Consider the following 57,479-nt stretch of genomic DNA (forward strand, 5'->3'; position numbering starts at 1 on the left):
TTGCATCTATCGCGGTGAATAACTTCTGACACCCCAACTATCCCTGTGGGAGCGAGCCTGCTCGCGAAGAGGGTGTGTCAGCGGACATTGATATCGACTGACAGACCGCTTTCGCGAGCAGGCTCGCTCCCACAAGGAAACAGTGTTTTGCCAGAGAACAGCCTTCACGGCTGTTTTTTTACGCCTATGCTTTTTGGCTCCCACCCGCCAAGAGGACAGGCCGATGACGGACTGGCTGCTGGATCAGGTCTTTGACTTCAACGGCCGACAGATTCGCTACGCCATAAGCGGCGACGGCCCGCCGCTGGTGTTCGTGCATGGCACGCCGTTTTCGTCGTACGTGTGGCACCGGATCGCGCCGCACTTTTTCGCCACGCATCGCGTGCATTACTTCGATCTGCTGGGTTACGGGCACTCCGAGCAACCCGACGCCGACGTCTCCCTCGGCGTGCAAAACCAACTGCTGGCGCAGTTGCTCGAGCATTGGAATATTGCAAACCCCGACGTCGTCGCTCACGACTTCGGCGGCGCCACCGTCCTGCGTGCGCATCTGCTCAACGGCAAGGATTACCGCAGCCTGACCCTGATTGATCCGGTGGCATTGTCGCCCTGGGGTTCGCCGTTCGTGCAGCATGTGCGTCAGCATGAGGCGGCGTTCAGTGGTCTGCCCGACTACATCCAGCGTGCCATTGTGCCGACCTATATTCGCGGGGCGATTCACCGCGAGATTACCGACGACGAACTGGCGCCCTACGTGCAGCCGTGGCTGGGCGAGCCGGGGCAAGCGGCGTTCTACCGACAGATTGCGCAGATGGATGAGCGCTATACCCGTGAGGCAGAAAGCTTGTACCCGACGATCCGCTGCCCGGTGCAGATTCTCTGGGGTGAGGACGATCAGTGGATTCCCATCGAGCGTGGCCGAGCGTTACATCAAATGATCCCGGGATCACAATTCCACCCGATTGCCCACGCCGGCCACCTCGTCCAGGAAGACGCCCCAGAAGCCATCGTCGCCGCCCTGCTGCGCTTTCTCTAAACCAACACAAATCCCCTGTGGGAGCGAGCCTGCTCGCGAAAGCGGTTCATCAGTCACAGCAAATATCGTCTGACACACCGCCTTCGCGAGCAGGCTCGCTCCCACATTGGGCCCAAGTGCATTCAGGTGCACCGCTTTCGCGCCAATCCGCGCGGCTCGTCTATACATAACCCGCGCCATCCGGCATTTGGCACGACCACTGCAACCCTCCCCCGCGTCTCCTCTATTCCAGCAAGGACCGCCCCATGACGCAGAACGATCCCGGCAACGATTACCCCCTCAGCGAAGTCCCCATGCATGCACGCAAAGGCCTGGCCTCGACGGCGATGGTGTTACTGGGCTTCACGTTTTTCACCGCAACCATGTTTGCCGGCGGCAAGCTGGGCGTGGCGTTCAGTTTCGGCGAAATGATGGCGGTGATCATCGTCGGTAATCTGCTGCTCGGTCTCTACGCGGCAGGCCTCGGCTATATCGCTTTCAAAAGCGGCCTCAACTCGGTACTGATGGGCCGTTTCTGTTTCGGCGAAGTCGGCAGCAAGCTCAGCGACCTGATCCTTGGTTTCACCCAGATCGGCTGGTACGCCTGGGGCACCGCGACGGCTGCCGTCGTGATCGGTAAATATTTCAATCTCGACGAAGGCACGGTGCTCGGGCTGATGGTGCTGTTCGGTCTGCTGTTCTGCGCCACCGCTTACGTCGGTTATCGCGGACTGGAGATTCTCTCGTACATCGCGGTGCCGGCGATGATGTTGCTGCTGATGCTGTCGATGTGGGTGGCGACGGTGAAAGTCGGCGGTTTCGAAGGTTTGCTCAGCGTCGTGCCAAGCGGCTCGCTGGACTGGTCGACGGCGATCACTCTGGTGTTCGGCACCTTCGTCAGCGGCGCGACGCAAGCAACCAACTGGACGCGTTTCTCGCGCTCGGCGCGGGTCGCGGTACTGGCCAGCCTGATCGGTTTTTTCATCGGCAATGGCCTGATGGTGCTGATTGGCGCATACGGCGCCATCGTCTACCAACAACCGGACGTGGTTGAAGTGCTGCTGTTGCAAGGTTTCGCCATGGCCGCGATGGCCATGCTGTTGCTGAACATCTGGAGCACCCAGGACAACACCATCTACAACTTCGCTGTCGCTGGTTGCAACCTGCTGCGCACCGGCCGACGCAAAACTGTGACCCTCGCCGGCGCAGTGATCGGCACCCTGCTCGCGCTGCTGGGCATGTACGACATGTTGGTGCCCTATCTGATTCTGCTCGGCACGGTGATTCCGCCGATTGGCGGGGTGATCATGGCGGACTTTTTCTACCGCTGGCGCGGGCACTATCCGCGTCTGGCCGACGCACGGTTGCCGGCGTTCAACTGGCCGGGCCTCGGGGCCTATGCGGTCGGCACCGTCGCCGCGTTCAGCTCGCCGTGGGTCGCGCCGCTGGTAGGGATCGCCGCTGCCGCGCTAACGTATGTCATCGTTACCGGCGTGCTCGGCGCTCGCAGCGCGAGCGCGCCACTACAAGACTTATAAAAAAGGATTCGCCTGATGCACATCATCAACGCCCGTTTGCGCAACCAGGACGGTTTGCACGAATTGCACCTTGAAGACGGTCTGATCCGCAGCATCGCCCGGCAGACCGAAGCGCCCACTCTCGGCCCGGATGACCTCGACGCCGGCGGCAATCTGGTGGTGCCGCCTTTCGTCGAACCGCACATTCACCTCGATGCCACCCTCACCGCCGGCGAGCCGCGCTGGAACATGAGCGGCACGCTGTTCGAAGGCATCGAGTGCTGGGGCGGGCGCAAGGTCACCATCACCGAAGAAGACACCAAGACCCGCGCGAAGAAAACCATTCAAGCCCTGGCCGCCCACGGCATTCAGCACGTGCGCACCCATGTCGACGTCACCGACCCGCAACTCACCGCGCTCAAAGCCATGCTCGAAGTGCGCGAGGAAAGCCGTCACCTCATCGACCTGCAAATCGTCGCGTTCCCGCAGGAAGGCATCGAGTCGTTCCGCAATGGCCGCGAGCTGATGGAAGAGTCGATCCGTATGGGCGCGGACGTGGTCGGCGGGATTCCGCATTTCGAATACACCCGCGATCAGGGCGTCAGCTCAGTGAAGTTCCTGATGGACCTGGCCGAGCGCACCGGTTGCCTGGTCGATGTGCATTGCGACGAAACCGACGACCCGCATTCACGCTTCCTCGAAGTGCTCGCCGAAGAGGCGCGCAGCCGCGACATGGGTGCCCTCGTCACCGCCAGCCACACCACGGCGATGGGTTCTTACGACAACGCCTACTGCGCCAAACTGTTCCGTTTGCTCGGGCATTCCGGAATCAGTTTTGTCTCCTGCCCGACCGAGAGCATTCACCTGCAAGGACGCTTCGACAACTTCCCGAAACGCCGTGGCGTAACGCGCGTCAACGAATTGCTCGAAGCCGGGATGAATGTGTGTTTCGGCCAGGATTCCATCGTCGATCCGTGGTATCCGCTGGGCAACGGCAACATCCTCCGAGTGCTCGAAGCCGGACTGCACATCTGCCACATGCTCGGTTATCGCAACCTGCAAAGTGCGCTGGATCTGGTCACGGATAACAGCGCCAAAGCCATGCACCTGGGTGAGCGCTATGGACTGGAACAGGGGCGGCCGGCGAATCTGCTGATTCTGTCGGCAGACAGTGATTACGAGGTCATTCGCAGTCAGGGCTTGCCGCTGTATTCGATTCGAGGCGGCAAAGTGTTGATGAAGCGGCAGATGCCGGTGGTGGAGTTCAACCAACTGCCCGGTTGAGTATCCGGCATGCGCACTGTCACCGAACCGACTCGGATAACCCCATGCGCTGATCCGTCAGCGCTTGCTGGATCACTCGGTGGAAATGCTGCAGAGCCGGTTCATTCCTTCCGAACGTCAGGTGTGTCTGCGCACCTGACGCAATGCCCTGCTGTATTTTCGTGCTGACCTCGAAGTCCTCGCCGTCCACCGTTTCCAGCAGCAGCTTCATGTTCTTGTCCCAGAGATCGCGCTCACGTTCTGTGGTGGCTGCATGCGGGGTATACAGCGCGACCTGCGCCAGGCAGGCGCCGGGCGTTTGCGGCTTCGGGAACACCCGCCAGATTTCAAGGTGATCGCGCTGCCAGAGCAGTAGCGTATTGGGAAAAAGAAAATAAATGACCAGCGAATGCTTGAGTAGATTCCACTGTTCGGGAGGTTGATCGCGCAGCGTCAGAATGCTTCGTCGCGGCATGATCAGACGCGCATCGTTGCCAAAGGCCTCGAAATGGCTGACCGCTGGAAGAAAAATCGACGCCACGGTTTTCTGATGCAGAAACGGGAAATGCCAGTTCTCGAAAAACGTCTCCAGTGCATTTTTCCAATTGAACGGTTTCTCGAGCAATCGCGTTTCATACAGAGAAAAGTTTTCCAGGCGCAAATGAGCCATTTCCGTATCAAGCGTAGTCAATGGCCGCTGTGCACTGCCCGCTTGTCCGGGCTCCCGGGCAACCCATATCAGACCGTGCCGTTCGAACACCGGCAAACTCCGCAGATTGCGCTCGGCGCACGTCAGGCCCGAAAAACTGCCGGCCGGCATCAACTGCACAAGCTGGCCTTGAAGGTTGTACATCCAGCCGTGATAAGGACAAGTCAAAGCGTTTTTCAGCGTCCCTTGCCCCTCGACCAGTCGCGCGCCGCGATGCCGACAGACATTGATGAACGCGTTCAATGTGCCATCGGCCGCGCGAATGATCACGATGGGCACGCCACTCAAGTCATCCGTCAGATAAGCCCCCGGATGGTCCAAACAGGCACTCAATCCCATCAACAACGGATAGGCACCGAACAGACCGGCCTGTTCCAGTGCCAACTGGTGCGCACAGTGATAAACGGACACCGGATTGAGAAACGGCGCGTCCGCCAGGCTGGTAGAGCCCTGATCCAGCAGGCTGAATATTTTGCGCACAAGTAACACTTGCGTTGGATGATCCATCATCGCCTCCGAATACTGATCGGGCATCGACACAGCTGGAGTCTTTGCGATTGAACTGTTCCCCTTTTAAGCGCAATTCGAGCATCCGTAAACTGTAAGAACTAACAGGTTCGCGCCCGCAAAACTTGAGCTAAGGTGTGAGGGCCGCCATCGCAACGGGCCGCACACCCCCTCTCGGATGTACGCTTTTTCATGCTGAAGTTCGTGCGTAGTTGATCAGCCGCCATCCTCATTCGCTTGAGGACTCGCCATGAAACACAACCCTCACTCCCCTCCCATGACCACGCTGTATACCGAAGGTCGCCAGACCTTTGTCGAACTTGTACCTGACGGCGGTGCCCGCCTCGACGCGTTGTTTCATACCGTACCCGCGTTGGGAGAACTGGCAGTCGGTGTTGTATACGGACATCTGCATGCACGACCCGGACTCGACCCGCGCCTGCGTGAAGCCGTGTCATTCGCCGCGATCGTGGCCTCAGGCATGATCGGCCCGCCATTGAGCGTCCATCTCAAGACGGGGCTGGCCTCGGGACTGGCGCCGGGCGAAATGACCGAAGTGCTGCTGCAGGCGTCGGCATTCGCGGGGTTTCCCCGAGCGGTGAGCGCGGCCGAGCAACTCAATCGACTGTTCGACGAGGCCGGCCTGATATCGCCTCCCGCACCGACGCCGCGTGAGGTGGCTTTGGCGTTCTGTGAGCTCGTGCGCGAAGGGCAAGCGCCGATTCCTGTCAGTACCGCAGTGAAACGCCAGTTGAAGCATGCCCGCAGCCTGTCGCTGCTGGCGACATCGGCGCACTCGGTGATCGTTGAATGTTTTGAACAGCAGTCGACCGCGCAAGCCTTGCTACGACTCGAGGTGCAGGGCGAAGCCGTGACGAGCGTAACGCTGTTCAAGGCTCACTGACCTCGCGCCGGCACGGCTTCGCCCCAACGTTCTGCCGACACTGGCGCACGCTGCGCCTGCAACGGTTATACGATCAGGCGGGCGGTGCCGAACAAGCTGACACGCAGCAATTCACCGTGGACCTCTTCCAGCAGAATCGGCGCCGTGCCGCCGGGCATGACGACGTGTACGGCGCCACCTGTGACCCAACCGACCCGCCACGCCGCTGACGCCACCGCGCTGGCACTGGTGCCTGAGGAGGCAGTCGGCCCTTCGCCGCGTTCGAACACCCAGGCAACGATGCGTTGTGTCGCCTCACGCGCGGCCCATTGCAGATTGACGCCCGCCGGGCAGGGCTGCCCGGCGCCGGCCGGCATGGCGTAAGCGATCCGGGTCAGCCCCTCACTCAATGGCGACTCACGCATCTGCTGATTGTCGGGCAATGCGCCCTTGTCGCTGAGCAGTGTCACGCAATGCGGGTTGCCGATGCGTACGAACTGGCTATGGGCCCACGACGGATCGAGCTGCACCAACGGTTGCACAGCGCTGACATCCCGACCGTTGAAACCGACGGTTGGCGTCCACGATGCGTCAACGGCATCAGGTCCGAATACGGGTTGACCGAGGTCCAGCCAGAAGCCCCGAACGCCTTCGACCTCGGCAGGTTTTACCGAGGTTTCCACCGGCTCACCCTTGTCATGATGAACGCGCAACAGCGCACCCTGCTCCGCCATCCAGCCTTGCGCGGCGAGAAACTCAGAGAAAATCGTCAAGCCATTGCCACTGCGTTCGGCCAGCGAGCCATCGGTGTTGACGATCAGCACCTCGAACGGCGGTGAAGCCTGGAACGGACCGATCAACAGACCGTCGCTGCGGTGGGATTTGCTGTTCGCTGGACGCTGACATTCGGGCCAGTCACAACACAATGTGATGGCTGCGCGGCTCCAGATCTGTCTCGACGAAGCACACTGCGCGGCACTGGCCGGTAAATCAATGCCCGCCTCGCGAAGTGCCTGCGGCGAAATCACCCCGTAAATATTGCCCCGTGCATCGTAGAACTGCGTCATCACCGGCCTTTGCTGTTAAATCCCCTGAAGCCGCCACTGTAAAACGCAATCCCTTGTGGGAGCGAGCCTGCTCGCGATAGCGGTGTGTCAGTCGACATTTTTTTCAACTGGCGCACCGCTATCGCGAGCAGGCTCGCTCCCACAGGTTAGGATGTCGGCTGTACGTCCTCGCATGACTGACGATCGAACCTCGACGCTCAATCACTGTCCTTCGGGGACGCGAAGTTTTTTGCCAAGGATCGATATGACCAGCCTCACCCCTCAAGACACCTTCGTCCCCGGACGCCTGCAACAGATGTCCACGCGCATCGCCTTTTTCATCGCCGGGCTCGGCATCGCCGCGTGGGCGCCTTTGGTGCCGTACGCCAAGGCCCGCGCCGGACTGGATGAGGGCACGTTGGGGTTGTTGCTGTTGTGCCTCGGCGTCGGTTCGATTCTGGCGATGCCGCTGGCGGGGATTCTGGCCACGCGCTTCGGCTGCCGGCGTGTTGCCACTGGCGGCACGTTATTGATCTGCGCGGCGCTGCCGTTACTGGCGACGGTGTCGTCGATACCGGCGTTGATCGCCACGCTGTTCATGTTCGGTGCGGGCCTGGGCACGGTGGATTCGACGGTGAACCTGCAAGCGGTGATCGTCGAACGCGCCAGCGGCAAGAACATGATGTCGGGCTTTCATGGACTGTTCAGTCTGGGCGGAATTGTCGGCGCGGCGGGTGTCAGCGCCCTGCTCGGCCTTGGCTTGACGCCGCTCGCGGCCATGCTGGTGGTGGTCGTGGTGTTGATCGCGGCGCTGTTCAAGTGCGTGCCGCACATGTTGCCTTACGGCAGTGAAAGCTCGGGCCCGGCGTTCGCCATCCCCCATGGCATCGTGCTGTTTATCGGCGGAATGTGCTTTATTGTCTTTCTCACCGAAGGCGCGGCGCTGGACTGGAGTGCGGTGTTTCTGGCGCAGGAACGCGGAATCGACACGGCGTACGCGGGGATGGGTTATGCGGCGTTTGCATTGACCATGACGGCCGGGCGTTTGATGGGTGACCGGATTGTGCGGATTGTCGGTGCAACGCGGATCATTTTGTTCGGTGGTCTGTTGGCAGCGGCCGGTTTGTTTCTGGCGACGTTTGCTCCGAGCTGGGAAGCGGCGCTGGTCGGTTATGCGCTGGTCGGCGCTGGCTGTTCGAACATTGTGCCGGTGCTCTACACGGCGGTGGGCAAGCAGACGGTGATGCCGGAAAGCATCGCCGTGCCGGCGATTACCACGCTCGGTTATGCAGGGATTCTGGCCGGGCCGGCGGTGATCGGCTTTGTCGCCCATGCCAGCAGTTTGAGTTTTGCCTTTGGCTTGATGGCGGTGCTGTTGGTCGCGGTGGCCATTGGCGGAAAAGTCCTTAAAGTCTAAAAGCTTCGCGAGCAGGCTCGCTCCCACAGGATTTCAGTGATCCATGTGGGAGCGAGCCTGCTCGCGAAGAAGGTGAAGCGGTCTATCAGAAACCTACGCTGGCCTGCACAAAGAACGTGCGCGGCGCGCCCACATACATCCCCGAGTTGTTGTCGCTGGAGCGGGTGAAGTACTGCTTGTCGAAGACGTTCTTCACCCCCGCGCCCAGTTTCAAATTCGACACCTGCGGCCCAAAGTCATAACCCCCACGCACGTTCCAGGTCACGTAACCCGGAATGTCGCCGTACTGCCCGTCCGCCGTGCCGTCGGTGATGTAGTTGCCGTTGAAACTGCCATCGGCATTCACACCGGTACCCGGCGAACGCTGTTTCGACTGGGCAAAACCGTCGAGGTTGTAAGTCCAGCGGTTAATGTCATAACGCAAACCAACGGTCGCCACCTGCCGCGAATAGAACGGCAGATCACGGCCCTTGAAGCCCGGAATCTCACCCTCATAAGTAGCGCGGGTGTAAGTGAAACCAGCGTTGGCGGTCAAACCGTCAAGACGCGGATCCAGCGCCGCCATGTCGTAATGCACCGAGGCTTCGATGCCCTGGTGCTTGGTCGCGCCGAGATTCGTCCAGCCGACATCGTTGCTGATGTATTGCAGCTCGTCATCGAAGTCGATGTAGAACAGCGTCACTTCACCGCCCCACACGTCATCGTTGTAGCGCGTGCCGATCTCGTAGGTCTTGGCCTTTTCCGGCTCCAGACCGTTGGCGGTCTGATCACCTGAGCCGCCCTGGCCGAGCTGGAAATACTGCAGGCTGCCAAACGAGGTTTCGTAGTTGGCGAACAGTTTCCACGCGTCCGAGAGGTGATACATCACGCTCAGCGCCGGCAGCGGTTCGTTGCTTTCGATGCTGCGGTTTTTCGCCTGCACAGGCTTGCCGGCCGTGTCGAGCACGGCGCGGTCATGCCAGTCGGTGCTGATGTGTTCGAAGCGAATGCCCGGGGTGATGGTCCAGTTGCCGACATCGATTTTGTTATCGATATAGACCGAGTTGGCCTCGGTGCCGCCCGTGCGGTCCTGGAACACATGGCCGTCGGAGGTCGGCGTGAGCACCGGCTGGTTATTGACCAGCGCCACACGGCTCGACGACTCGTGCATCGCCTCTTTCAGATAGCGATAACCGACGCTGACTTCCTGGGTGGTCGGGCCGACATCGAAAACCCGCGAGACCCTTGGCTCGATGCCCAGCGTGTAATACGAGCGCGGGTAGGAGCTGAGGGTTTTCTGGTCGCGGGCGGCGATGGTGCTGCCACGGAAGCTGTCGGTGTAATAAGTGAGGATTTCCGCTTGCGTGCGCTCGTCGATCTGGCGGATCCACTTGAACGACACGTCTTTGCGCCGACCGGTGAATTGGTCGTAGTCCCGTACGGAGTCGTACGGTTTGTCATCGTACTGTTTCTGCGTCAGACCGCCGGGCATGTCGGCCGTGGCGTCGTAGTAGTGGAAGTTGAGGCTGAAATCGTCCTGATCGGTCGGCGCCCAGTGCGTCTTGAGCAACACGTCGTCGATGTCGTTGCCGTTGTTGCGCTCGCGGTAACCGTTACCGTTGACGCCGGAATACAGCAAGGCCACGCCCATACCATTGTCGGCAGTGCCGCCGAGAAACGCGGTGTCGATGTGTTTCCAGCCACCGTACTGAGTGGTTTCCAGGGTGGTGCCGATTTCACCGGTGGCTTTTTCCGGAATCGCGCGGGTGACGAAGTTGATCACCCCGCCGACGTTCTGCGGCCCATAACGCACCGAACCGGCGCCGCGCACCACGTCAATGCTGTCGAGATTGCCCGAGGAAATCGGCGCCATCGACAGTTGCGGCTGGCCGTACGGCGCAAACGCCGCCGGTACACCATCGATCAGCACGGTAGAGCGTGGCGACAGACGCGAAGTCAGACCACGCACGCCGACGTTCAGCGAAATATCGCTGCCGCCGGTGCCGTTGGAGTCTTGCACCTGCACGCCCGGCACTCGCTTGAGCACGTCACTGACGTTCATCGCGCCCTGCTCGACCATCGCTTCGCGGCGAATCACCGTGCGCGCACCGGGGTGGTTTTGCACCACGGCGGCGTTGGCATCACCGAGCCAGTCACCGACTACTTTGATGTCGGTCACGCCCAGCTCCAGCGGGCCACTGCCGGCGGCGGAAGTCGCGGCGGGCGAAAGCGTCACCGAACCTTCGTTGATCTGATAATCCAGACCGCTGCCCTGTAGCAATTGGCGCAAGGCCTGTTCCGGGGAGATATCACCGTCGACTGCCGGCGCCTGTTTGCCGGCGACCAGGTCGGGGCTGAAAAACACTTGCAGCGATGTCTGCTGACCGAGCTCGCTGAGGGCCTGACCCAGTGGCTGTGCGCGGATATGGATCGCTTCGCCAGCGAAGGCCAGCGGCATCGCAGCGTTGACCGCCAGCGCAAGGGCCAGCGGCAACCAAGGGGATTTTTTGTTGTTGGCAGGGGTGTTTTTCACGTCGTACGTAGTCCTGTGGATCGCAAGAGTGTGCGGCTGTTAATGCAAACCAGTTGCAGTTGAACAGGAAGACGATGAACTCGAAAAAAACCTGAATTTTATTTTGCGATTATTTCCTGACTGCCATCCGCGAGAGTGCGAACGGCCACCGGCAGGATGCTCGGCAAGGCCTTGAGCAAGGCGTCGGTGTTGTCGGATTTGAACACGCTGGTCAGGCGCAGACTGGCCACGGTCGGGTTGGCCACGGTCAGCGGCTTCTCGCGATAGCGCGACACTTCGGCGGCGACTTCGCTGAGGCTGGCGTTGTTGAACACCAGTTTGCCGCTGCGCCACGCCGTCAGTTCCGCCGCGTTGACCGCATAGGCTGCGGCGACTTTGCCTTGCGCATCGACAGAGGTGCCAAGGCCTGCGGTCAGGTTGATGAACTGATCATCCGCTGCATCACGACCCTGTACTTTCACCGTGCCCTGCTCCACCGCCACGCGGGTTTGCGCGATATCGCGACGCACATCGAAACGCGTGCCGGTGACCGTGACTTTGCCGATGCCGGCCTCGACCACGAACGGTCGCGAGGTGTCGCGCGCGACGCTGAACATAGCCTCGCCTTCTGCCAGTTCAATGAGGCGACGATCCTGTTCAAAACGCACCTGCAAGCGGCTGCGGCTGTTCAGATCGATCACCGAACCGTCCGGCAGCGCCACGTGTTTACGCTCGCCCAGCGCCGTGGCGAACTCGGCGCGGTAACCACCCGGATGATTCAAGCCACTGAACAAACCCAACCCGAGCGCCACCGCCAGGACACTGGCAGCCACGGCATAACGCAGCATCGGACGGCGCTCGCGGCGGGTTGGTGGTGTTTCAACGAGGGCTTTGAGGCGTGGCGCCGGCAGCAGATCCGCCGCCGACCACAAGCCCTGGAGCAACTGGAATTCGTCACGGTGCTGCGGATGTTTATTCAGCCAGGCGTCGAAGCGCTGCTGCTCGTCGGCATCGATGGCCGGCTCCTGCAAACGCACAAACCAGCGAGCCGCGTCATCGCGCACCGTTGTTTGCCCGCACGCGCAATCACGCGTATCCATCATGGAATGTCCTGTTGGGCTGGGGAGGAAATGTCGCAGCGGCTCATGACTGCAACCCGTCGAGGCGATCACGCAGATGCCGCAGGGTGCGGATCATATACTTTTCGACCATGTTCTTGGACAGCCCAAGGCGTTCGGCGATTTCCGCCTGGGTCAGGCCTTCGATCTTCTGCCAGACAAAGATCTTGCGGCAATTGACCGGCAGCTCGCTGAGCGCCCGCTCGATGGAGTCGGCCAGCTGGATCGCCTGCATGTAATGCTCCGGGTCGCCGGATGACGACTCACTGTGATCCAGGGCCTGTGACTCCATGGCGCCGCGCCGATCCTCACGCCGATAACCGTCGACCGCGATATTGCGCGCGGTCTGGTGCAAATACGCCCGTGGCTGCTGCACCGCCGCCGAATCGGACTCAAGCACCCGCACAAAGGTGTCGTGCGCCAGATCCTCGGCCTGCGCGCGATTGCGCAGGCGACGAGTCCAGGTGCCAATCAACTCTTCGTAATGCTCGAAAAAGCCGGGTCTGCGGGGACGCATGGGGGTATGGGCGGCGTGCTGAGGAAAGGGGCGTGAATAGTAATGGTTACCATTAAGCCGAAGCAATGGATTCCTCGACCGACTGTCCGCGCAGCAACTGAAGATCAGCGTTTTAGCGCAATCACGCCGCTCATGTATTCATGCAGATCGCGCAGATCCTTAACGCTCCAGGCGTGTGGCGGTATCTTTACCCCGTTCTCCTGCAACGTTTTCGGAATCAGGTTGCCGTTCGGCCGAAGGATGATCGACGACACAATCACGCCCGGATATTCATTCAGGCGCTTTTTGAACGCGGACGTTGTCAGGTCAGGAGTGGGCGGATTGCTTTTGTGCGCCAGTGGCCCTGTGCCTTTTATATCGGCTCCGTGGCACACAGCGCAGCGCTGTGAATATAGGTTTTTGCCGTTGCTGTTATCCGCGAAGGACACGGATGGTTGGGCGATCAACAAAGCCGCGAGTACAGCGACGAATGCCGTTTTCATTGTTTGCCTCCCTGGCATTTAAGAGGCGCAAGATAGTCGAGTTTTAACGCCCGGTGCAAAACCAAAGTGGGAGCGAGCCTGCTCGCGAAGGCGGTACATCAGTCACTTAATGCATTGACTGATCGGACGCTTTCGCGAGCAGGCTCGCGAAAGCGGTACATCAGTCACCCATAACATTGACTGAGCGGGCGCTTCCAGACATCTGAACTACTAGTGTTTTTCATCGCAGGTCGTACCATCAGGATAACTCAGAAAAACTCTAATACGGGCTGACTGTTCAGGGCCTCCATTAATCGTATAGCTCGCGCGACCATTTCCATTGAGGATCGGTTTGATATGTAAGAAATAATCACCAATTAACTCCTCAAACCCTTTTACCTGATCATTTTCAGTTACAAAGTGATTGAGTGATATCTTAGTATCTGGAATAGGTTTATTACTCATATCCTCACCCTGCCAAGTCAACTTCAATACCGCTCCGACTTGCGCGTTACCCAGAGGGCCGATTTTTACTCTGATTCCGTCCATCGGCTTGGAGGTACAGTTGATGAGGGGCGGATCGAAACTGAAGTCCGCACCTGGAAAAGTAATTTCACTCATATCAATTTCCTTTAATCAGCGTAAGAGAACTTAATGAAGTGTCAGCAGTTGTGGCTAACCATCCACCGAGCTAATTAAAAAACAACGTTCTCGATTCGGTAACTGTCAGAAATAACAGGTTTACAGATCAATTCGAAATAAAAAATATAAACTAGTCACTTATTTCATTGACTGGATGGACGCTTTCGCGAGCAGGCTCGCTCCCACAGGGTTGGGTGGTGGATGCAGGTTCAAGTGCATCCACCAGTGGCCATTGGATCAGCCTTTTTCGTCGATCCCGGCTTGCAGGGTCTGGGTATCCAGATGCCCGCTGAGGGTGACCGGGCCGACTTTCAGGTTGCCGTTTTCCAGGGAAACCTTCGGTGCGTTTTCCTCGGCTTTATGCGGCAGATCAAGGCCCGCTTTCACACCGTAGTCACGGTTGCTCAGATCAGCACTGCTGACCTTCGAACCACCCAGATCGACCTTCCCTTGCGTCGCCGATATGCGCGCACCGGTCAGTTGTGTTGCGCCGTCGACCGCGAGGTTCAAGCCTTGGCTGGCACTGATACCGGACGCCTGCGCAACGCTGTCCTTGTGCGCGTACTCACCCTGCACTTTCAGCGTCGGTTTGTAGTCGGTGCCGGCGAGCTTCTCTTTGTCGCTCGGTGGATTTTTCTTCGCGGTCAGGCCCAGATCGACATCGACCTTGGCGTGGTTGCTGCTGTCCTGACGGCTTTCGACGCTCAGATCACCCGCGACCTTGCCGCTGACAGTTTTCGCGTCGATCCGCGCACCCGCCAGTTGTGCATCACCGGCACTGTTCAACATCACGCTGTCAGCCTTGATCTGGCTGTTCTGCTGGGTGCTGCGTTGCAGGTAATCCACACCGACTTTGGCTCCGGCGTTGAAGCCGTGATCGCCGCTGGCCTTCTCATCAGCGGCGGTCGGGGTTTTGCTGCTCAGGTTGCCGCCAGCATTCAGCGCCACGTTCCAGTTGTTGTGGTTGTCGGTGGACTGCGCCGACTCCTGCACATAACCGCCCTTCTGCGCGTCGATGTTGACGTTCGGTGCGCTGACTTGCGTGCCCTGCAGATGAATCGAATCACCGCTCAACGCGATGCCGTTCTGGCTGCTGAGCTGGCCACCAGTAAGGGTTTTCGAATCCTCGTTAACCCGACCGATATTGAAGTTGCCACTCAGATTGCCGCCCTGATCACTACTCTTCTCGCTGCTGGTTTTGCTGCCGCCGCCCTTCAAGCCGCCGCCGAGATTACTACCGGTCGCGGTGTGAGTGTCGGTTGCGGCTTGCAGATCGAGCTTGCCGTCGGCGTGCAGATTTATGGCGCCAGCGCTGTCGATCTTGCTGCCTTGCTGGACTTGATTGCCGCCGCTGCTGAGTTGCACCGGACCGTTGCCGCTGATGCTCGCCACATGGGCCTGCGTGTCAGTGGTTTGCTTGCCTGTGTGATCGAGCTGGAACCCGGCGCCGACGTCGACGTTGGTGCCATCGGTACCCGGCAAGGTGCCGACCGTCAGCGAGGCGTTGCCACGCAGGCTGCTGTCATTGTTGCTCTGGCGGTCGTTGGCCTGATTCAGCGCCAGATCACCGCCAGTCTTGATATTCACACCGCCCTGCCCGCCGTCGAAACGGCTGCCTGCGAACTGCGCATCGCCGCCGACCTTGATGTTCACACCCTGGCTGCCGGCATAAGCGCCGACGACGGCGGTGGAACTGTCCTTGCTCGACGCACTGCTGCCACCCGCGCCGCTGCCGGCGACGTTCACGTCTTCACCGGTCTTGGTGTAGACGCGCACATCGACCTTGGCATCCACCGCGTTCGCGCTGCTGTTGTGCGTTTTGCTCGCGGCATCGGCAAGCAGTTTGTCAGCGCTGATGTTCACTTGGCCGGCGCTGGCGTTGTATTGGGTGCCTTGCTCATGCAGCGTGCCGGTGGTTTTCACATCGACAGTGCCGCCGTCAAACCGGCTGACCACAGCGTTGGTGTTTTGCTCGGTTTTGCTGGCGCTGCCATGACCGACCGCAACGTCGATTCCGACATTCGGCTGACCGAGATTGGCCAGTGCGTCCTTGTCCGGGATCTTGCCGTTGAGCACGTCCTTGACCGCGCCCGCGACCGGCCGGGCGATGTCCTTGTATTCGACGTTGGCGCCGATATCGGCCGACCAGTTGCTGTCGTTGTGCGTGCTGCTGTCAGTGTTGCTGGCGGCGCGATTGTCGATCTCGTTGGCGGCGACATTCAGACCGTTGCCAGCCTTGAGTTGCGCGCCTTCGGTAGCGAGTTTGTCGGCATTGATCGTCAGGCCACCGCTGCTCTGCACACTCGTGGTCTGTGCGATGGTTTTGCTGGTCGAATCCTGCACAGTGCTGTGGGCGAAATCGACGCCACTGCCGGCACGGTCGAGGCCGCCGGTGTAGTAGAAACCACCGCCGGTGGTGGAGGTATCGGTCGAAGTTTTATGGCTGTCTGCTTCCGCGAGCAACGAGACGTTTTTGCCGCTCAGCGTGGTATCGCCAGCAGTGGATTTCACTTGCGCGCCTTTGAGCGTCACGTCACCGCCCGCCCTCACCTGCACACTGCCGCCGCTGAGGCTGGAGCCTTGCTGGGTGACGTCGTTGCTAGTGACGGTTTGCTGTTTGTCTTGGTAGTGAACCCCGGCGCGATACTGCTCCGGCGTTTGCTCTTTGGCGTACGCATCGAAGCCACGGGTGTGCGTGGTATCAGTGCTGTCGTGAGTGTTCTGCGCAGCATGCACATGGACGTCACCCGCCGCGTCGGCCGTCAGCGCCCCGTCAGCCTTGACCGTAGAACCCGCCACTTCGATGTCCTTGGCGCTTTTGAGCTTGAGGTTGCTGTCCGACACCAGTTCACTGCGCACGGTGCTGCTGTCTTGGCTGTTCTGCCGCGACTCGTCCTTGCTGATGCCGAAGAACTTGCTGTCCTTGTCGTGGTTGTTACTGTGCGAGGTGTCCTGCACGCCGTCGATGATCAGCGAACCCTTGTCGCTGATCACGCTGGCGTCGGTGCCGCCACGCACCTGGCTGCCGCTGATGCGCACATCGTCAGCCTTGACGATCAGTTTGCCGCTAGCGTTGATCTTGCTGCCCTGATGCTGGGTCTTGCCCTTGTCGGCATCGCCGGTCTTGCCGAAGAAACCACCGCCGACCAGGTCCCCGGAGTAACGATTGTCGCTGCTGCGATTGGTCCGTGTGGCGGTGCTGATTTCCACCTGTTTACCGGCCAGTTGCACGTCGCCGGCGCTGCTCAATTCGGCTCCCTCGGAGCGCAACAACGCGGCGGTTTGCAGGGCAATGTTACCGGCCTTCAACTGGCTGGTGACGCTGCGCTGCTCTTCGCTGCTGCTGTTCCAGTCGGCTTTCCACAGGTGTTTCCGGTGGTTGCCTTGATCGGTCTGGGTGTGGCTTTCAGTGGCGGCGGTCAGGCGCAGATCGCCGCCGCTTTGCACGTCGAGAGTCTTCGCGGCTTGGACTTTGGCGGCTTTCAGCTCGGTGTCTTTACCGGACGACAACTTGGCGTCGCGGCTGGCAATAATCTGGCTGCCATGCTGACGCGACTCACTGTCGGTCTGGGTGCGGTCGTAGGTTTCCCAGGTGATGCCGATGGTGCTGTTGTTCCAGTTTTCGCGCTTTTCCTGAAGCTTGCGGCTTTCGACTGTGGACAGGGTCAGGTTGCGTTTCGCGTCGACAGTGACGTCGCGAGCGCTGACATCGGTAGCCGCCAACGTCAGATCCTTGCCGCTGTGCAAAGCGACATCGCCCTGACTGCTGCGAATACCGGCACGGGTCACGTCGAGGCGGTTAGTCAGCGCTTCACCGCTGACACTCAAGTCACCGGCCGAACGAATCTGCACGCCGTCACGCCCGGCCACTTGCACCGCGCCCACCCGCACGCCTGCGCCTTCGGCGGTGCTGACAATATTGATGCGCCCGGCCTGCATCGCGCCGAACAGACTGGCGTCGATGCGTTGATCAGCGGTGTTGCCCGCTGGATCCACGGTTTTCACCTGACCGCTGGCGTAATCGACCTGATTGCGCCCGACCGTGAGATTCAACTGATCGCGCGCAGTGATCGCGCCCTGACTGTCGATACGCGGCGCGATCAGGTTGATCGAGCCCTCACCGTTGCGCAGGCCGCCGCTGTGAATCTGCAACTGACCGCTGGCATCGCGGCTGTTCAGGCTTTGCAGTTTGCCGTCATTCAATTCCGGACGACCGACCAGCAGATTGGCGTTCGGCGTGTTGATAAAACTGCCGCCATTGACCGAGATGCCGTTGGGGTTGGCCAGCACGTAATCGGCTGCGCGGCCGAAGATTTCCTGCGCGCCGTTGATGGCGGACGGGTTGCGACTGATCACTTCGTTGAGGATCACGCTCGCGGCCTGGCCTTGCAGTTGCGGGTTGGCCGCCAGTTGCCCGGCCAGTTGCGACTGCCCGGCCTGCAGGGCGTTGTTCAGCACCAGGCCCTGGCGGTCGACGTTGTAGTCGAGGAACTGGTTGTGCGACAGGCCCGAACCGTTGGGCGCGACGATGTTGACGATGGGCACACCGCCCTGGGTCTGCAATTGCGCGGTGCCGCCCGGTCCCGGTGCGACCACGACGCCGCCGGCGAGCGCGCTCGGCAGGTGCACGGCGAAGAACAGGCTGGCAATCGCCCAGCGCAATTTGCCCCGAGGCGAAAGATGAAATGCAAAGGTGTGTGCTGGCATAAAAACGTCTCCATGTGAGTACGGCATCACGTCGCGCGTTTAGTCTTGGCCGTGGCTGACGCGCTCAGATCCGACGGCTGTTTGTTCACTGCGTTGTTCAGATTTGCAGGCCGACTCGCATCAGCCAGGTTTCAGGCTCGTGCTGCAGACCGCTCGGCGTGTTGAGGGCGCGTTGGTAATCGACGTCCACTTGCAGGTTCTTCCAGCCCAGATTCAGGCCGACACTGGCGCCACTCAGGCGTTGGCCCTGCGCGCCGTGATCGGCCTTGATCCAGCCGTGGTCGAGGCCCACACGCGGGGTAATCTGCACTGGCCATTCACTGCGCAGCGGCAGGCGCAAGGTGTTGCGCCAGATCGCGCCGCTGGCGCCGGAGGCACTGCTGACGCGATAGCCGCGCACCGCCGAATCGTCGGTGCCGAGCAACTGTTCGATGACCGGCAACGGGTCCGGGCTGTACTGCAAATTAAGCTGGCTCTGCCACTGCCAGACCTGCGCGCCAAACTGACTATTGCGCCATTGGCTGAGGCCGGCGCGGTACTTGCGGAACTGTGCCTTGGGCAGGTTGTTGATCTGCTGTTGTGAATCGTCGTCGGCGCCAAACCAGCGCAGGCCCTGGGCGTAATTGACGTCGAGGTTCCACACCGCGCGGTCGAGCCAGAACAGATTGAGTCCGGCTTCGGCCACGGTGAGAGTCGGGCTCTGAATACCGAGGCGAACGTCTTGCAGATAGCTGTCGACATCCTTGTGCGCCAGTTGCAGGTTGGCGCTGAGCTGCCGGCTCTGGTCGCGCCACAACACACGGTCGGCGCGCAGGCTGACCTGATCGGTGATGCCGTTGTTGTGAAAAGTCACGCTCGGCAGTTTGAATGGTGCGCGGTATTCGGCGTGGCTGGCGAACACGCTGTAGGTCCAGTAGCCGTAGGGAATCGCGTAATACAGGCTGGCATTGCGGTTAAAGCGGTCACCCTGATTGAGGGTGTCGCTGGCGCTGAGGCTCAACAAGTCGTTGAGCTGCAACGGGCTGTCGAGACTGAGGCTGACGGTGTCGCGGTCGCGCCCGGTGCTGGCGCTGCCGAGGTTGTCGATCCCCGCGTTCAAGGCCCAGCGCGAATGCGCGGAGGTGCGCGAACGCAGGATGATCCGTGAGGCGCCGGGATGGCTGCCGGGGGCGATGTCGGCGGTAAGATCGACCGAGCGCAGGCGATTCAGTTGATCCAGCCCTTGCTCCAGATCGCGCAGGTTCAGCGGCTCGCCGAGCATCCCCGGGAACGCGCCGCCCAACGAAACAGGCAGGTTCTGATCGGCCAGTTCGATGGACTCGATGTAGCCTTCGTCAACGCGGATATCCAGCGACTGCCCCGCTGCCGGTGCGCTGACCAAATACGGGCGGCTGGCGATGTAGCCCTTGTCGACATAGCTCGCGGTGATGGTCGCCAGCAGATGATTGATCTGGCCGACGCCCATGCACGGCGCCAGCAGCGGTTTGATCCGCGCATTGAGCTTGTCGCTGTCGATCAGCGTGACACCACCGATGCGCGTACCGCTCAATGGCCAGCAACGTTCATCGGGGGCAACGGTTGGCGGGATGGCCGGGGTGATCGGCGTCGGGCCGAACGCGCCGCGCTGCAATTGCCGTTTTCTCTGTTCAAGTTGCAGTTGTTGCAGATCGCGCTGTTGCTGTTGCTGCTGGCGCAGCACTTCCTGGCCCGGCGCGACAGGTTCGGCGGCTTCAATCGAGGAGGCACACACACTCAACACAAAGGCCGACAACAGCGGGCAAAGCGGGGAACGACGGCGAAAAACAGCGCGAAACGGAAACGGCACGCAACATCCTTGCGATCATAAAATGGCGTAATGCCATGTCATCAATGATCGTGATAGTCGGAGCCCTCCTACACAAATGCAAGACGCTTCCTACAGCGCTTACATTTCTTAAACAATTGCTTTGCCTGGCTTTATTGTCAGCAGCAAGGCCACGGTGCTGCACGCTATCAGGGTTTCCCCGAGGGCTTGAAACCAGCCCGCGAGCATCAGCCCCGCGCCGATCAGCAGGTAATACATCAAGCCCAACAACGCCCCGGCGGTGCCCAATCGATCAGCGTAATGTGCCAGTGCCGCACCGAGAATGTTGGGGATCGCCAAGCCGAACGCCAACACCACCAGCAACATCGGCAGCACGAATGCGACACTGCCCTGCAGCGACCACACGCCCACACCACCGAGCAACGCGATGCCACCCGCGAGGCGAATCAACTGCAACGCCTTGAACCCGCCCGTCAATAAACGTCGGTTAAGCCATGCTCCAAAACCTGAGCCCAGCGCGAGGATCACACCGCTGTAACCGAACACACTGGCGTCCACCCCCAGCCGCTGAAACATGAACGGGCCGAGGCTGTAATAACTGAAAAGCGCCACGTTGAATGACGCGATCCACAGCGCCGAGCGCCAGATTCCCGGGTCACGCAACATGCGCCCTGACGTTTCGAACAGGCAGACGTGCGGTGGTTGTTCCGCTCGGGTTTCCGGCAAGGCGTACACACTCCACAACCAGAGCAGCGTGGCCAATAACAGCAAGGCGCCGAGCACACCGCGATAACCAAAGGCCTGAACCAGACCGGCGCCACTGAACAAACCAATCGCCGGACTGGCCGCCAGCGCAATGCCCACCAACGAAAACACCTGCGCCAGTTCGGCGCCTTTGAAGCGGTCGCGCAACACGGTTTGCGTGACCACCGAGCCCACCGCCGCACCGAACGCCGCCAACATCTGCGCCAGTAACAAGCCGTTGAAACTGCTGACCCGCAGGCCTAAAAGCGTGGCAATCGCATAGATTGCCAAGCCCGCGAGCATCGCCGGGCGCCGACCGATGCGATCACACAAACGCCCCCACACCACCACCCCGACAGCAAACGCGAGGAAATACACCGACAACGTCTGCGCGGCGGCTTGCGGGCCAACGTTAAACACACGCCCGATATCACCGAGCGCAGGGCTGTACAGGGTTTGCGCGATCTGCGGAAACATCAGCAGCGAAATCGCCAGCCACAGGAAATGTCTGTTGTTCATTGTTCATCACTCCTCGTATAAACCGCCGAGGAGTTTAAGAATCGAGGAGTGGCGTATTATCCGAACCCTGCCAACTAATCGCTGAAATCGGACAACCCATGGCTTGGCTCGACGCCCACGCAACCTTTGACGCTGATCGCTTTCAGGCACCGGTGATTGGCATCGCCTCGACTTTGAGTGATCACAATTCCGGCCTGCACCGTCATCAACGCGGGCAATTGCTGTACACGCGACAAGGCTGCACGCGGATTACCCTGGCGCAGCAGCTGTGTCTGCTGCCGCCGTCGCGGGCGGCGTGGATTCCGCCGGGTGTCAGTCATCGCGCGGTGATGCAGCAGAGTGTCGATTACCGCTCCATCTACTTGATCCCTGAACTGTGCGCCGCACTGCCGCAGCAGGTCTGCGTGATTGAAGTCAGCCCCTTGTTGCGTGCGGTGCTGGAACCGATGGCGCTGGCGGATTTCGCCACCGATTGGCAGCAGGGCAAATTCGCCCACCTGCTCGGCCTGTGCCTGAGCGAAATCGCTGACGCGGCGCAGCAACCGATGCTGTTGCCGTTACCTCAGGACAAACGCCTCGCGCCGCTGCTGAAAACGCCCGAACGTCTGCCTCCGGAACTGCAAGTGCTGGAGCAGCAGATCGGCGCCAGCAGTCGCACCATCGGGCGAATTTTCCAGCGCGAAACCGGCATGAGTTATCAGCAATGGCGCCAGCAGTGGCGCTTGATGCGCGCGATGGAATTGCTCGCCACCGGACGCAGCCTGAGTTACTGCGCTTTCGAAACGGGTTTTGCCAGCGATAGCGCCTTTATCGCCTTCTTCAAATCCATGACCGGCCGCACACCGGGCCATTGGCTCAAGTGAGCAACTGACGATCGGCGTCAGAAATCATTTGCGACTAAATATTACCTACGTCATATTACAGCTGTAATAACGACCCGTTTACCAGGTAATCCGCCATGACCAGCATGCCCAACCTCGAACCTGTTGTGGTAAAGACCAAGCCGCCCCTGCTTAAACGCCTGTTGCTTCCGGGCGCCGGCTTGCTCGCGTTGATCTTCGCCGGTGTGTACGCCGTGCACTGGTGGGGTGCCGGGCGTTTTCTTGAGGAAACCGACGATGCCTATATTGGTGGCGATGTCACGGTGATCGGGCCGAAAGTCGCCGGTTACATCGACGAAGTGCTGGTCAGCGACAACCAGCACGTCAAGGCTGGCGACGTGTTGATTCGCCTCGACGCCCGCGACTATCGCGCCAATCTGGCCAAAGCCGAAGGCGCCGTCGCCGCCGAAGAAGCGCTGCTGGCCAACCTCGATGCCACCGAACAACTGCAACACGCGGTGATCGGCCAGGCCCGCGCCGGCATCGATGCTGCCGGTGCGGAAACCGCACGTTCACGGGATGACAACGCGCGCTACAAACGCCTGGTGACGACCAATGCCGTGTCCGTGGAAAGCGCACAACGTGCCGACGCCACCTTCAAAACTGCACAAGCCTTGAGCGCCCGCGCCCAAGCCGAACTGCTTGCCGCGCAACGCCAACTGGCGGTGATCGACACCCAGAAACAACAGGCCCGCGCCGCCCTTCAACAAGCCCGCGCCGAACGCGATCTGGCGCAACTGAACCTCGGCTACACCGAACTGCGCGCGCCGGTCGATGGGGTGATCGGCAACCGTCGCGCACGGGTCGGCGCCTATGCGCAGGCCGGTTCACAACAGTTGTCGGTGGTGCCGGCCAGCGGCTTGTGGGTCGATGCCAATTTCAAGGAAGACCAATTGGCGCGGATGAAACCCGGGCAGCGCGTGAGTATCCGCGCCGACGTGCTCGCCAGTCAGGAATTCCACGGCCGCCTCGACAGCCTCGCCCCCGCCACTGGCTCGCAGTTCAGCGTTTTGCCGCCGGAAAACGCCACCGGCAACTTCACCAAAATCGTCCAGCGCGTACCGGTGCGCATCCTCCTCGACCCGGCCGACGGCGTGCTCGGTCACTTGCGCCCGGGGCTGTCGGTGACGGCGGAAGTCGACACCCGCGCGCAACCGGAAACCAGCGCCGTGGCCGTCGCGCCATGAGCACCACCCTCGCCGCTCCCGCACAACCATTCAACGCGGCGGACATGGCGACCGCGACCAAGGTGCTCGCCTTCGCAACCATGTGCATCGGCATGTTCATCGCGCTGCTGGATATCCAGATTGTCTCGGCGTCGCTGCGCGATATCGGCGGCGGACTGTCCGCCGGCACCGACGAAACCGCGTGGGTGCAGACCAGTTACCTGATCGCCGAAATCATCGTGATTCCATTATCGGGCTGGCTGTCACGGGTGTTCTCGACGCGCTGGTTGTTCTGCGCTTCGGCGGTCGGTTTTACCTTGGCGAGTTTGCTCTGCGGCATCGCCTGGAACATCCAGAGCATGATTGCCTTTCGCGCGCTGCAAGGTTTTCTCGGCGGCTCGATGATTCCGCTGGTGTTCACCACCGCGTTCTTTTTCTTCACTGGCAAACAACGGGTAATCGCCGCCGCGACCATCGGTGCGGTCGCGTCACTGGCACCGACATTGGGGCCGGTGATTGGCGGCTGGATTACTGATATTTCGTCGTGGCACTGGCTGTTCTATATCAACCTGGTGCCGGGGATTTTCGTTGCCGTTGCGGTGCCGATGCTGGTGAAAATCGACCAGCCGGAATTGTCGTTACTCAAAGGCGCGGACTATCTGAGCATGGTGTTTCTCGCGCTGTTTCTCGGCTGCCTGGAATACACCCTCGAAGAAGGCCCGCGCTGGAACTGGTTCAGCGACCAGACCATTCTGACCACCGCGTGGATCAGTGGCTTGGCAGGATTGGCGTTCATTGGCCGCACCTTGCACGTGGCCAATCCGATCGTCGATCTGCGTGCGTTGAAGGATCGCAATTTCGCCCTCGGCTGCTTCTTTTCGTTCGTCACCGGCATTGGCCTGTTTGCAACGATCTACCTGACGCCACTGTTCCTCGGCCGGGTGCGCGGCTACAGCGCTTTGGACATTGGTCTGGCGGTTTTCTCCACCGGCGTGTTCCAGACCATGGCGATTCCGCTGTATGCCTTTCTGGCCAATCGCATGGACCTGCGCTGGATCATGATGATCGGTCTGGGTTTATTCGCGGTGTCGATGTGGGAATTCAGCCCGATCACCCACGACTGGGGCGCCGGCGAGTTGATGCTGCCGCAAGCGTTGCGCGGGATTGCTCAGCAACTGGCAGTGCCGCCGGCGGTGACGTTGACCTTGGGAGGATTGGCACCCGCACGGCTCAAGCATGCGTCGGGGCTGTTCAACCTGATGCGCAATCTCGGCGGTGCGATTGGTATTGCGGCGTGTGCGACGATTCTCAATGACCGCACCAACCTGCACTTCACGCGGTTGGCCGAGCATCTGAACAGCAGCAATGAAGCGATGAATCAGTGGCTGTCGCAGGTCGGCGGCAACCTCGCGAGTCTGGGCCAGAGCGGCGACGTCGGCGTCACCGCCAGCCTGCGCCAGCTGTGGCTGCTGACCTACCGCGAGGCGCAAACGCAGACCTACGGCGACACCTTTTTGATGATCGGCGTGTGCTTCGTCATCGCCACGGCGATGGTGCCCTTGATGCGCAAGGTGCAACCACCGGCGGCGCCGAGCGCGGATGGGCATTGATCCCTATTTTCTGGCCATGCCCCTTTCCCCTGTGGGAGCGAGCCTGCTCGCGAAGGCGGAGTGTCAGTCACCATGGTTGTTATCTGGCACTCCGCTTTCGCGAGCAGGCTCGCTCCCACAGGGGTTATGCGTTGAGGCTTAAGCCTGTGGGGTTTTGCGGAAGCCCACCGCCAGACGGTTCCAGCTGTTGATGGTGTTGATTGCTACGGTCAAATCGACCATTTCTTTCGGGGTGAACTGGGCCGCAACCACTTCGTAATCTTCGTCCGGCGCGTGGGTCAGGCTCAACTGCGTCAACGATTCAGTCCACAGCAGCGCGGCGCGTTCACGGTCGCTGAAAAACGGCGCTTCACGCCAGGCGGTCACCGCGAACAGACGACGCGGGGTTTCGCCGCCCTTGATCGCATCGGTGGTGTGCATATCGATGCAGAACGCGCAGCCGTTGATTTGCGAAGCGCGCAGCTTGACCAGTTCGATCAGGTTTTTCTCCAGCGGCAGTTTGGACACCGCGGTTTCCAGCGCGATCATCGCTTTCAGAGCGTCTGGGGAAGCGGTATAGAAATCGGTACGAGGTTTCATGGTGGCTCCGGGCAACAAATGAATGTGTGGCTACGTTAGTCCTCGCACCCGGCTCGGCAAATAGCCAATATTCCAGAAGATCAGGAGGCCACTGGGTGCAAGGGCTGACCGCTCGTCAGCCAACCGGCACCAAGGGTCCTGCGCGTCTGACCAATATCAGGTACATCCCCTTTCTGGAGACGGATCATGATCACGCGCAAACTCACTTCGTTGTTACTGGCCGGGCTGCTGGCCAGCGCCTCGGCCGCCAGCTTCGCCGCCAACGATGGCGCTGACGCCACCGGCACCAAATCCGGCGCTACGAGCGGTTCGACCATGCCACCGGATAACACGCCGGGCGCGCCTTCGGGCGGTAATGGCTCCGACGGTGCCGGTTCCGGTACCGGCACCAACGGCGGCGCCAGCGGTTCGGGTTCGGGGGCTGGCGGCGGCACCGGTTCGGCCGGCGGCGGGACTGGCGGTGCGGGCGGTGGCACGGGCGGCTGAACGAACAAGAGCCATCCCGATTAGACAAGGTCCCATGTGGGAGCGAGCCTGCTCGCGAAGGCGTTGTGTCATATAACCTTTATTCGCCTGACACGACCTCTTCGCGAGCAGGCTCGCTCCCACAGGGTCTGTGTTGTACTTGAGTTAGCGGTCCGAGCGCATCAATTCGGCCAGGCCGCTGTCCAGCGACAGCACCGCCGCGCGATTGCGTCCGGCATTTTTTGCCTGATACAGCGCCGCATCGGCACGCTGGATAAACACTTCCGGGCTGTCATTGCCGCTGGGGATAAACGAATAACAACCCAGACTCACCGTCAGGTAACCGGTCGGCGAGCCGCTGTGGATGATGTGCTTATCGATCACACTGCGGCGGATCTGCCCGGCAATTGCCAGCGCGCCGTTGATGTCAGTGTCTGGCAACAGCACCGCAAATTCCTCACCGCCGTAGCGCACCGCCAGATCCGACTTGCGCTGGCAGCACGTCTGCAGCACCTGTGCGACCTGAGTCAGACAATGATCGCCGGCGACATGACCGTAGGCATCGTTGTAGCGCTTGAAGAAATCGATATCGAGCATGATCAGGCTGACCGGGCTGACCTGCCGCGCGCCACGGGCGAACTCGATCTCCAGCGAGCGCTCGAACAGACGTCGATTGGCCAGCCCGGTCAGGCTGTCGTGGGTCGCAATCTGCTCCAGTGTGCGCTGGGCCTTGCGCAGATTTTTCTCGATCCGTTCGCCGTCACGCACCTGGTGAATGAACACCCAGCCAAACAGGCCGACGCCAAGGATCACCAGGGCGACAATCACACTCGACTGGAATGCGCGGGCGTACCAACCCTCGAGAATCGTGTCGCGCGACGTCGCCGCCGACACCACCAGCGGATACGCCGCCAAGCGCCGATAGCCGTACAAACGCACAACGCCATCGACCACCGAATCGATCATCGCGGTGCCGGCCGTGGCTTCGGGCAGCAACGTGCGATAAATCCGCCCTTGCGCCAGCGACGTGCCGATCTGGTTTTCAACAAACGGACGGCGGGCGAGCAAGGTGCCGTCGCTCAGACCGAGAAACATGATGCCTTGGTCATCGAGGCTGAAACTTTCGAAGAAACGATCGAAGTACGACATCTTGATCCCGGCCAGCAGCACACCCTGAAAATTGCCGGCGTGATCATTGACGCGCTTGGAAATCGGGATGATCCACTCGCCGTTCTCGCGGCTGCGGATCGCCGGGCCGATGTGCGCCACTGTCGAGGCATTCTGCTGGTGGAATTTGAAGTACTCGCGGTCGGCCACGCCATTGCCACGGGGCAGATCGGCAAACGAGGTAATCACCCATTGGCCTTCGCGATCGAACAGGAACACCCCGTGCAACTGATCGAGTTGCTGCACCCGTCGGGCAAAAGTTCTCTGCAAACGCGGTTTCTGCGCGGCGCCGTAGCCGTCGTCCTGAATCCAGTCGACCAGGCTGGTCATCACCAGATCGGCGGCGAGGAATGTGTCCTCGGCCTGCTGCGCCATGGCCCGGGTCAGGTTGCTCGAAGCCACCTCCGCTACCGCCAGATCCTGCCGTCGCGACTGCTCCAGTTGCAGGTACAGCAAACCGGACAGGCACAGACTCACTGCAACGATAAACAGCACCGCGGCTTTGCGTAACGGCAGGCGTTTAAGCGCGCCGGGGGCCTGTTGCGGGTCGTGAATAGGGATAGGCAAAAGCAAGTCCTGGGCAGGTACGACAAGGGCGCCAGCGGGAAAACCCTTATGTTTGTGAGCGTAGCCCACCGGAATCTACGGGGCAAACACCCCGGTCCCGCCCAGGTATATCGGCGCGCAACGAGTTTGGATGATCGCTGTTCGCAGATTTATTTTCGATTGCCTCTTTAGGGTTAGTCAGTTGTGAAGGGCCAGGCGCCGCATCGCACTGTGCAGATGCGCGCGCGCACTTTGCGGATCACCTTCGCGCATCTGCTCATAGGCTCGTTGCGCAATGGCATGAGGCACAGGCTTCAGTTCCCGTTGCGTGGCCATCGCCAGCAATTGCACCTGCGCGGCGCGCTCCAGGTAATAGAGGTCGTCCCAGGCTTCGGCGATGGTCGGCGCGGCAACGATCACGCCGTGGTTTTTCAGGAACAGAATGTCGGCATCGCCCATGACACTGGCGATACGGTCGCCTTCGGATTCGTCCAGCGCCAGGCCGCTGTAGTCCTCGTCGACCGCCGTGCGCCCGTAGAACTTCAGCGCGGTCTGCCCCAGCCACAACAGCGGTGGGCCTTGTAGCAGGCACAACGCCGTGGCGTGAGGCATGTGGGTGTGGAAGGCGACTTTCACTCGCGGCAGATGCTTGTGCAGACGCGCATGAATGTAAAACGCCGTGGCTTCCGGCAAGCCTTCGCCTTCAACCACATTGCCGTCGAAGTCGCAGACCAGCAGATTCTGCGCGGTGACTTCGGCAAATGCATAACCGTAGGGATTGACCAGAAAAAGATCGTCATGCCCCGGCACCATCGCCGAAAAATGATTGCAGATGCCCTCCTCCAACCCGTGCAGCGCGGCCAGTTGAAAGCACGCCGCCAGTTCGCTGCGCGCGGTGATGATCGCTTCCGTGTCGAGGTTCAGCGCTGTCGGGCGTGAGGCCCGCGCACTGGCGGTCAGGGTGTGAGCCATGACGATTCTCCGTGATTACCAACCGAGGGATTTGAACAGCGGCAACACTTGATCGAGGCGGTTGAGGATCGCGTCGGGGCGATAGTCCGGCAGCAACTGGCGACTGGTGCCGCGATCGATCCACACACAGCGAAAGCCCATGTCCCGCGCCGCCGTGTGGTCAAGCATGGGACTGGCACAGATGTGCACGACTTCATCGCGGCTGACGCCCAATTGCTCATGAGCGTAGTCGAACAGGCGTGGCGCCGGCTTATAGGCGCCAGCCTGTTGCGCGGTGATCACGCGGTCGATGTGGCCGCCGAGTTGCGCGACGTTGCCGGCAATGATCTGGTCGTCGGTGTTGGAGACGATGCACAGTTTGAAACCCATGTTTTTCAATTCACGCAGGGTCTCGATCACCTCGGCAAACGGCGGCATTTTCGGGATCGCGGCGGCCAGACGCTGGCTGTCTTCGGGCAGGCTGGGCAAGCCCAATTCTTCCAGGGCCAATTGCAGGCCGAGGGTGCTGAGCTCGCGGAATGATCGGTGCGGCGGCGTTTGTTCGAGGCGATGTTCATGGCGATCATAGACTTCGATCAGTTGCCCGACGTCGACCTGATGCTCGCCCTTCTCGCTGAGAATTTCGCCGACAACGGCTTTGAGGCCTTCGTCCCATTGGATCAAAGTGCCGTAGCAATCGAAGGTCAGCCATTGCGGGCGCGGGGTGTGAGTCAGTGTCATTGGTCGAATCCTCCGTGGTGAGGACTTCAGCTTATGAGCGCACGGTGATAGTGTTAAATTAAATAAATAGCCAGTCGTCAGTTGAAAAGCCACTATCGAGAGCACCGCAATGCTGGACCTGGAATTGCTGAAAACCTTTGTCTGCGTGGTCGACGAAGGCAGCTTCACCCGCGCCGCCGAGCGCGTACACCGGACCCAGTCGACGGTCAGCCAGCAGGTGCGCAAACTCGAAGACCTCGTTGGCCACGCCCTGCTGCTGCGCGACCGTACCGGACTGAATGTCGCCGTCACCGAGCACGGCGAACTGCTGATCCACTACGCCCGCCGTTTGCTCGCGCTGTCCGCCGAAGCCACTGAAGCCTTGGCCAGCGACCTCGATCTGGAAATCCTGCGTATCGGCATGCCGGAAGACTTCGACGCGCGGCGCATGGCGCTGATCCTTGCAGGCTTCACCCGCAGCCATCCGCAAGCGCGGCTGGAAACCCTCAGCGGCATGAGCCTCGATCTGCGCCAGCGTCTGGATGCCGGCGACATCGACATCGCCCTGATCAAACGCGAACCCGATAGCGGCCCGGCGTGGGCGACCTGGCCGGAGCGGCTGGTGTGGGTCAAAGGTGCGGAGTTTGATTCGTCCACTGGCGTGCTGCCGTTGGCGTTGTTTCCGCAAGGCTGCCTGTATCGGCAGCGCGCCATTCGTTTGCTCGATGTTGCCCAGCGCCCCTGGCGGGTGGCGTTCGGCAGCCACAGCCTGACCGGGATTCAAGCAGCGGTGGCTTCGGGACTGGGGGTGTCGGTGCTGCCGGTGTCGGCGGTGTTGCCTGAGCATCAGGTGTGTACGGATCTGCCGGAACTGGCGCCGACGGAATTGGCGTTGGTTAGCCGTGATGGGGTTTTGAGTGGTTTACAGCGTGGGTTGGTGGAGTTTTTGCGTGGGGAGTTGGGGGTGGATGCGGGGGGATTTGCTTGAAATCCCCCTTACTTCTGTTATCGGGGTTTGTTGATTTCCCGCAGCAGGTCCGCGACAGGAATGTTCATGGTGTTTGAGTAGTAGGGTTTGTAGCCGTAGGCGGTGACGACGACTTTGCAGGGGATTTGTTGTTTGTTGGCGAGAAGGTGGTTCAGTTCTGACGCTGACAAGTCTCGCTGCGAGCTACGGCTACTAGAGGTTTCAACCAGGAATACGCTGGTGAGATAGGAAAATTTCGCTTTTGCTGTCACTCTTTTTTTTTCAGACTCAATTACGCCAACTGCAGAAAACTGAATAGCTTTATCAACTGAAAAGTCATAGTCATCTGCCAACGCACACTCCAACGTACCAGAGGCCATACCCTGCCTTTCTCCTCGATCAAAGAGGTCAAGAACATCAATATCCGACTCATACCTGATGTCGTATAACAGTGACTTCTCTCGCTCAACTGACACATAAATCAGATTGGCAGGAGGTTGTACGTGGTCTTTTGCACAGCCGGAACAAACACCCAGAAGAATGTAAGGGAACAACTTATGCATTACGAAAAGTCCTTCATGATTGAATCGTGCAACATATCGCATGCTGATTTGTCGCCAGATATACGCGTAGTGAACAACCCTAACGCGTCTGCATGATTGGTGTTTACATTGACGTTCAGTGAAGGCCCGCAAGCGACAATCCATTTTTTACCAAAGTCGGCAACCCCGTCTGATGGATCTCTTTGTATCGGCGTCGCTTTGATGTTGATCCATTGAACTGCAACAGGATCGGGATGCTCACGATAAATATCCGAACCCAACCAGACCAAAGCCCCTTCACCTACAGGATCCAGGGTGACCAGCATTTGAACTTTGTAACCCCATTCCGACATGATTTTTGTCAGATGCGCACCATTCCACCCACCGAGACTGTGGCCAATGATATAGACGGGGCAACTCTTGTAAGGAATCAGGCTAAGAACGTGCCTTTGTATATCTTGTTTTCCTCTGATTTCGTTGTAACCCAACCATTCAGATTTATATTTGCCCTGATCTTTCAACGTTTCATTACGCTTATCAAACTCTAGCCGTGCAAACTGGACGTTTTTATACGGACCCGAAAAATAATAGCTCTCCTTATCTCCTGCCCCACCAACAAAAAACACAATCGCCTTGGTACTCTCCACCGGCACAGGCTTGTCACTGACATCCTTCTTGTCCGTCAGCGCATGTTCCTTGTGAAGCTTGTAATTGTTGCCCTTCGCGCACGTTACCGTTTCAGCAGCCATGCCTCACTCCTCCAAAAACAACTTGATGGTTTCAGGCAGGTGCGAGCTGACTTGGTGAGTAAATCCGTTCGCGTCAGACACCCCATGTTCCAGACGTCCGTCAGCGCGCTGAATAACGTAAGGATGATCAGGCATGGGCTCACCGGTCACGTCATTGACCAGTTTCAACCTGTCAGTGAAATGCACCGGCATCGGCAGCAAACCACTGAAGGGAGCCGACGTCACCGTGTCACCGATGATGACCGTGCCAGAACCGCCGATGACGACGTTGCCGTGCCCACCGGTGCTGTCCAGTGTCGCGGCGTTCAAACCGTTGATGAACACCGTCGACGCAACAGCACCGGTAATCGGGCTACCGCAGGCGGATTTGTCAGTCATCCGCGCAGCCGCCAAGCCGTCGAAATTCACATTCGGGGAGCCACTGACAATGGGATTGGTGCCATGTCCCGGCAATGGGCAGGCGGTTGGATCGGTGACGCGGGCGGCGGGTTTTCCGCTCATGAACAGCTCCTTGCAATGTAACGTGGTCATCCTTTCGGGGGCGCAAGCATGCGGGAGTTCGCCGGGTACTTCAAACCTCCAGACCAAAAAAGGCGCCCGATCGGGCGCCTTTTTTATACCTGGAAACCGCTCAGCTTAGCGCGACGGCGGCACCCGAATATCCCCCGCCCGGCACTGGGTTTTCACGCCCTTTCCACACGCACCGAACTGCAGATCCTTGCCCATGCACACGCGTACTTCCGACAACTCCGGGCCGCTGCAAATGACCGCGATGCCATCCGCCGGAATGCCCGGATTGGCCTTGCGGAACAGGTCAGCAATTTCCTGAGCTTCGAAGTAATAGGAACTGCTGAACGGTTGCAGTTCAACGGGGATTTTCACCGCCGCCACGGCTTTGTCCGCTTCATCCAGATAACCCATCGCGCCGAGGCCGCTGCAGGTGCCGTGCTTGGCCCATTCGTGGTCGAGCAGTTTTTTGGTCGGGAACAGCGTCAGGCCCTGGCTGGTTTGCGCCGCATTCAGCGTGGTCAGCGGCGGGCAGGATTCCGGCCAGCCGCCCTTGGCGTATTGCGGCCACAAACCGTGCAGCACGAAGCCGTAGCCCTTGCCAGTGCACTGCGAGTCATCTTTGTGCGTCAAACAAAAGGTCGGCGACCAGGACAACGCCAGCAGGTAGTAATCGAACACCCCCGCCACCGATTCCGCCTGGGCCTTGCTCGACTGCGATTGGCGCGCCGAACTCAAACCGATGCTACCGGCCGTCAGCGCAATCACTGCCAAAATTGTAAACAGCTTTTTCATCTACCCGCTCCTTGGGACGTCTGCGTCCGTGGTTTTCGATCCTGACCCGACTTGGCCAGCGCTGATTTCGACACGCTTGTGTTGCAAGCGCATGACGCAAGGCAACGCCGTACACCGTTGAAAGGTCTACGATTAACAGGCAGACATCAAACCAAGGGATCCAAAATGAGTAAAGCAGACGAACTCGCCGCCAAACTCAAACAAACCCGGCACACCCACGCGGATGCCGCGCTGGAGATCGATTGCTGGCCGGCGCAGGTGTACGACCTGTACCACCGCATCGAGGCGTGGCTGCAGCCGGTCACCGAAGTCGGCCTGAAGATTCGCCGCAATCCGACCCACGTTTGCGAAACCTCACCCGATGGTGAGCCTCACGATTACGCCATCGACCAACTGGTGATCGAGGCCAATGATCGAAGCCTGACATTTGATCCCATCGCACGGTTTACCGAGGATGGCGCAGGCCGGGTGCAAATCACCCTGGAAGACAGGAACACCTATCTGCTGCGCACCGTCGATGAACACCATGAGAGCCACTGGTGGTTGCAAACCGTCGAAACCGGTCAGGAGCTGGATGCGATTGCGCTGACCGAGAACAACTTGTTGCAGGTAGTGCAGGAAGGGCTTGGCCTCTAGGGTCAACAACTCCGGCAGAATTTCTTTTAACCCTCTCAGAGTTGTACTGATGACACGATTGATTCAAAACCAGCAACAACTCGCTCAATGGGCGCGCGAAGTCAAAGGTTCACTGGATATTGCCGTAGCCTTTTGGGGCGAAGGCGCCATTTCGGAACTGGGTCTTGATCAACGCCAGGGGGACGTCCGTATTCTGCTTGATCTGTCCGCCGGGGCAACCAACCCCGCAGTGGTAAGACATCTGCTCCAACTGCATCCAGAGAAAGTTCGCAGCCTCCCCCGACTCCATGCCAAGGCTTATATTGGCGAAAACGAATTGATCGCAGGGAGCGCCAATGCGTCAGCCAATGGCTTGGGCATTGAGGGTCAGGCAGCCAATCACTGGATCGAACTCGGCATCCTCACAGACGATACAGTGGCGTTACAGGACGCCAAGCGCTGGTTCAGTGAACGCTGGTCTGAGGCGTGGGCCATCGATGTCGGCAGTGACTACTTCGAACGTGTCGAAGCGGCTTGGGCAGCTCGGCAAAAATTCCGGCAGGTGCAAGACACCCAGCCTGACTCGCTGATCGCGGCGGCCATGAAAGACCCTGAAGCTTTTGAGTCGGAAAGCTGGTTCGTTACTGTCGACATTCACGATATGTCCGCCAAAGGCAAAAAGGCTCTGGCGCAAAAGTCGAAGGAACTGGGGCAACCGGCATTTGGCTGGGAGAGCTGGAGCGATATCCCGCCGAATGCACACTTCATCAGCTTCTATCACGATGGGGAGCAGTTCTGTTTTGCTGAAGAGGACGGTGCCAATGAACCCGTCTTTTACTCGGCTGCCGGGCAACCCGAGTTCATGCAGTATGTGAGCGCCAGTCATATTCCAGGTTTCAAAAACAACCTGGGAACACTGCACGAATGGCTACCGCTGTTACACAAAGCCAAAGCGTGTACCACCGACTGGGAGTCGGAGGGTGGTATGTGTATGGGGCTCGGGACGTTTGCCGCATTGAAGCTGACAAAACTGTAATCCCCGCCTCAGCCAACTGAAAGCTGGCGCTGGTTAGCCTCCCCGTCATGAGTCAAACGGGGATTTCCAGCGCATGCCTTCCAACCCATCACGACGCACATTCGTCAAAGGTCTCGCCGCCGGCAGCCTGCTCGGTGGCCTCGCCCTGTGGCGCACGCCGGTCTGGGCGCTGAATGCGCCCGGTCAATTGCATGAACTGAGCGGCAGCGACTTCGAGTTGTTCATCGGCGAAACCCCGGTCAACTTCACCGGCAGCCCACGCACCGCCATGACCATCAACGGCAGCCTGCCCGGCCCGCTGCTGCGCTGGCGCGAGGGCGATACGGTGACGCTGCGGGTGCGCAACCGACTCAGCGCCAGCACCTCGATTCACTGGCACGGCATTCTGCTGCCGGCGAACATGGACGGCGTGCCGGGCCTGAGTTTTCACGGCATCGAACCGGGTGGCGTGTACGTCTATCAATTCAAGGTGCGGCAGAACGGCACCTACTGGTATCACAGCCATTCCGGGTTGCAGGAACAGGCCGGCGTCTACGGCCCGCTAGTGATCGACGCCAAAGACCCTGAGCCGTTCCACTACGACCGCGAGTTCGTGGTGATGCTCAGCGACTGGAGCGACGAAGACCCGGCAAGCCTGATGAAGACCCTGAAAAAACAGTCCGACTACTACAACTTCGACAAACGCACCGTTGGCGATTTCATCCACGACGTCAGCGAAAAAGGCTGGGGCGCCACCGTTGCCGATCGCAAGATGTGGGCAGGAATGAAAATGAATCCCACCGACATCGCCGACGTCAGTGGCGCCACCTACACCTTTCTCATGAATGGCCACGCGCCGGATAACAACTGGACCGGCCTGTTTCGTCCCGGTGAAAAACTGCGTCTGCGCCTGATCAATGGCTCGGCGATGACCTACTTCGACGTGCGCATTCCCGGGTTGAAAATGACCGTGGTCGCGGCGGATGGCTTGCACGTCAAACCGGTCAGCGTCGATGAACTGCGCATCGCCGTGGCCGAGACTTACGACGTCATCGTCGAGCCGGACGCCGAGGCGTACACCCTGTTTGCCCAGGCCATGGATCGTACCGGTTTTGCCCGTGGCACCCTCGCCACTCGCGCCGGGTTATCTGCGCCCGTACCGGGTCTGGACCCGCGCCCACTGGTGACCATGGACGATATGGGCATGGGCGGCATGGATCACGGTTCAATGGACATGAGCACCATGGATCACTCGGCGATGGGCCCGATGCAATCCCATCCCGACAGCGAAAAAGACAATCCTCTGGTCGACATGCAAGCCATGACCACCGCGCCAAAACTCGACGATCCCGGCCTCGGCCTGCGCAACAACGGCCGTCGCGTGCTCACCTACGCCGACCTGCGCAGCACCTTCGAAGATCCGGATGGCCGCGACCCGAGCCGCACGGTCGAACTGCACCTGACCGGCCATATGGAAAAATTCGCCTGGTCGTTCAACGGCATCAAATTCTCCGACGCCGAACCTTTGCGCCTGAAGTACGGCGAGCGCATTCGCCTGGTGCTGGTCAACGACACGATGATGACCCACCCGATTCACCTGCACGGCATGTGGAGTGATCTGGAAGACGAAAACGGCGACTTCCAGGTGCGCAAACACACCATCGACATGCCGCCCGGCACGCGCCGCAGTTATCGCGTGACCGCCGACGCACTCGGCCGCTGGGCCTATCACTGCCACCTGCTGTACCACATGGAAATGGGCATGTTCCGTGAAGTGCGGGTGGAAGAATGAAGGGGCCGCTGATGACTCGACTCACCGCGTTTTCCTTGCTGCTGGTCGGCAGTTCGGCGATGGCCGCCGGCGACATGCCGGGCATGGATCACAGCCAGATGTCCGGCATGGATCATTCCGCGATGCAAAGCATGGACGACGGCATGATGCAGCCCGCCGCGCCGACGGAAAGCCGCACGCCGATCCCGCCACTGACCGACGCCGACCGCGCCGCCGTATTCACCAGCCCCGGCGGTCATCAAGTCCACGACAGTGCGATCAACACGTACTTCCTCGCCGACAAACTCGAATGGCAGGACGCCGATGATGGCAGCGCGTTGGCCTGGGATCTGTCCGGCTGGATCGGTGGCGACATCGATCGCCTGTGGCTGCGCTCCGAAGGTGAACGCAGTAACGGCAAGACCGAAGACGCCGAGATTCAGGCGCTCTGGGGCCATGCGATATCGCCGTGGTGGGATGTGGTCAGCGGCGTGCGTCAGGACTTCAAACCCGGCGCGCCGCAGACTTGGGCCGCGTTCGGCCTGCAGGGCATGGCGCTGTACAACTTCGAAGCCGAGGCCACTGCGTTCATCGGCGAAGGCGGCCAGAGCGCGCTGCGGTTCGAGGGTGATTACGACATCTTGCTGACCAATCGCCTGATCCTGCAGCCCACCGCTGAACTCAACGTCTACGGCAAAAACGATGCGCAACGCGGTATCGGTTCCGGGCTTTCCAACAGCGAAGTCGGCTTGCGCTTGCGCTATGAAATCCGCCGCGAATTTGCGCCGTACATCGGCGTGACGTGGAACCGCACCTACGGCAACACCGCCGATTACGCCCGCGACGAAGGCGAGGATCGCAGCGAAGCGCGCCTCGTGCTTGGTGTGCGGATGTGGTTCTGAATTCCATAAAAAACAACCCGGAGCTCTTGCATGCACACCTTGAAAATCAGCCTTGTACTCGCCAGCGGCTTGTTCCTGAGCAGCCTCGCCCAGGCCCACCCGAAACTGCTCTCGTCAAGCCCGGCCGAAGGTGCCGACGGCGCCGCGCCCGGCAAGATCGAACTGCATTTTTCCGAGAACCTGCTGACAAAATTCTCCGGCGCCAAACTGGTCATGACCGAAATGCCCGGCATGGCCCATTCGCCGATGCCGATGAAAGCCAAAGTCAGCGCCGGCAGCGACCCGAAAAGCATGCTAATCACCCCGCTCGCGCCGCTGCCCGCCGGCACCTACCAAGTCCAATGGCGCGCGGTGTCTTCCGACACGCACCCGATCACCGGCAACGTCACCTTCAAAGTGAAGTGAGCGATGGCTGAACTGATCAACATTGTCCTGCGGTTTGCGTTGTATGTAGATTTGCTGCTGGTGTTCGGGCTGGCGTTGTTTGCGCTGTACAGCGCTGGGACGCTTCTGCGGTTTCGGCCGCTGCTGCGCGGGATGGCATTGATCGGGGCGTTGTTGTCAGTGGCAGGATTGGTGCTGATGACCCGCGCCATGAGTGGCGAAACAGCGCTCGCGGCGCTGTGGCCACATCTGCAAATGATGCTGCTGGAAACCGACGTCGGGCTGGCGTGGGCTGTGCGGATGATCGCGCTGATCGTGGTGTTGATCAGGCCGGGCGCGAGGCTCGCATCGATAGCTGGCGCCATCGCCCTCGCCTCTTTGGCCTGGAGCGGGCACGGGGCGATGGACGAAGGAACACTGCGATTCTGGCATTTTCTCAGCGACATTCTGCACCTGCTCGCGGCGGGCGCGTGGCTGGGTGCGATGCTGGCGCTGGTGTTGATGGCGCGGGGGCCGGTCGATGAAGCTCGCATTCGTTCGCTGGCGTTTGCGGTTCGGCGCTTTGAGTGGATCGGTGCAGCGATTGTGCTGACGTTGTCGATTACCGGCGTGGCGAATTACCTGTTTATCGCCGGCCCGAGGCTGGATGAAGTCTTGCTCGGCACTTACGGGGTGCTGCTCACGATCAAGGTTTTACTGTTTGCCGGGATGTTGGTGTTGGCGGCGTTGAACCGCTTTCACCTTGGTCCGGCGTTGGCGCAAGCGTTGCGCAATGGACACTATGTCATCGCAGCAAATGCGCTAAGACGTAGCGTTGTCGTTGAACTGGCAATCGCACTGCTGATCGTGGCGCTGGTGGCGTGGCTAGGCACGTTAAGCCCGGAAGCAGGGTGACACCCGGGAAAGCCTTTCACTACACTGGGCCACCGTCCTTCCCGGAAGCCCCGATCGCAATGACAATTCTAAAAAGCACGATGATCTTCTGCGGCCTGCTGAGCCTGGCCGCCGGCGCCCATGCCGAGCAAACCCCTTCGCACCTCGACAGCATCCAGCAACAAGGCCAGTTGCGCGTCTGCACCACCGGCGACTACAAGCCCTATACCTTCAAACGCCCCGACGGCGATTTCGAAGGCATCGACATCGCCATGGCCCGCTCGCTGGCCGACAGCCTCGGGGTCAAAGTGCAATGGGTGCAAACCACCTGGAAAACCCTGATGCCGGACATGCAGGCCGGCAAGTGCGACATCGGCATGGGTGGCATTTCGGTGACACTCGAAAGGCAGAAAAAAGCCTACTTCAGCAACACCCTCGACACCGACGGCAAGATTCCGCTGGTGCGTTGTGCCGATCAGTCCAAATACCAGACGGTCGAGCAGATCAACCAGCCCAACGTGCGCTTGGTCGAACCTGCCGGCGGCACCAACGAAGCCTTCGTCCACGCCTTCCTGCCCAAAGCGCAACTGGCCCTGCACGACAACGTGACGATCTTCCAGCAACTGCTCGACAACAAGGCCGACGTAATGATCACAGACGCCTCGGAAGCGCTGTATCAGCAGAAACTCAAACCGGGCTTGTGCGCGGTGAATCCGCATCAGTACATGCAATATGGCGAGAAGGCCTATCTGCTGCCGCGCGATGACATCAGTTGGAAACTGTACGTCGATCAATGGCTGCACTTGAGCGAGGTGACCGGTCAATACCAGCACGTGCTTGAACAATGGCTGGCCGTGGCGCCTGCGCAATAAAGCAGCGTTTGCGTTAGCGCCCATCCGGCCCGTCAGCCCTGATCGGGACTCGCCGCCCTTTTCGGGCGAGCCCCGAATGGGCAAAAAACACACGAAAAGAGTGACTGTCAGCCCCCCGCAGCTTAAGATGCAATAAAAAATGACGAAGTAGTTGTTTCAAGGATGAATAACATTCTTGCAAGCAAAAGATTAAAAATTCGTTATTACTACAAGTTAGAGTTATTTAATCAAGATTTACCGCCGCAAAGGACAAGTACTTGAAAAAAGTCGCGATACTTCAATCCAACTACATACCATGGAAAGGGTATTTTGACATGATCGCTGCAGTGGATGAGTTCATCCTGTATGACGACATGCAATATACTCGGCGCGACTGGAGAAATCGCAACCAGATCAAAACTCCTCAAGGCACGCAATGGCTCACTGTACCGGTACTGGTCAAAGGCAAGTATCACCAGAAAATCAGAGAGACCGAAATCGACGGTAGTGACTGGGCGGCCGCACACTGGAAGGCGTTGGTGCAAAACTATAGCCGCGCGCCTTTTTTTCAGGAAATTGCCCAATGGCTTGAGCCTCTCTACCTGGAAAACAATTACACACACCTTTCAGAACTTAACTACCGCTTCATTCAGGCCGTTTGCGAATATCTCAATATAAAGACCGTTATTCGTCACTCTTGGGACTACACATTGTCCGAGGGCAAGTCAGAACGCCTTGCAAATCTGTGCGCGCAAGCAGGCGGTAGCGAGTACATCTCTGGCCCGGCGGCAAAAGATTATATCGAACCCAAGGTTTTCGAAGACATGGATATCAAACTGTCCTGGTTCGATTATGCAGGCTATCCGGAATATCCACAGTTGTGGGGTGAGTTCACACACGGCGTTACGATACTTGACCTGCTTTTCAACTGCGGAAAAGAGTCTTGCACAAAAATGAGGTATGTCACTCAATGAAGCTCTCCATTGTAGCGACTCTCTACCAATCGGCTTTGCATTCAGAAGAACTCCATTCCCGTGCCAGCGCCGTTGCCACTCTTGTGAGAAAGATTTATGCAAAGCGATAAAACAACTCTGCTGGGAGAAGTAGCAAGCTACTACTCGGAGAAACTCGCCTTGCATGGCGACACGCCGCGGGGTGTTGACTGGAACGGCGAGCAAGGCCAATCCCTGCGCTTTGAGCAACTTTGCAAAATCATCGACAGTACGCAGGCATTTTCTGTGTGTGACCTTGGCTGCGGATATGGCGCGCTGGTCGACTATCTGAAAAGCACTGCCCGGACGTTCAACTACCTGGGCGTGGATGTTTCTCAGGAAATGGTAGCGTCGGCGAACCAACGCTATTCGGGCTGCACCGAGACACGATTCATTTGCGCCTCGTCGCCCGACAGTGTTTCGGACTACAGCGTTGCCAGCGGCATCTTCAATGTTCGCCTCGGTCGTTCCGATGAGGAATGGCTGGCTTATCTGGAAGACACCCTTGATACGCTGGACAGGAGCAGTCGTCTGGGCTTTTCTTTCAACTGCCTGACTTCTTACTCGGATGAAGAAAAAAAGCGCCCGGATTTGTACTACGCCGATCCTTGCCTGATATTCGATCTGTGCAAACGTCGTTACTCGCGACAGGTCGCCCTGTTGCATGATTACGGATTGTACGAGTTCACTATTTTGGTGAGGAAGACCGGATGAAAACGAAACTGGTAATCTTTGGCTCCGGCGACATTGCACAGCTGGCACATTTTTACTTCAGCACCGACTCCGATTATGAAGTTGTCGCGTTTACCGTAGACAGCGATTATATCGACGAGACCGTTTTTTGCGGATTACCGGTTGTGCCGTTCGAGACCATCAACCAGCAATACCCGGTCGACAGTCACCACATCTTCATTGCCTTGAGTTATTCAAAGCTCAATGCTGTAAGAAAGGAAAAATACCTGGCGGCTCGACACTTGGGCTATACCTTGGCCAGCTATATCAGCAGTCACGCCACGGTATTGAATGAAGGTCGAATCGGCGACAACTGCTTCATACTCGAAGACAATACCATTCAGCCTTTTGTGACCATCGGCAACAATGTCACTTTGTGGAGCGGCAATCACATCGGCCATCACTCCACGATCCAGGATCATACGTTCATCGCTTCTCATGTCGTGATTTCCGGCGGAGTCAATATCGGTGAACAATGCTTTATCGGCGTCAACGCCACCCTGCGCGACCATATAACGATAGAAGCCAAATGCGTGGTCGGTGCCGGGACTTTGCTGCTGTCGGACGCCGAACCGGAAGGCGTATACATAGGGACCGCCACTGAACGCTCCAGAGTTCCAAGCAGCAAACTGAGAAAGCTATGAAGTCGACCTGGAAAAAACTCGGCCAGTTATTTACGGTCGAGGGTGAACCCCGCCATCCCAAGCTTACCTCCCATGCGGCCAATCCGTTGCCCGTACATTTATACGATGACGTCTTTCGGGTCTTTTTCAGTAGCCGAGATTGCACCAACCGCTCTTCCGTGGGTGCGGTAGACATTGATATCGAGCAACGCAAAATCATCAAGGAACATCCGCAGCCGTTTTTTGAACACGGTCCACAAGGCAGTTTTTTTGCTGACGGTGTCAGTATCGGTAACTGCTACACCGTGAACGGCGTGCGCTATATGCTTTTCATGGGATGGCAAGCGCCAAGTGACCAGCACTGGAGAGGTGACATCGGGCGTCTGGTGGTCAGTGCCGATGCCAGCACCCTGACACTCGCCAGCCAGACCCCCTTCATGAGCGCCGACGCACACGACCCTGTCAGCCTGTCCTACCCGTGGGTGGAGGACGATGGTCGCGGCGGTTATGACATGTGGTATGGCTCGACCCGGACCTGGGATGCCGGGAACGGTGAAATGGTCCATGTCATCAACTCGGCACACTCCATCGATGGCGAGCGCTGGCAACGGACCGGGCTTGCAGTGCCGTTCGAAATCAATGTTGCCCAGGCTTTCTCACGTCCCACTGTTGCCAAAAACCCACTGGGCGGCCTGGAGATGTGGTTCTCCTACCGCAGCGGCGCCGGAGAAAGTTACCGGATCGGCTATGCAACCACCGATGCAGGCAAACAGTGGAGGCTGGCACTGGAGGAAACAGGTATTGGTGTTTCTACGCAAGGCTGGGATTCGGAAATGATCGAATACCCGTTCGTGTTTGATCATAAAGGCAACAGATACATGCTCTACAACGGAAACGGATATGGCAAAACCGGCTTTGGTCTTGCCATTCTGGAGAGACACTAATGGCTCGCCTGTTCGACTACACCTATATTTTGGCGACCATTTTATTCACTGTTTACGGACAACTCATCCTTAAATGGAGAATTGGCAAATATGGTGCGCTACCAGCGGATCCAATTGCCAAGTTAAAGTTTCTGTTTTACTTGTTTCTTGACCCGCTCATTATTTCCGGCTTCTTTGCAGGTTTTTTGGCATCGCTCGCATGGATGGCGGCCATGACCAAATTTGAGCTCAGTCATGCCTATCCCTTCATGAGTCTCAACTTCGTTATTGTATTGCTGCTCAGTGGCTGGCTACTCAGCGAGCCCATGACTCTCCAAAAATCAATCGGCGTCGCCCTCATTATTGCGGGAACGATTGTGGCTGCACGTGGCTAATCAAGTAATCGTCGATTCAACGGACAATTAAAATGACTCAGCGTATTCCCTTCAATTGGCCACACATGACCGGCAAAGAGCTCTACTACATTGCCGAGTCCCACTTCAATGGACGCCTGGCCGGCGACGGTCCGTTCACCAAGCGCTGCCATAACTGGCTCGAAGAAAGAACCGGCTGCAACAAGGCATTGTTGACTCACTCATGTACAGCAGCGCTGGAAATTTCGGCACTGTTACTCGATATCGAGCCGGGCGATGAAATCATCATGCCCTCTTATACCTTCGTGTCGACGGCCAACGCTTTTGTTCTCAGAGGTGGCGTACCGGTTTTTGTCGATATCCGTGAAGACACACTCAATATCAATGAAGCCCTGATCGAGTCGGCCATCACCTCTCGAACCAAAGCCATCGTACCTGTGCACTATGCCGGCGTCGCTTGCGAAATGGACAGCATCATGGCGCTTGCACGGCGCTACAACCTCAAAGTTGTGGAAGATGCCGCGCAAGGCGTAATGGCCACCTATAAAGGTCGGGCGCTGGGAAGTATCGGCGACTTGGGGGCCTACAGCTTCCATGAAACGAAAAATGTCATTTCCGGGGAAGGCGGCGCCCTGCTCGTGAATGATCCCGCAATGGCGCTGCGCGCTGAAATAATCAGAGAAAAGGGAACGGATCGAAACCGCTTCTTCAGAGGCGAAGTCGATAAATACACCTGGCAGGAAGTGGGTTCCTCTTTCCTCCCGGGCGAGTTGATTGCCGCGTTTCTCTGGGCCCAACTCGAAGAAGCGGATCGAATCACCCAAACGCGCCTGGCAAGCTGGAACAGATACCACGAAGCACTTGCGCCTCTCGAAGCCAAAGGCATTCTTCGGCGCCCCATCATTCCTGAAGATTGCCAACACAACGCTCACATGTACTACGTATTGCTGGCGGAAGACATCGACCGACAAACCGTCTTGAATACGTTCAAAAGTCAGGAAATCAGCTCCGTCTTTCATTACATCCCGCTGCATTCGTCCCCGGCCGGGCAACGGTATGGCCGAGTGCATGGTGATATGAAAGTCACCGACTTCCAGTCCGAGCGCCTGGTACGCCTGCCTCTCTGGGTCGGCATCACTGAAGAGCAACAAAACCGGGTAGTCGAGATTCTTGCATGCTGAACCGCTGGACACTTCCAGGCCAACAAGCGCTTTGCTGGCTTGCCGTCATATTCGCTGTAGGTTTTCCCCGCATCATGGTGTTAGGCGATTTGCCCTCAACGGATGAGGGTGTTTTCGCCTATTTTTCACAGATCATGTTTTCCAGCGTCGCTTCCGGATCCGGACTGCCGGATACCGGCACATTGATGCTCTACCCCATGCTTGTATCCTGGATATTTGACCTGCCCTTCAACCACTTCTTTTTACTGCGCATCACAGATCTGATCGCAGCGATCACAGCGGGTGTACTTTTTTACAGAATCATCGAAAAAGAATCTCAAAGCCATTTGGCAGCGGCGTTGATATCGATCATTTTCCTATTCACGATGAATCAACCGCTATTTATCCAGTCAGGTTTCAAAAACAGCATTTACGCGGCATACATCCCGCTGTTCATTGCATTACTCTGGTCTCGCACCGCTGAACAAGGCGCTCGAACCTGGCTGTGGATCGGTGCATTGGGTGCTGTGTCGATTCTGCTGCGGGAAACCTTCATACCCTTTGTTGTATTGGGGGCCGCGTCTGTCCTCGTTTCTCGTGGCTGGAAGACATTCTTTCGATTTTCGTTCGGCGTCGTTCTGGGAGGCGTCGTTCTGACGGCAGCGGCACTGATTTTACGTGGCGGGTTTCAATCTTTCGTCGATGGCTATGTAAACGCTGGCGACTTCTACACCTCAATGAAAGATCAAATAACGTCGCTACTCATCGCAAACGGTACGCTCGCGGCGAAGCAAAGTGTCATTGCACTGTGGATGACTGGCCTGGCCGTCGCCGGACTGCTTGGCCACATTATTTACAATCGCCGATTTGATGTTCTGAAACGCCTGTTGTTCTGGATAAGCGTCGCTACCGTACCGCTGCTGGAGCCCCTGTCAAAAATCGGCTTCCCTTATCACTTCAGTGTTTGCCTGCCAGGACTGGCCGGCCTTTGCGCGCTGTCGTGGGAGCAACTGGTCAGCCCTCACTCCAAGGCTGTAAAAGCAGCAGCAGTGGCAGCGCTTATCGCAGTATGCGCAACCTTGCTCCAGAGCAAAGTTCCGCCGTTGCTGAACGCCTTCGCAGCCAATAAAGAAAATCTGCGGGGTTTCACCAGCAACACCTGGCGTCCAGAGGCCATTGCTCAATCCAACTATCTGTTAGCCGCCGATGCCATCGCCAAAGTCGCGCCTGCTCACGGAACACTGGGTATCAGCGGTTTCATGTTTTCACTCTTTCCCCTCACGGGATTACTGCCTTCCAGCTACGAATCCAGTCACTTGAGCGCGATGGTCATAAAGTACGGACTGGATGAATCAGCTTTCAAAAACGCACTGGCGGCCTGTCCTCCGGATATCGTCATGACGACTACCAGAACTGACTTTCCCGGCTCGGACATCATTGCCAACGCGATTGAACACTCTGGTCTCTACACTGCAGTCACGACCATTCCAGTCTCCCCCGAGAAGTCATACGGAACATTTGCCGGCACTGTTTACAAAAGAACCGGCCAGAGCAATGTGCCGCGCTCATCCTCTTGCCTATAAGGCATATAGGCTTTCTGCAAGCACTGCCTGAGAAGGCATCGAAACGTAAAAAGGGCGCCCCCGGGGCGCCCTTTCCATTCAGTCATCATGCAACATCCCGGAACTGTACTGATTGAGACTGCTGCCGATACTGTTGCCACCAAACTTCAAGGTATTGGCGTTGTGCCCCTCCGGCGACTGACAGTCGCTGGAGAAACAACTGGTAGTGGTCAAACCACCCGCTCCGGAACAGGCACTCAACACCGATACTGCAGCAGCAATCAACAGCACTTTGACGACATTAAGGCGCATGGCACGACTCCCCTCGGGATGAACAGCGACGATCTTGTCTCAGCAGACTAGGCCTGCTTCGCACGCGGCAAGATGAAACTTTGCTGATCGACAGCAGCGGTTCAGCATCGACTGCCCGCTAATCCTTGCCCGGTTTGGGTATCGCAATCCGGCTACCGGTCTTGACCTCACGCAATGCCAGGCTGGACTGAATGGAGGCAATCCCCACCTGACGCCTGAGCACCTGCTCGATGAAATCGCTGTAGCTATCAAGATCCTCCGCCAACACCTGCAACACATAATCGGCATCGCCGGTGATCTTGTGGCAGGCCACCACCTGCGGCAATTGCGCAATCACCGCTTCGAAAGCGTCCGGCGCGTGGTCGGCGTGGGTGGAAAAACGAATGTGCACGAACGCCATGATATCCAGCCCGAGCATTCGCCGATCAAGGTTGGCCTGATAGCCCTTGATCACCCCCGCCTCCTCCATGCGCTTGCGCCGTCGCCAGCACGGCGTAAGGCTCAGCGACAGCCGCTCACTGAGTTCAGCGTTGGAAATACTGGCGTCTTCCTGCAACAACTCGAGAATCGCCAGGTCGGTCTCGTCGAGGCTGATGCGCTTGGATATTTTTTTCTGCATGACGCCATTCCTGAGTAAAAACGCCCGAATAATCCACTGAACTACGAAAACAAAGCAAAGAAAGCGCAGCCCAGCCGGAACAGAATATTTGCACTGGCTAACAATAACGGATGCGCAGAATGTTTACAGTTTTCAGTGATTCCCACCGTTTGCACCACGGCACCGAATTGAAAGACGGCGTGCTCAAACCCTCATTCGAGCAACCAAGTCGGGCCGATACCGTGCACAACCGGGTCAAACAGGTCGGCCTCGGGCAGATCGTCGAACCGCGCGCGTTTGACCGCTCGTGCTACGTCAACGCGCACAGCGAGCGCTACGTCAGTTTTCTCGAAAGTGCCTGGGGCGAATGGTGCGCAACCGGTCGCACCCACGACGCCTTGCCACTGGTGTGGCCAGTGCGCGATCTGGCCGGCGAAGAGGTGCCAACGTTCATCGACGGCAAGCTCGGCTTCTATGCCATGGACGCCGGTTCGCCGATTACCGCGACGACCTGGCAAGCGGTGAAAACCAGCGCCGACATCGCCCTCACTGGCCTGGCCCTGCTCGATGAAGGCCACGACAGCGCCTTCGCCCTGTGCCGCCCGCCCGGCCATCACGCCGCGCGCGAATACATGGGCGGTTATTGCTACCTCAACAACGCCGCGATTGCCGCGCAGCAAGCCATCACCCAGGGCGCCAAACGTGTCGCGGTGCTCGACGTCGACTTCCATCACGGCAACGGCACGCAGAACATTTTTTACCAGCGCAGCGACGTCATGTTCGTCTCGTTGCACGGCGAACCGGCGGTGTCCTATCCGTACTTCTCGGGCTACAGCCACGAAGTCGGCGCGGGTGTCGGCGAGGGTTACAACCTCAACTATCCCCTGCCGAAAAATACCACCTGGGAGAGCTATCGCAACGCCCTGCTCCACGCCTGCAAAAAGCTCCAGCAGTTCGCGCCTGAAGTACTGGTGATTTCCCTCGGTGTCGACACGTTCAAGGACGACCCCATCAGCCACTTTCTGCTGGAAAGCGAGGACTTCATCGGCATCGGTGAACTGATCGCCAGCGTCGGCTGCCCGACCCTGTTCGTCATGGAGGGCGGCTACATGGTCGATGAAATCGGCATCAATGCCGTCAACGTGCTGCACGGTTTCGAGAGCAAACGCAGCTGAGCCAGCCCGCGCTCTACAACCTTTCAATGACTGGATCGGAGAATAAGACCATGACGCTTTTTATTGACGTCGATGATGCTGCACGCCTGTTCACCCAAGTCGGCATCCGCCGCGCCATTCGCGAAATGGCCGGCTACATCGAAGCGGACTACGCACGCTGGGCGCAGTTTGATAAATCGCCGCGCACGGCCAATCACTCGGCAGACGGTGTGATCGAGTTGATGCCCACCGACGATGGCCAGCAGTACTCATTCAAATACGTGAATGGCCACCCGAACAACGGCCAGCAGAATTTGCTCACGGTCATGGCTTTCGGTCTTCTGGCGGATGTGCAAAGTGGCTATCCGACGCTGCTCAGCGAACTGACCTTGACCACCGCCGTGCGCACCGCAGCCACCTCCGCGCTGGTGGCGCAATCGCTGGCTCGCCCGGGTGCGACCTCGATGGCCCTGATCGGCAACGGTGCGCAAAGTGAATTTCAGGCGCTGGCCTTTCACGAAATGTTGGGCATCAATGAAATCCGCATTTTCGATATTGATCGCGACGCTTCGCTCAAGTTGAAACACAACCTCGCGGCGTTCCCGGACATCGAAGTGATTCTGGCCAGCTCGGTGAAGGACGCGGTCAAGGGCGCGGACATCGTCACCACGGTCACCGCCGACAAAGCCTACGCAACCATTCTGACGCCGGAGATGATCGAGCCCGGCATGCACATCAATGCGGTCGGCGGTGACTGCCCGGGTAAAACCGAACTGCACGCCGACATCCTGCGCAACGCTCGGGTCATCGTCGAGTTCGAGCCGCAAACGCGCATTGAAGGCGACATTCAGCAACTGGAAGCCGATTCCCCGGTGATCGAGTTTTTCCGCATTGTGCTGGGCGAAGTGGCCGGACGCGAAAACGATGCGCAGGTGACGGTGTTCGATTCGGTAGGTTTTGCCCTGGAAGACTTTTCCTCACTGCGCTACTTGAAAGACCTGGCTCAGGCACAGCAAATCGGCCAGCGCATCCACCTGGTGCCGACACCGGCCAACATCAAAAACCTCTTCCAACTGCTCGATCCGCAACCGGCCAAGGCCTCGCGTCTGCGCACCGTCAGTTGATCGGTAATGACTGCCCCCAATGCACAGGGGGCGATTCACCTTGTGATCAGCCGCTGCACCTCTAACAAGAACGCTCGACACCTACTTTCTGCCAAAACTCAAAAACATAAAATCAAGAGGTTTTGCAATGAAATCGACCCCTTCCGGGCTGCCTGAACAGCCCGCGCTGCAGCGCACGCTCAGCAATCGTCACATCCAGTTAATGGCCATGGGCGGCGCCATCGGCACCGGCCTGTTCATGGGCTCCGGAAAGATAATCGCCCTCTCCGGAACGTCGATCATCCTCATCTACATGATCATCGGCCTGTTCGTGTTTTTCGTCATGCGCGCCATGGGCGAAATGCTCCTGTCCAACCTCAACTTCAAAACCTTCGCCGACTTCGCCGGCGCCTACCTCGGCCCGCGCGCGGCATTCTTCCTCGGCTGGTCGTACTGGCTGAGCTGGAGCGTGGCGGTGATCGGCGACGCCGTCGTGGTCGGCGGCTTCTTCCAGTACTGGTTCCCCGACGTACCGGCGTGGATACCCGCCGTCGGCATGCTGGCGACCTTGTTCGCACTCAACGTGCTGACCGTCAGGCTGTTCGGTGAAGTGGAATTCTGGTTCGCGATCATCAAGATCATCGCCGTCGTAACCCTGATCGGCGTCAGCACCGTGCTGATTGCCAGCTCGTTCGTCTCACCCAGCGGCGTCACCGCGTCCCTGAGTCACCTGGTGGACAAACAGGCCGCGTTCCCCAACGGCTTGTTCGGCTTCTTCGCCGGATTTCAAATGGCGATCTTCTCCTTCGCCGGCACCGAGCTGATCGGCACCGCCGCCGCCGAAACCCGATCGCCGGAGAAAACCCTGCCCAAAGCGATCAACTCGATTCCGCTGCGGATCATCCTGTTCTACGTCCTCGCGCTGACCTGCATTATTGCCGTGACCTCGTGGCAGCAGGTCTCTCCGGTCAAAAGCCCCTTTGTCGAACTGTTCCTCGTCGCCGGATTTCCCGCAGCGGCCGGTATCGTCAACTTCGTGGTCCTGACCTCAGCGGCCTCGTCGGCCAACAGCGGCGTGTTCTCATCGAGCCGCATGCTGTTCGGGCTGGCCAACCAGGACAACGCGCCCGGCCTATTCCGCCGACTGTCGAGCAACAGCGTGCCGCTGCTGAGTCTGGCGTTCACCACGCTGTTGATGCTGGTCGGCGTGCTGGTGCTGTTCATCGTGCCGGAAGTCATGACCGCGTTCACCATCGTCTCCACCGTGTCGGCGATTCTGGTGATCTTCACCTGGTCGACCATCCTCGCGTCTTACATCGCCTACCGGAAAAAACGCCCGGATCTGCACGCGAAGTCGGCTTACAAGATGCCCGGCGGCGTGCCGATGGCTTGGTTCTCGTTGGCGTTTTTGGGGTTTGTGCTGGGGTTGCTGGCGTTGCGGCCTGACACGCGGATTGCATTGATGGTGATGCCGGGGTGGTTTGTTTGGTTGGCGATTGCTTATCAGTTGACGCGGTTGAGGAAGCCTAAATCTGCGGTTGAGTCGGCGGGTCAGTTTGGTTAGATCTGCGAGTGAAAGCCGTCACCTTAAAGTGACGGCTTTTTTGTTATCCGTGAACGAGCATTTCACCTGCCCATGGCGGGACAGGCTTCACGCCTTCACCTCAACGTTATCCAACGCCTGATTCACCGCCAACTCACCCAACATCACCACCTGCGCAATGCCCAGCGCGGTTTTGCGGTGCGAGGGGTCGAGCACTGCGGCGAAGTTGTTGAGCATTTCCGAGGCAGAACTCAGCGTCTCACTGGCATTGGCCAATAGGGATTCCGAGTCGTACTTTGGGTTGGCGAGGTACATGCGCTCGGGCTCGTTGACGCTGGCCATAATGTGGCCGGCGGGAAGGAGGTAGTGATCGAGCGCGCGCTCGGCGGCTTCGTGGAGTTTTTTGGGGTTGAGGGATTCGTAGGGGGATGCGGGGTCGGTTTCTGGTGGGTTGGGCGTTACTTTGAACATAGATGGAACCTCTAGCGCGATTACTAAAAGAAGCCATCACCCACGCTACCAAACGATGGGTGGCGGCCATACGCGGGTTGGTAGACCGGTCGCACTAGAACCCGGCGCCCACGAATGGGCCCCACGCATGACCACCATGAAATCCGAGTCCTGGGAAAGCGACTGAATTTGGTGATGCGATGCATCTAGACACGAAGCGGGCTACCAAACCCGATCACTGGGTTTCAGTGATGTGGGGACGATAGAGCGTGCGGGCTAGACGTACAAGCCGGGGGATTCTGTCTTAGCTGTAGGGGGTGGCGCAAGGGAGTGTAGGCTTAGGACTGCAGTAGCAGGCTTCATTTAAACAGACACGTTTTTTCCGTTTGGAAAGGCTTTTCTGGCACGCTGATTGATCCAAATATTGTGCAACAGCACAGAGAGCACGGCGTTCTTTTCAAGCGCTGCCGTTCGGCCCTAGATCGGATTGGGGAGAATGCAGGGTTTAGCGCGCATGAAAGCAAAGGAATAGGATTAGTTATTTATCCAAACTCAAAACACTGCGATTTAAAATACAGCGACAATCTTCAGGCTAAGGAAAAGTAAAACATGCAAAGCTCTTATCAAAAAGCTCAAGAAACCCTGCTAAAACTACTAAACAATCATTCCTATAAGGTCATTGCTCTTACCGGAAAATGGGGAACAGGAAAGACCCACTTATGGAATGTGGTCAAGCAACAGCTTTCTGCAATTCAAGCCCCTCAACCAATATTTATATCGATATTTGGAGCCAAAACATCTAACGACTTAAAGCTCAGACTACTTCAAAGCGGTTCACTTAAAGATGACAACAAGTACAAAGATTTTATTAGCGCTGGAGGAAAATTACTCAAAGGAGTAGTTGGAAAATTCGTACCAGGACTTGCAGTTGAAGAAATAGTACTTTTAAGCCTGCCAAAACTGCTAGGTGGGCGACTAGTGGTAATTGACGATGTTGAGCGAAAGCACAAAACCTTAGACATTGATGAGATCCTAGGCTTTATAAACGAATACTCCGAAACTTATAATACCCGATTCCTTTTACTATTAAACACAGACAAACTGGAAGACGAAGTAATCTGGAGAAAACTTCATGAAAAGGTTATTGATATCGAGCTTCAACTTCAACCAGAATCGTCCGAAGCATTTGATCTGGCAAGTATTGATTCAAATTTCAATTATTTGAAATGTGTTCGTGAAGCTACAACCTCGTTAGGAATCACTAACATAAGAATAATAAAAAGAATAATAAGAGTTCATTCAGAGCTATTAGAAGGCCAGGACACACTTAAAGAATACGTACAAAAAAGAATCATCCCTGGCACAGTATTACTGACAGCAATACACTATCGAGGTATAGCGTCAGACATCACCAGCGAATATTTCCTACAGCACAATTCATTCAGCAAAATATTGTCACGCGCTCACCGCACTGCCGATGAACTCAAGTGGGACGATGTTATTAACAAGCTCGATATCTCATCATGTAATGACTATGATTTCGTAGTTCAAGACTATCTACAAACTGGAGTTCTCAATAAAGAAAGACTAGACAGAATTATAAACAAATATCAAACAGACCTTGCAAGAAACGAAGTGCACGAAAGAGTTAGGTTCTTTTTTGAGTCGCACTACTGGGACCCTCTATTTGACAACGCGAAAGCTTTAGAACTTGCCGAAGATTTTTTTCTCCATACTGAAGCATTAACTGGAAATCAAGTAAGTGGAGTCGCCGACATTCTTACTGAACTTGGAGAAATCAACCTATCGGAAAAACTAATTAATCGATGGATTGAAATAAATGAACCTCTAATCGACCCCAATGACTCAGATGAATTTAACATGGGTCGTTCACTACACCCTGCCATCGAAGCGCTTAATACTCGAATTAGAGAGCAACAGTATCCTCCACTCACATTGGAGGAGGCTATCGAAAGGGTCAGAAGCAACTCAGGCTGGGGAGACAGAGAAAACATTTGCTTTCAGAATTCCACTCAAACACAGTATGAAGAAACGCTTAAAACTCTGCGGGGAAGCGCGTTAGCCAAATTCATTACCGAGAATTTCTCTTTGCTACGAACCATAGGTCTTAGCGATTCATTTCAACATGGTATCAACAACTTCAAAGAGGCTAGCACGAGCATAATCCGGACTATGCCAGAAAGTCGCTTGGCTATCATGTTGAAACGTGAGTTTGAGAAGAATAATATCGTGCTAAAAATAAGCGAAGAACCAAGATAAACAAACCCTCCCAGCCTGTCTTTCTTTGAAACGCATTAGATAGGCTGTAACCCCCCAAGCGCCGGGGCTACAACCAGATGAAGGCGATGTGTGGGATTTTATAGCCCTAAGCGATGGATTATGCATTCGCATATTCGGTTAGCCGATGTTATCTTATTAGACACGAAGCAAATACGATAGACATTCTCGATACTTATAACAGCCACAGCCGAGACAAGACTAATGGATGACTACCGCCACATCAGGGAAATCAAGCAAGCTGCGCCGTACATCGCTGTATATGCGACATTCTGGGGCTGTACATATTTATTCGGATTCTGGTCATCTTTCAATATAAATCCATTTCAATACATTAGCACTTCAGAAATCATTACCCACGTAGTTAAAGTTCTATACCAGCCCTTCATAATGGTGTTATTTATTCTATTAATTGAAGGGTTATTTTTCTCAAAAGAAGAAGAACTGGATCAAACTAACGAACTGAAAGACTTTCGCAGCAGAATAATCATGGTAACAGTAATTGCAGGCGCGGCACTTTACTTCGCGGCTTCCAGTGAAGCCTTATACGCTGCAGCAATAAGCGTCATCATGACTTTGGTCAGGCCTTTGTCATATGCAGATATATTTAAATCCTCGTTTAGCTCCAAGCCAATCCGAACTGCAATGGCAGCTTTGACAATATCAATTCCTTTATTCTCTGTCCTTTCCGCACACACAGAAGCAAGAAACATTATAAACAACAAAGGCAGTTTAAATATGATTCGAAGGCCATCAGAAACTTGCGTAAAAGGGTGTATATTGATAGGCAAAATAGGTGAGTACTTTTCTGTTCGAGGAGCTAACGGCAAAACAATAATGTTAAAAACAGAAGAAATGAAAACTTTTGAAATCTATGAGGGCACCGAAAAACCGTTGCACAAACAATAAATCGCAAACCACAACATACAATCAACTGGACCAACGAGGAGTTAGCCTGCTTTCGCAAAACCATCACTCGCTACCACAAAAGCAAAACCATTAAACCGCAATTTTATTTAGGTGTTAGTTAAAGTTACAGCCTTAAGTTTACCCATTAGCTCTTGAGATAAGTTGGCGTTATTTACGAATGCCTCCACATCGGTAAGGCTTGGCGTAAGCCCTGGTACGTGAGTGTGCGCAGCCAGCTGAGTGTTCATGACCTGTACTAAGTCGATGAGATCGCACAGCGAAATTAGGGGCCAGAAATTAGGGGCCAGACCACAATATTCAGTCGATTTGTCTCGCCTGAGTTGCGAGCAAGAGCACGTAGTAACGACGCGTAAGCCTCCGTCCTATCCCAATCCTGATAAACTCCCCTACCTTCGCCCCTCTGATTCAGATTCCCCCAATGCCTCTACAACCCGCCCCACTCTCCCGCCGCTTCTCCGTCGCCCCGATGATGGATTGGGCATAGGCGTCCCCGTGCACCCCGATCTGCCTAGCTAATCCCGAGAAGGCTCGTTGCTTTGTAGCAATTTCTAAGCATGCAGCAAGTACAGCCGACAAAGGGCACTACCGGTACTATGCTCGTTCTTTTACGAAAGGAGTCGATGCTATGGCAGACGAGTATTCGTTATCGGATGTGCTCGAACGGATGTACCAGAATCAGCTCGGTCTGGAAGCAGCCTTGATGGAGCTAACGCTTCATGCTGAACAGCAAGGATTGGCCGAACGGAGAAAACGTCCGAGGTGCCTTATGGGTGATTGGCGAGAATGCAGGGTACATTAAGCAGGGGTTGGCCAAGCTGAAAGGTAAGGAGGCGAGCTAGATCCAGCTTTCCCCAGCCAACTTCAGATCAACCGGGAAGTAGCCTCGACTTTTGCGCGTAACGCGGACCGCAATCGTCTTCGCTCCGCTGTTCACTGCGAGCGCTCATCCGTCATGTGAGTCGTTCATGGCGACCAGGTTTGCTGCTTGCTATGGCACGTTCCAGTAGTATGAACACATAGATATCTTTTCATCCAAAAGCTGCACAATTTGCATGAAATATGCGAACGTAATCACCCTACCAACAAACCGTATATGACATATTATTTTCTGCGAGTAGCTTTAGTATGGAAAATCACTATTTAATAATTGACGAATCAGGGGCCAAAGGTTATTCAAAAAACCCGGAGAAATACGATGGCGAATTTGGCGCAATGGCGGGATTCCTGATGTCAAGTGAGCATTATGAATATTGCAAAGACAGATTTGAAAGTACCATACCTCCTAAGAATGATAATGGAAAGCGCCATATAACTGACTTTCCTTTTGATATGCAGCAATCGATTCGAGATCATATCTTCGACATATTCGAAAAAGAAAGAATACAGTGGATTTATGAAGCCATTTTTGTTCAAGGACTTTACGAATCAGAGTTTTTGGAGAGCAGGGGCGGAAGTAAAAACAAAAAAGAATCATTACATGCCAAATTATTTATGGGGCTAATGATAAAAGTTATCGCTAGCCTGAACGACTTCCGCGACAAAGAAATTGAATTAACAATTATTTCCGACCAAATAGACACTGGCGTAGTAAGAATATTAAAACAAGAAATTATTCCTTACCTTTCTCTAATACACGGACAACCAATAGAGAGCAAATTCACCATCTTTGATCATAAAACAAAGAAGGTCAAAAAATACGTCCTAAAGTCGTCAATGACCCACCAGAAAAACACCCAAAAATACTTAAGCATTAACATTAATCTTGTCTGCGAAGATTCAGCAATGACATTCTTCGCAGATATTCTTTCTAACAGCGCACATTACTATATAAAGAAAAATTATGAAAACTATCGAATCGTAAAACTCAACTCTAAACAAGCCATTGCTGGACACCCTCTCATTCCGCTCCTAATGCACGCTTACGATGCGCGTGACGAAAGCTTCTTATGGCCTAGCGACATTCTGTATCGGCGAAACAAAGACCAGCCTGGTGTTGAGCTATAGATATTGTACTCCTGCCAAGCAACCCCAAATTTCCCTTTTCCTCGATAGCTGCCTTCAGCGGATAGCAGCTATCTATCCACTTGGCGACTACTTCGTATCGTTAGGGATTCGAACCCGTTCCGGCTCATCCGCAGGCCGCTAAAGGCCAGCAAATAGTGGGTGCGCAACATTTAGCTGCGGTGCTGAACGGCCTACCGCGGCCCTGAATCTGCCCTAAATTTGCCCTAACTAGCGGGTTAGCTACCGCCGAAAATATCGTTATGCAACGCTCACAAAATATCAAGCATCACCAATCCGAATTTCAACGGGCAATCGGGCAAATTCAAAATCACCAGACAAAATCCTCAAGCACCAAACGCCTGCTATGTTTGCTCGGAACTGCACAGCTATAGAATAAGTGAGATTGGCAACGAGCCTCTCAGTTCCCTTCGTCACATTCAGCGGTAGTCGGAAGATTTCATACCCATTTGGATCGTCTACGACGATATAAAAGGTGAGTTGCAAACCCAATGGCAAATAGCCCAAAGAAAAGATTACCGCGGTCGGCCAGCAGACGTCAGCAGGAAGTGCAGGATACTTCCAGAACTCCCCGGCGCCACCCAGAACGTTAAGCAGCGAGTTCGTAGGATGTATTACTTCCGCTATTACAATTGCGCAAACATTCAACCCTGACTCAATGTCCGTTGAGTTGGCCTCCCGAGCTGTTGGAGGAAGCGCAAATCCTGGCGACCCTCTTTTTCCACCCTTAGCTATGATTGACCTAACTGTTTTTCCATCGGGCGTTATGAAATGTATCTCTGAGTCTTCTCCATTCTCAGCATGTTCGCCAGGATAACGTTGAGAAGCCCCCCCTCTTCCAACGACTAGCTTGACGGACAATGGCCCGTTATCAGATTCAAGCTCGCTCATGGAGAACTTCGCAACGAACCTATCCCCTCCACCTCCACCTTCGCCCCCCACCGCATTTTCATTTTCCGAACCGGCTCCCCCACCGCCTGCACCAGGGTGCTCGGCATTGGGCAATTTATAATCGAAAAGGCTAAGGTCTATCGGATCACCATAATAATGCGTATCCCCTCCTTTTCCTCCGCCCCCTCCTCTAGCGTTCGTACCGATAGCTCCTCCACCGCCTCCCCCTGCAGCCCGCGAATTTCCGCCTGCCCCTCCAAGCCCCAATACTGAGTCAGCTATCGTGATGATGTGCTCGGATGCAATCAATGCTTCGTTTGCCATCTCAGAGTTCAGTATCCAACCTTGACCGCCTATTGCATCGAACTCGTTGAGCTGTTCCTGCTTCCAAGTTTT

At 57.3% G+C, this 57,479-nt stretch carries 53 protein-coding genes and 1 pseudogene (2 of these 54 running past the window's edge); 32 read left to right on the plus strand and 22 right to left on the minus strand.

Annotated elements, in window-relative coordinates; all coding sequences use genetic code 11:
* From queD to codA, 4 genes are all read left to right on the plus strand, one after another.
* Positions 1-22: the final stretch of a 6-carboxytetrahydropterin synthase QueD gene (gene queD / locus HU718_RS20270; RefSeq protein ID WP_007915588.1), read on the plus strand. 335 nt of this gene lie to the left of the window's left edge; 22 of the gene's 357 nt are visible here — the last part of the coding sequence; its start codon lies beyond the left edge, outside the window; its stop codon occupies positions 20-22.
* A 201-nt stretch (positions 23-223) separates the two neighbouring features.
* Positions 224-1,036, plus strand: coding sequence for an alpha/beta fold hydrolase (locus HU718_RS20275; RefSeq protein WP_186615854.1), 813 nt, complete (start codon positions 224-226; stop codon positions 1,034-1,036).
* 245 nt (positions 1,037-1,281) lie between these two features.
* Positions 1,282-2,553, plus strand: coding sequence for a cytosine permease (gene codB / locus HU718_RS20280; protein ID WP_186615853.1), 1,272 nt, complete (start codon positions 1,282-1,284; stop codon positions 2,551-2,553).
* Positions 2,554-2,568: 15 nt separating this feature from the next.
* A complete protein-coding gene (gene codA / locus HU718_RS20285; protein WP_186615852.1) occupies positions 2,569-3,816 on the plus strand; it encodes a cytosine deaminase in 1,248 nt (415 codons plus the stop codon).
* 19 nt (positions 3,817-3,835) lie between these two features.
* On the opposite strand, the gene HU718_RS20290 is transcribed toward codA, so the two are convergent.
* Positions 3,836-5,011, minus strand: a complete 1,176-nt coding sequence (locus HU718_RS20290) for an aromatic ring-hydroxylating oxygenase subunit alpha (protein ID WP_186615851.1) — start codon at positions 5,009-5,011, stop codon at positions 3,836-3,838.
* A gap of 250 nt (positions 5,012-5,261) precedes the next feature.
* On the opposite strand from HU718_RS20290, the gene HU718_RS20295 reads away from it, so the two are divergent.
* Positions 5,262-5,915, plus strand: coding sequence for a carboxymuconolactone decarboxylase family protein (locus HU718_RS20295; RefSeq protein WP_150731504.1), 654 nt, complete (start codon positions 5,262-5,264; stop codon positions 5,913-5,915).
* Positions 5,916-5,980: 65 nt separating this feature from the next.
* Here the strand turns inward: HU718_RS20295 and HU718_RS20300 are convergent, their stop codons facing one another.
* Positions 5,981-6,961: a diaminopimelate epimerase gene (locus HU718_RS20300; RefSeq protein WP_186615850.1), complete on the minus strand. Its 981-nt coding sequence runs from the start codon at positions 6,959-6,961 to the stop codon at positions 5,981-5,983.
* 244 nt (positions 6,962-7,205) lie between these two features.
* On the opposite strand from HU718_RS20300, the gene HU718_RS20305 reads away from it, so the two are divergent.
* Positions 7,206-8,357 (plus strand): MFS transporter, encoded by a 1,152-nt coding sequence (locus HU718_RS20305; protein WP_186615849.1) that lies wholly within the window; start codon positions 7,206-7,208, stop codon positions 8,355-8,357.
* A gap of 85 nt (positions 8,358-8,442) precedes the next feature.
* Here HU718_RS20305 and HU718_RS20310 read toward each other — a convergent pair whose 3' ends face one another.
* The 8 genes from HU718_RS20310 to HU718_RS20345 form a co-directional block, all read right to left on the minus strand.
* Entirely contained in the window at positions 8,443-10,869 is a 2,427-nt protein-coding gene (locus tag HU718_RS20310) for a TonB-dependent siderophore receptor (RefSeq protein WP_186615848.1), read from the minus strand.
* Between the two features lie 98 nt (positions 10,870-10,967).
* Positions 10,968-11,951, minus strand: coding sequence for a FecR family protein (locus HU718_RS20315; RefSeq protein ID WP_186615847.1), 984 nt, complete (start codon positions 11,949-11,951; stop codon positions 10,968-10,970).
* Positions 11,952-11,991: 40 nt separating this feature from the next.
* Positions 11,992-12,483, minus strand: a complete 492-nt coding sequence (locus HU718_RS20320; protein ID WP_095121112.1) for a sigma-70 family RNA polymerase sigma factor — start codon at positions 12,481-12,483, stop codon at positions 11,992-11,994.
* 104 nt (positions 12,484-12,587) lie between these two features.
* A complete protein-coding gene (locus tag HU718_RS20325; protein WP_186615846.1) occupies positions 12,588-12,965 on the minus strand; it encodes a cytochrome c in 378 nt (125 codons plus the stop codon).
* Positions 12,966-13,175: 210 nt separating this feature from the next.
* A complete protein-coding gene (locus tag HU718_RS20330) occupies positions 13,176-13,565 on the minus strand; it encodes a hypothetical protein (RefSeq protein WP_102902349.1) in 390 nt (129 codons plus the stop codon).
* Positions 13,566-13,823: 258 nt separating this feature from the next.
* The gene (locus tag HU718_RS20335; RefSeq protein ID WP_186615845.1) at positions 13,824-18,293 is read right to left on the minus strand and encodes a hemagglutinin repeat-containing protein; all 4,470 of its coding nucleotides are present in this window, start codon (positions 18,291-18,293) and stop codon (positions 13,824-13,826) included.
* Between the two features lie 97 nt (positions 18,294-18,390).
* Entirely contained in the window at positions 18,391-20,118 is a 1,728-nt protein-coding gene (locus tag HU718_RS20340; RefSeq protein WP_186615844.1) for a ShlB/FhaC/HecB family hemolysin secretion/activation protein, read from the minus strand.
* Positions 20,119-20,226: 108 nt separating this feature from the next.
* Positions 20,227-21,360: a multidrug effflux MFS transporter gene (locus tag HU718_RS20345; protein WP_186615843.1), complete on the minus strand. Its 1,134-nt coding sequence runs from the start codon at positions 21,358-21,360 to the stop codon at positions 20,227-20,229.
* 98 nt (positions 21,361-21,458) lie between these two features.
* On the opposite strand from HU718_RS20345, the gene HU718_RS20350 reads away from it, so the two are divergent.
* From HU718_RS20350 to HU718_RS20360, 3 genes are all read left to right on the plus strand, one after another.
* Positions 21,459-22,223: an AraC family transcriptional regulator gene (locus HU718_RS20350; protein ID WP_186615842.1), complete on the plus strand. Its 765-nt coding sequence runs from the start codon at positions 21,459-21,461 to the stop codon at positions 22,221-22,223.
* Positions 22,224-22,318: 95 nt separating this feature from the next.
* Complete coding sequence (locus tag HU718_RS20355) at positions 22,319-23,428, plus strand: HlyD family secretion protein (RefSeq protein WP_186615841.1); 1,110 nt, start codon at positions 22,319-22,321, stop codon at positions 23,426-23,428.
* Positions 23,425-25,017 (plus strand): DHA2 family efflux MFS transporter permease subunit, encoded by a 1,593-nt coding sequence (locus tag HU718_RS20360; RefSeq protein ID WP_186615840.1) that lies wholly within the window; start codon positions 23,425-23,427, stop codon positions 25,015-25,017. Before HU718_RS20355 ends, HU718_RS20360 begins: the two co-directional genes overlap by 4 nt.
* Before the next feature lie 138 nt (positions 25,018-25,155).
* On the opposite strand, the gene HU718_RS20365 is transcribed toward HU718_RS20360, so the two are convergent.
* Positions 25,156-25,596: a carboxymuconolactone decarboxylase family protein gene (locus HU718_RS20365; RefSeq protein ID WP_186615839.1), complete on the minus strand. Its 441-nt coding sequence runs from the start codon at positions 25,594-25,596 to the stop codon at positions 25,156-25,158.
* A 186-nt stretch (positions 25,597-25,782) separates the two neighbouring features.
* Here HU718_RS20365 and HU718_RS20370 point away from each other — a divergent pair, with 186 nt between their 5' ends.
* A complete protein-coding gene (locus tag HU718_RS20370; protein WP_110720605.1) occupies positions 25,783-26,082 on the plus strand; it encodes a hypothetical protein in 300 nt (99 codons plus the stop codon).
* Between the two features lie 144 nt (positions 26,083-26,226).
* On the opposite strand, the gene HU718_RS20375 is transcribed toward HU718_RS20370, so the two are convergent.
* The 3 genes from HU718_RS20375 to HU718_RS20385 form a co-directional block, all read right to left on the minus strand.
* The gene (locus tag HU718_RS20375) at positions 26,227-27,795 is read right to left on the minus strand and encodes a sensor domain-containing diguanylate cyclase (protein WP_102902340.1); all 1,569 of its coding nucleotides are present in this window, start codon (positions 27,793-27,795) and stop codon (positions 26,227-26,229) included.
* A 177-nt stretch (positions 27,796-27,972) separates the two neighbouring features.
* Entirely contained in the window at positions 27,973-28,746 is a 774-nt protein-coding gene (locus HU718_RS20380; RefSeq protein WP_186615838.1) for an aldolase, read from the minus strand.
* Positions 28,747-28,761: 15 nt separating this feature from the next.
* Positions 28,762-29,466 carry a haloacid dehalogenase type II gene (locus HU718_RS20385; protein ID WP_186615836.1) on the minus strand — a complete coding sequence of 235 codons (705 nt, stop codon included), beginning with the start codon at positions 29,464-29,466 and terminating at the stop codon, positions 28,762-28,764.
* A gap of 109 nt (positions 29,467-29,575) precedes the next feature.
* Between HU718_RS20385 and HU718_RS20390 the strand changes: the two genes are divergently transcribed.
* Entirely contained in the window at positions 29,576-30,433 is an 858-nt protein-coding gene (locus HU718_RS20390; RefSeq protein WP_186615834.1) for a LysR substrate-binding domain-containing protein, read from the plus strand.
* 17 nt (positions 30,434-30,450) lie between these two features.
* Here HU718_RS20390 and HU718_RS20395 read toward each other — a convergent pair whose 3' ends face one another.
* The 4 genes from HU718_RS20395 to HU718_RS20410 all read right to left on the minus strand — a co-directional run bounded on the left by HU718_RS20395 (position 30,451) and on the right by HU718_RS20410 (position 33,005).
* The gene (locus HU718_RS20395) at positions 30,451-30,975 is read right to left on the minus strand and encodes a hypothetical protein (RefSeq protein ID WP_150708019.1); all 525 of its coding nucleotides are present in this window, start codon (positions 30,973-30,975) and stop codon (positions 30,451-30,453) included.
* On the minus strand, positions 30,975-31,703 hold the full coding sequence (locus HU718_RS20400; protein WP_150708020.1) for an alpha/beta hydrolase: 729 nt from the start codon (positions 31,701-31,703) through the stop codon (positions 30,975-30,977). Before HU718_RS20400 ends, HU718_RS20395 begins: the two co-directional genes overlap by 1 nt.
* 3 nt (positions 31,704-31,706) lie before the next feature.
* The gene (locus HU718_RS20405) at positions 31,707-32,204 is read right to left on the minus strand and encodes a PAAR domain-containing protein (RefSeq protein WP_150811783.1); all 498 of its coding nucleotides are present in this window, start codon (positions 32,202-32,204) and stop codon (positions 31,707-31,709) included.
* Positions 32,205-32,339: 135 nt separating this feature from the next.
* The gene (locus tag HU718_RS20410; RefSeq protein WP_186615832.1) at positions 32,340-33,005 is read right to left on the minus strand and encodes a ribonuclease T2; all 666 of its coding nucleotides are present in this window, start codon (positions 33,003-33,005) and stop codon (positions 32,340-32,342) included.
* 165 nt (positions 33,006-33,170) lie between these two features.
* Here HU718_RS20410 and HU718_RS20415 point away from each other — a divergent pair, with 165 nt between their 5' ends.
* From HU718_RS20415 to HU718_RS20480, 14 genes are all read left to right on the plus strand, one after another.
* A complete protein-coding gene (locus tag HU718_RS20415; protein WP_095121097.1) occupies positions 33,171-33,641 on the plus strand; it encodes a hypothetical protein in 471 nt (156 codons plus the stop codon).
* Between the two features lie 49 nt (positions 33,642-33,690).
* The gene (locus HU718_RS20420) at positions 33,691-34,656 is read left to right on the plus strand and encodes a phospholipase D family protein (RefSeq protein WP_186615830.1); all 966 of its coding nucleotides are present in this window, start codon (positions 33,691-33,693) and stop codon (positions 34,654-34,656) included.
* Between the two features lie 73 nt (positions 34,657-34,729).
* Positions 34,730-36,427: a copper resistance system multicopper oxidase gene (locus tag HU718_RS20425; RefSeq protein ID WP_186615828.1), complete on the plus strand. Its 1,698-nt coding sequence runs from the start codon at positions 34,730-34,732 to the stop codon at positions 36,425-36,427.
* 11 nt (positions 36,428-36,438) lie between these two features.
* Positions 36,439-37,308, plus strand: a complete 870-nt coding sequence (locus tag HU718_RS20430; protein ID WP_186615826.1) for a copper resistance protein B — start codon at positions 36,439-36,441, stop codon at positions 37,306-37,308.
* Positions 37,309-37,338: 30 nt separating this feature from the next.
* Entirely contained in the window at positions 37,339-37,713 is a 375-nt protein-coding gene (gene copC, locus HU718_RS20435) for a copper homeostasis periplasmic binding protein CopC (RefSeq protein WP_186615824.1), read from the plus strand.
* A gap of 3 nt (positions 37,714-37,716) precedes the next feature.
* Complete coding sequence (copD, locus tag HU718_RS20440; protein WP_186615822.1) at positions 37,717-38,586, plus strand: copper homeostasis membrane protein CopD; 870 nt, start codon at positions 37,717-37,719, stop codon at positions 38,584-38,586.
* A 59-nt stretch (positions 38,587-38,645) separates the two neighbouring features.
* Complete coding sequence (locus HU718_RS20445) at positions 38,646-39,437, plus strand: transporter substrate-binding domain-containing protein (RefSeq protein ID WP_186615820.1); 792 nt, start codon at positions 38,646-38,648, stop codon at positions 39,435-39,437.
* Positions 39,438-39,694: 257 nt separating this feature from the next.
* The gene (locus HU718_RS20450; RefSeq protein ID WP_150794846.1) at positions 39,695-40,390 is read left to right on the plus strand and encodes a WbqC family protein; all 696 of its coding nucleotides are present in this window, start codon (positions 39,695-39,697) and stop codon (positions 40,388-40,390) included.
* 96 nt (positions 40,391-40,486) lie between these two features.
* Positions 40,487-41,122: a class I SAM-dependent methyltransferase gene (locus HU718_RS20455; protein WP_102902326.1), complete on the plus strand. Its 636-nt coding sequence runs from the start codon at positions 40,487-40,489 to the stop codon at positions 41,120-41,122.
* On the plus strand, positions 41,119-41,784 hold the full coding sequence (locus tag HU718_RS20460; RefSeq protein ID WP_102902325.1) for an acetyltransferase: 666 nt from the start codon (positions 41,119-41,121) through the stop codon (positions 41,782-41,784). Before HU718_RS20455 ends, HU718_RS20460 begins: the two co-directional genes overlap by 4 nt.
* A complete protein-coding gene (locus HU718_RS20465; protein WP_186615818.1) occupies positions 41,781-42,707 on the plus strand; it encodes a glycoside hydrolase family protein in 927 nt (308 codons plus the stop codon). Before HU718_RS20460 ends, HU718_RS20465 begins: the two co-directional genes overlap by 4 nt.
* Positions 42,707-43,081, plus strand: coding sequence for an EamA family transporter (locus HU718_RS20470; protein WP_110720593.1), 375 nt, complete (start codon positions 42,707-42,709; stop codon positions 43,079-43,081). The genes HU718_RS20465 and HU718_RS20470 overlap by 1 nt, the downstream gene beginning before the upstream one ends.
* A gap of 32 nt (positions 43,082-43,113) precedes the next feature.
* Positions 43,114-44,241 carry a dTDP-4-amino-4,6-dideoxygalactose transaminase gene (gene rffA, locus HU718_RS20475; RefSeq protein ID WP_150731404.1) on the plus strand — a complete coding sequence of 376 codons (1,128 nt, stop codon included), beginning with the start codon at positions 43,114-43,116 and terminating at the stop codon, positions 44,239-44,241.
* Complete coding sequence (locus HU718_RS20480; RefSeq protein WP_186615816.1) at positions 44,235-45,803, plus strand: hypothetical protein; 1,569 nt, start codon at positions 44,235-44,237, stop codon at positions 45,801-45,803. Before rffA ends, HU718_RS20480 begins: the two co-directional genes overlap by 7 nt.
* 78 nt (positions 45,804-45,881) lie before the next feature.
* On the opposite strand, the gene HU718_RS20485 is transcribed toward HU718_RS20480, so the two are convergent.
* Both HU718_RS20485 and HU718_RS20490 read right to left on the minus strand, forming a co-directional pair.
* On the minus strand, positions 45,882-46,094 hold the full coding sequence (locus HU718_RS20485) for a hypothetical protein (RefSeq protein ID WP_095121094.1): 213 nt from the start codon (positions 46,092-46,094) through the stop codon (positions 45,882-45,884).
* Between the two features lie 118 nt (positions 46,095-46,212).
* Entirely contained in the window at positions 46,213-46,713 is a 501-nt protein-coding gene (locus HU718_RS20490) for an Lrp/AsnC family transcriptional regulator (RefSeq protein ID WP_093433799.1), read from the minus strand.
* A gap of 119 nt (positions 46,714-46,832) precedes the next feature.
* Between HU718_RS20490 and HU718_RS20495 the strand changes: the two genes are divergently transcribed.
* The 3 genes from HU718_RS20495 to HU718_RS20505 all read left to right on the plus strand — a co-directional run bounded on the left by HU718_RS20495 (position 46,833) and on the right by HU718_RS20505 (position 50,513).
* A complete protein-coding gene (locus HU718_RS20495; RefSeq protein ID WP_186615814.1) occupies positions 46,833-47,867 on the plus strand; it encodes a histone deacetylase family protein in 1,035 nt (344 codons plus the stop codon).
* Between the two features lie 50 nt (positions 47,868-47,917).
* Entirely contained in the window at positions 47,918-48,970 is a 1,053-nt protein-coding gene (ocd, locus tag HU718_RS20500) for an ornithine cyclodeaminase (RefSeq protein ID WP_186615811.1), read from the plus strand.
* Between the two features lie 127 nt (positions 48,971-49,097).
* Entirely contained in the window at positions 49,098-50,513 is a 1,416-nt protein-coding gene (locus HU718_RS20505; protein ID WP_186615809.1) for an amino acid permease, read from the plus strand.
* An 87-nt stretch (positions 50,514-50,600) separates the two neighbouring features.
* Here the strand turns inward: HU718_RS20505 and HU718_RS20510 are convergent, their stop codons facing one another.
* Positions 50,601-50,963 (minus strand): DUF6124 family protein, encoded by a 363-nt coding sequence (locus HU718_RS20510; protein ID WP_186615807.1) that lies wholly within the window; start codon positions 50,961-50,963, stop codon positions 50,601-50,603.
* Positions 50,964-51,551: 588 nt separating this feature from the next.
* Between HU718_RS20510 and HU718_RS20515 the strand changes: the two genes are divergently transcribed.
* The 4 genes and pseudogenes from HU718_RS20515 to HU718_RS20525 all read left to right on the plus strand — a co-directional run bounded on the left by HU718_RS20515 (position 51,552) and on the right by HU718_RS20525 (position 56,174).
* Positions 51,552-53,222 carry a P-loop NTPase fold protein gene (locus HU718_RS20515; protein WP_186615805.1) on the plus strand — a complete coding sequence of 557 codons (1,671 nt, stop codon included), beginning with the start codon at positions 51,552-51,554 and terminating at the stop codon, positions 53,220-53,222.
* 222 nt (positions 53,223-53,444) lie between these two features.
* The gene (locus tag HU718_RS20520; RefSeq protein WP_186615803.1) at positions 53,445-54,149 is read left to right on the plus strand and encodes a hypothetical protein; all 705 of its coding nucleotides are present in this window, start codon (positions 53,445-53,447) and stop codon (positions 54,147-54,149) included.
* Positions 54,150-54,795: 646 nt separating this feature from the next.
* Positions 54,796-55,009: pseudogene (locus HU718_RS29690) on the plus strand (hypothetical protein).
* A 286-nt stretch (positions 55,010-55,295) separates the two neighbouring features.
* Positions 55,296-56,174 (plus strand): hypothetical protein, encoded by an 879-nt coding sequence (locus HU718_RS20525; RefSeq protein WP_186615801.1) that lies wholly within the window; start codon positions 55,296-55,298, stop codon positions 56,172-56,174.
* A gap of 279 nt (positions 56,175-56,453) precedes the next feature.
* Here the strand turns inward: HU718_RS20525 and HU718_RS20530 are convergent, their stop codons facing one another.
* A protein-coding gene (locus HU718_RS20530) for a glycine-rich domain-containing protein (RefSeq protein ID WP_186615799.1) crosses the window boundary here: on the minus strand, positions 56,454-57,479 show its 3' portion. Its footprint extends 111 nt past the window's final position; 1,026 of the gene's 1,137 nt are visible here — the last part of the coding sequence; its start codon lies beyond the right edge, outside the window; its stop codon occupies positions 56,454-56,456.

Source organism: Pseudomonas tensinigenes (assembly GCF_014268445.2).
Lineage (GTDB): Bacteria > Pseudomonadota > Gammaproteobacteria > Pseudomonadales > Pseudomonadaceae > Aquipseudomonas > Aquipseudomonas tensinigenes.

What these genes read in the sequence shown, in the direction of transcription:
- HU718_RS20275 (WP_186615854.1), top strand. Translation starts at nt 224, where the DNA reads ATGACGGACTGGCTGCTGGATCAGGTCTTTGACTTCAACGGCCGACAG.
- codB (WP_186615853.1), top strand. Translation starts at nt 1,282, where the DNA reads ATGACGCAGAACGATCCCGGCAACGATTACCCCCTCAGCGAAGTCCCC.
- codA (WP_186615852.1), top strand. Translation starts at nt 2,569, where the DNA reads ATGCACATCATCAACGCCCGTTTGCGCAACCAGGACGGTTTGCACGAA.
- HU718_RS20290 (WP_186615851.1), bottom strand. Translation starts at nt 5,011, where the DNA reads ATGGATCATCCAACGCAAGTGTTACTTGTGCGCAAAATATTCAGCCTG.
- HU718_RS20295 (WP_150731504.1), top strand. Translation starts at nt 5,262, where the DNA reads ATGAAACACAACCCTCACTCCCCTCCCATGACCACGCTGTATACCGAA.
- HU718_RS20300 (WP_186615850.1), bottom strand. Translation starts at nt 6,961, where the DNA reads ATGACGCAGTTCTACGATGCACGGGGCAATATTTACGGGGTGATTTCG.
- HU718_RS20305 (WP_186615849.1), top strand. Translation starts at nt 7,206, where the DNA reads ATGACCAGCCTCACCCCTCAAGACACCTTCGTCCCCGGACGCCTGCAA.
- HU718_RS20315 (WP_186615847.1), bottom strand. Translation starts at nt 11,951, where the DNA reads ATGATGGATACGCGTGATTGCGCGTGCGGGCAAACAACGGTGCGCGAT.
- HU718_RS20320 (WP_095121112.1), bottom strand. Translation starts at nt 12,483, where the DNA reads ATGCGTCCCCGCAGACCCGGCTTTTTCGAGCATTACGAAGAGTTGATT.
- HU718_RS20325 (WP_186615846.1), bottom strand. Translation starts at nt 12,965, where the DNA reads ATGAAAACGGCATTCGTCGCTGTACTCGCGGCTTTGTTGATCGCCCAA.
- HU718_RS20330 (WP_102902349.1), bottom strand. Translation starts at nt 13,565, where the DNA reads ATGAGTGAAATTACTTTTCCAGGTGCGGACTTCAGTTTCGATCCGCCC.
- HU718_RS20335 (WP_186615845.1), bottom strand. Translation starts at nt 18,293, where the DNA reads ATGCCAGCACACACCTTTGCATTTCATCTTTCGCCTCGGGGCAAATTG.
- HU718_RS20345 (WP_186615843.1), bottom strand. Translation starts at nt 21,360, where the DNA reads ATGAACAACAGACATTTCCTGTGGCTGGCGATTTCGCTGCTGATGTTT.
- HU718_RS20350 (WP_186615842.1), top strand. Translation starts at nt 21,459, where the DNA reads ATGGCTTGGCTCGACGCCCACGCAACCTTTGACGCTGATCGCTTTCAG.
- HU718_RS20355 (WP_186615841.1), top strand. Translation starts at nt 22,319, where the DNA reads ATGACCAGCATGCCCAACCTCGAACCTGTTGTGGTAAAGACCAAGCCG.
- HU718_RS20360 (WP_186615840.1), top strand. Translation starts at nt 23,425, where the DNA reads ATGAGCACCACCCTCGCCGCTCCCGCACAACCATTCAACGCGGCGGAC.
- HU718_RS20365 (WP_186615839.1), bottom strand. Translation starts at nt 25,596, where the DNA reads ATGAAACCTCGTACCGATTTCTATACCGCTTCCCCAGACGCTCTGAAA.
- HU718_RS20370 (WP_110720605.1), top strand. Translation starts at nt 25,783, where the DNA reads ATGATCACGCGCAAACTCACTTCGTTGTTACTGGCCGGGCTGCTGGCC.
- HU718_RS20380 (WP_186615838.1), bottom strand. Translation starts at nt 28,746, where the DNA reads ATGGCTCACACCCTGACCGCCAGTGCGCGGGCCTCACGCCCGACAGCG.
- HU718_RS20385 (WP_186615836.1), bottom strand. Translation starts at nt 29,466, where the DNA reads ATGACACTGACTCACACCCCGCGCCCGCAATGGCTGACCTTCGATTGC.
- HU718_RS20390 (WP_186615834.1), top strand. Translation starts at nt 29,576, where the DNA reads ATGCTGGACCTGGAATTGCTGAAAACCTTTGTCTGCGTGGTCGACGAA.
- HU718_RS20395 (WP_150708019.1), bottom strand. Translation starts at nt 30,975, where the DNA reads ATGCATAAGTTGTTCCCTTACATTCTTCTGGGTGTTTGTTCCGGCTGT.
- HU718_RS20400 (WP_150708020.1), bottom strand. Translation starts at nt 31,703, where the DNA reads ATGGCTGCTGAAACGGTAACGTGCGCGAAGGGCAACAATTACAAGCTT.
- HU718_RS20405 (WP_150811783.1), bottom strand. Translation starts at nt 32,204, where the DNA reads ATGAGCGGAAAACCCGCCGCCCGCGTCACCGATCCAACCGCCTGCCCA.
- HU718_RS20410 (WP_186615832.1), bottom strand. Translation starts at nt 33,005, where the DNA reads ATGAAAAAGCTGTTTACAATTTTGGCAGTGATTGCGCTGACGGCCGGT.
- HU718_RS20415 (WP_095121097.1), top strand. Translation starts at nt 33,171, where the DNA reads ATGAGTAAAGCAGACGAACTCGCCGCCAAACTCAAACAAACCCGGCAC.
- HU718_RS20420 (WP_186615830.1), top strand. Translation starts at nt 33,691, where the DNA reads ATGACACGATTGATTCAAAACCAGCAACAACTCGCTCAATGGGCGCGC.
- HU718_RS20425 (WP_186615828.1), top strand. Translation starts at nt 34,730, where the DNA reads ATGCCTTCCAACCCATCACGACGCACATTCGTCAAAGGTCTCGCCGCC.
- HU718_RS20430 (WP_186615826.1), top strand. Translation starts at nt 36,439, where the DNA reads ATGACTCGACTCACCGCGTTTTCCTTGCTGCTGGTCGGCAGTTCGGCG.
- copC (WP_186615824.1), top strand. Translation starts at nt 37,339, where the DNA reads ATGCACACCTTGAAAATCAGCCTTGTACTCGCCAGCGGCTTGTTCCTG.
- copD (WP_186615822.1), top strand. Translation starts at nt 37,717, where the DNA reads ATGGCTGAACTGATCAACATTGTCCTGCGGTTTGCGTTGTATGTAGAT.
- HU718_RS20445 (WP_186615820.1), top strand. Translation starts at nt 38,646, where the DNA reads ATGACAATTCTAAAAAGCACGATGATCTTCTGCGGCCTGCTGAGCCTG.
- HU718_RS20455 (WP_102902326.1), top strand. Translation starts at nt 40,487, where the DNA reads ATGCAAAGCGATAAAACAACTCTGCTGGGAGAAGTAGCAAGCTACTAC.
- HU718_RS20460 (WP_102902325.1), top strand. Translation starts at nt 41,119, where the DNA reads ATGAAAACGAAACTGGTAATCTTTGGCTCCGGCGACATTGCACAGCTG.
- HU718_RS20465 (WP_186615818.1), top strand. Translation starts at nt 41,781, where the DNA reads ATGAAGTCGACCTGGAAAAAACTCGGCCAGTTATTTACGGTCGAGGGT.
- HU718_RS20470 (WP_110720593.1), top strand. Translation starts at nt 42,707, where the DNA reads ATGGCTCGCCTGTTCGACTACACCTATATTTTGGCGACCATTTTATTC.
- rffA (WP_150731404.1), top strand. Translation starts at nt 43,114, where the DNA reads ATGACTCAGCGTATTCCCTTCAATTGGCCACACATGACCGGCAAAGAG.
- HU718_RS20480 (WP_186615816.1), top strand. Translation starts at nt 44,235, where the DNA reads ATGCTGAACCGCTGGACACTTCCAGGCCAACAAGCGCTTTGCTGGCTT.
- HU718_RS20485 (WP_095121094.1), bottom strand. Translation starts at nt 46,094, where the DNA reads ATGCGCCTTAATGTCGTCAAAGTGCTGTTGATTGCTGCTGCAGTATCG.
- HU718_RS20490 (WP_093433799.1), bottom strand. Translation starts at nt 46,713, where the DNA reads ATGCAGAAAAAAATATCCAAGCGCATCAGCCTCGACGAGACCGACCTG.
- HU718_RS20495 (WP_186615814.1), top strand. Translation starts at nt 46,833, where the DNA reads ATGTTTACAGTTTTCAGTGATTCCCACCGTTTGCACCACGGCACCGAA.
- ocd (WP_186615811.1), top strand. Translation starts at nt 47,918, where the DNA reads ATGACGCTTTTTATTGACGTCGATGATGCTGCACGCCTGTTCACCCAA.
- HU718_RS20505 (WP_186615809.1), top strand. Translation starts at nt 49,098, where the DNA reads ATGAAATCGACCCCTTCCGGGCTGCCTGAACAGCCCGCGCTGCAGCGC.
- HU718_RS20510 (WP_186615807.1), bottom strand. Translation starts at nt 50,963, where the DNA reads ATGTTCAAAGTAACGCCCAACCCACCAGAAACCGACCCCGCATCCCCC.
- HU718_RS20515 (WP_186615805.1), top strand. Translation starts at nt 51,552, where the DNA reads ATGCAAAGCTCTTATCAAAAAGCTCAAGAAACCCTGCTAAAACTACTA.
- HU718_RS20520 (WP_186615803.1), top strand. Translation starts at nt 53,445, where the DNA reads ATGGATGACTACCGCCACATCAGGGAAATCAAGCAAGCTGCGCCGTAC.
- HU718_RS20525 (WP_186615801.1), top strand. Translation starts at nt 55,296, where the DNA reads ATGGAAAATCACTATTTAATAATTGACGAATCAGGGGCCAAAGGTTAT.